We start from the raw sequence: 53,761 nt of genomic DNA, 5'->3' as shown, positions 1-53,761 counted from the left end.
TGGTGGAACCGCTTCGGTCCGCTGTTCGCAGCCGATATCAGAAGGCAGCGGGTTTCTCGAATGAAAGGCTTCCGCCAGTGGCGCTGGCATCTCGACGAGATGTACGTGAAGCTCAATGGCGAGATGGTCTATCTGTGGCGCGCGGTCGACCAGGAGGGCGAGGTCCTCGAGAGCCTCGTCTCGAAAACGAGGGACAAGAAGGCGGCGCTGACCTTCATGAAGAAGGCGCTCAAACGCCACGGACAGCCCGAGGCTATCACGACCGACGGGCTTCGCTCCTACAAGGCCGCAATGACCGACCTCGGCAACAGCGACAAACAGGAGATCGGCCGCTGGGCGAACAACAGGGTTGAGAACTCGCACCTTCCCTTCCGAAGACGCGAACGAGCGATGCTGAGGTTCAGGCAGATGAAGTCGCTACAGAAGTTCGCCTCGGTCCACGCCAACGTCCACAACCACTTTAACGCCCAGCGCCATCTCCTCGACCGACAAACTTACAAGACCTACCGCTCGGCCGCCCTGGCCGAGTGGCAATCACTCATCGCTTGAAGCACCCACCATCCAGGCACAGGTGCGCCAATCGGAGACGAGTTGCGGTTAGACTGACAGCACCAGTACGAGCGTGCCCGCAATGGTCACCAGCCAGCCCAGCACGGCATTCCAGCCAAAGGGCGCGAGACTGGCGGGCAGCAGGAAGACGCCCGAGCCGATCATGTTTCCCATGACGAGCGCGGTCGCGGCCGCAAGACCGAGCCGGCGCCCGGCCGGTCCGCCCGCCGGACGAAGCTTGCCGTCCCCCGATATCAAGCTGCGTTGTCCGCAGCCGAAGCCGTGTCATCAAGGCTGGCCGGAAAGCTATGCGTGTTGCGGATTTCGACTGTGTCGGGCCCGATCGACATCGGGCAACGTACGCCCGGCATGGCCGCGACATCGAACAGCTCTACGATATGGCCGTCCAGCCTGATCCATTCGACGATGTCGCCCTTTTCGAGATCGACCATCAACACGCCGCACCAATGGTCGCTGTCGCGCCTTTCCAGTTCGCCATCGAGCGCCAGTCCGCTAAAACTGCCGTCGCGCGGCTTCGATATTGTCACCATCGCGTGGCCGTTATGGATCGAAAGGCCGCGCAGGAAGCCGGGACAAAAGGCGATATCGGTGCGCGCACCGCCTTCCGGGTCGATCCGGATCAACTGCCCGCGCCCTGAATCGAGGGCATAGACCTGCCCGCCATGAACCCGCGGGCTGTGCGGCATCGAAAGCCGATCGGTCACGATCCGCCCGGTCTCGACCTCGATCAGCACCCCGCCTTCGTCGCGCCGTTCGCGCCAGCCATTGGCCGTGTCGGAGCAGCTGACGGCGGTGACGAAACGAGGCTTGCCGGCATCCATCGCGAGACCGTTCAGATGGCACCGGTCCTCGCCGACGATCTTCGAAATGAAAGGCGGTTTCCAGATCGGCTTGAAACTGTGGACCAGATCGAGCTGCGCCAGACAGTTATATTTCGTGTTCACGAACACCACATGCCCGCCCTCGAGAATCCCGACCTCGTGCACGTCGACATCGCCGACCGTCTGAGCGTTGCGCGGCACCAGCACCATATCGAACCGGTTGTTGCCGAGCTGGCCGGGCTGCAGCATGTTTTCCAGCCGCCAGATCTGGAACCGGCTGCCGAGATACAGGCGGCCCGGTTGATAGCTAACCCCCATGGCGCGCTGGAAATTCTGCTGGTTGAACGAAAGCCTCCCCTCCGGCGTGACGCCGACGAGGAAGAGCTGCCCCGTCTGGTAGGAGGTAAAGGCCAGGCCCGCCTTGTTCGAGAGCAGCCAGTCGGCCATCCCGCCCGAGACCGACAATTTCGTGTCCGCCGCGTCTTGGGCCGGCTTGGGCGGTGGCGTCTTTTCGCTCATGACATGGTCCTGCCGCGCCTACGGATATCACGTCAACCTGCACGGGACGGCACGTTCACGGGCGCGCCGGCCCTTTTTCATCCCGACAATCGGCGCGATTGCTGCAAAGGCCTTCTCTGCTATTCTGTCCCCTGAGGGACGGACGAGGAGGGCGGAATGATCGGACGGGTTATGGCGGCACTGGCGATTACGGCCTTGGCATCGCCGCTGGCCGCGCAAGAGGTGGCGGCAGAACGGCAGGCGGTCGCCGGTATCGGCGGCTTCTTCTTCCGCGCCGAAGACCCGGCGATGCTGGCCGCCTGGTATGAGGCGCATCTCGGCATCACACGGACGCCCGAAACCTATGAGGAAGAGCCGTGGATGCAGGAGGCCGGGCCGACCGTCTTCGGCGTGTTCTCGGCGAACACCGGCTATTTCGGCGACCCGGGCCAGCAATGGATGCTCAACCTGCGCGTCGACGATCTCGACGCGATGGTCGCCCAGCTCCGCGCCGCCGATATCGAAGTCGAGGTCGATCCCGAAACCTACCCCAACGGCCGCTTCGCGCGTTTGAGCGATCCCGAAGGCAATCCGATCCAGCTATGGGAGCCAGCTGTGCTGGGGGAATAGGGCTACCGGCGCTACTCCGCCAAAATCAACACCGGCGTCTCCAGCACCTTTTTGAGCGCCTGGACGTAGCTTGCGGCATCATAGCCGTCGACGACGCGGTGGTCGCAGCTGATCGACAGGTTCATCTGCTTGGCGATGACGAGTTCGCCGTCGGCGATCGCCGGGCGTTCGACGATCTTGTTCGGGCCGATGATGGCGACCTCGGGCCGGTTGATGACGGGCGTCGTGGCAATGCCGCCGAGCGGGCCCAGTGACGTGATCGTCAGCGTGCCGCCGGACAGCTCTTCCGACTTCGCCTTGCCGGTGCGCGCCGCCTCGGCGAGCCGGTTGATCTCGTTGGCGAGCTGCCAGACATTCTTGTCCTGCGCGTCGCGGATCACGGGGACGATCAGGCCGGTATCGGTCTGCGTCGCCATGCCGAGATGCACCGCGCCGTGCCGCGTCACCACGCCGCCCTCATCGTCATAGGTGGCATTGATCATGGGAAAGTCGGGCAGCGTCTTGCAGATCGCCGCGATGATGAAGGGAAGCACCGTCAGCTTGGGCCGGTCGCCTCGATCCGCGTTGAGATCGCCGCGCATGTCTTCGAGCTCGGTAACGTCGATTTCTTCGACATAGGTGAAGTGCGGGATGTGGCGCTTGGACGCGGCCATATTCTCCGCGATCCGGCGGCGGAGGCCGATGACCTTGACCGTCTCGTCCTCGCGTTTCGCCGAACGACCGGGCGCATGATAGCCGGCATTGTAAGTCAGATACTGGTCGAGATCCGAATGACGGACGCGGTCGCCATGCGGCGTCACATCGGCAAGGTCGATGCCGAGGTCGGCGGCGCGCTTGCGCACGGCCGGCGAGGCGAGGACCTTGTGGTCCGCCTTGGCTTCCTGCGCCGGCTGCGGCGTGGGTTCGGCGGCCGGCTCAGGCGCGGGTTCGGGCTCGTCCGACTGCTCTTCGGACTGCGCCTTCACCGATTCCACCACCTTTTCCTCGGCCTTCTCGCGCGCCCGTTCCTCGGACAGGCGAGCGGCGGCGGCGGACGGTTCTTCCTCCTCCTCGTCGGGAATTTCGTCGGTCTCGATCACCGCCAGCACCGATCCGATGGCGAGCATGTCGCCCTCTTCGCCGTTCAGCTCGACGATCTTGCCGGCAACCGGGCTTTCCATCTCGACCGTGGCCTTGTCGGTCATCATGTCGGCGATGCCCTGATCCTCTTCGACCTCGTCGCCGACCTTAACGTGCCAGGCGACGATTTCGGCCTCGGCGATGCCTTCGCCGATATCGGGGAGCTTGAACTTAAACTTGGCCACTGACGTCCTCCATGACGCGTTCGAGGGCGAGGCGGGTGCGCACGGGGCCGGGGAAATAGGCCCATTCGAGGCTGTGCGGATAGGGCGTGTCGTAACCCGTCACGCGCTGCACCGGCGCTTCGAGATGATAGAAACAGCGTTCCTGCACCAGCGCCGCGAGTTCGGCGCCGAAGCCCGATGTCCGCGTCGCCTCGTGCATGATGACGCAGCGCCCGGTCTTCTTCACCGAATTCTCGATCGCCTCGATATCGAGCGGCAGCAATGTCCGCAGATCGATGACATCGGCATCGACGCCCAGTTCCTCGACGGCGCGCAGGGCGACATGCACCATGGTGCCGTAGACGAGCAGCGTCACGTCATTGCCTTCGCGCAGCGTGTTCGCCTTGCCGAGCGGGATAACATAATGCTCGTCGGGCACTGCGCTGGCGGGGTGCTTCGACCAGGGCTGGACGGGCTCGTCATAATGGCCGTCGAACGGGCCGTTATAGATGCGCTTGGGCTCGAAGAAGACGACCGGATCGGGGTCCTCGATCGCGGCGATCAGCAGGCCCTTGGCGTCGTATGGCGTCGAGGGGATCACCGTCTTGATGCCGCAGATATGGGTGAAGATACTTTCGGGCGACTGGCTGTGCGTCTGCCCGCCGAAAATCCCGCCGCCAAAGGGCGAGCGGATCACCATCGGCACGGTGAACTCGCCGGCCGAGCGATAGCGCAGCCGTGCCGCTTCGGACACGATCTGGTCGAGGCCGGGATAGATATAATCGGCAAACTGGATTTCGGCGACGGGCCGCAGGCCATAGGTCGCCATGCCGACCGCCACGCCGATAATGCCGCATTCGTTGATCGGCGTGTCGAAGGCGCGGGTCTTGCCGTATTTTTCCTGCAGCCCGGCGGTGGCGCGGAAAACCCCGCCATAATATCCGACATCCTCGCCGAACACGCAGACATTCGGATCGCGATCCATCGCCACATCCATGGCGCTGTTGATCGCCTGGATCATGTTTTTGGGTTTGGTTTCCTGGGGCTTGTTTTCCTCGCTCATCGCGTCTTCGCCACATTGTTGGCCGCGCGGTTTTCGGCGAGCATCTCTTCTTCCTGTTCGCGCAGGTGCCAAGGCATTTCCTCGAATACTTCTTCGAACATGGTTTCGAGCGGGTGGTGCAGGCCGTGGCCGAGAATGCCATTCTTCTCCGCCTGTTTCGCCGCCGTTTTGACCTGTTCGGCAACCTCCTGGTCCATCGCTTCCTGCTTTTCCTCGGTCCATTCGCCAAGGCCGATCAGGTGGTTCTTGAGCCGCGCGATCGGATCGCCGAGCGGCCATTCGGCGGCCTCGTCGGCGGAGCGGTATTGCGAGGGATCGTCCGAGGTCGAATGACCTTCGGCGCGATAGGTGAAATGCTCGATCAGCGTCGGGCCGTTATTCGTGCGCGCGCGCTCGGCCGCCCATTGCGTCGCCGCATAGACGGCGAGCGCGTCGTTGCCATCGACGCGCAGACCGGCGATGCCATAGCCGACGGCGCGCGCGGCAAAGGTCGTCTGCTCGGCGCCGGCAAAGCCGCTGAACGAGCTGATCGCCCATTGGTTGTTGACGACGTTCATGATGACGGGCGCCTTGTAGACGGCGGCGAAGGTGCAGGCCGAATGGAAGTCGCCCTCGGCGCTCGACCCTTCACCGGTCCAGGTCGCCGCGATCCGCGTGTCGCCCTTGGCCGCTGACGCCATCGCCCAACCCACGGCCTGCGGGAATTGCGTCGCGAGATTGCCCGAGATCGAGAAGAAGGCGCCCTGCTTGGTCGAATACATGATCGGAAGCTGGCGGCCCTTCAGCCGGTCCTTCTTGTTCGAATAGACCTGGTTCATCATGTCGACGAGCGACCAGTCGCGCGCGATCAGGATTCCCTGCTGGCGGTAGCTGGGGAAAGTCATGTCGTCGCGGTCGAGCGCGAAGGTTGCGGCGATCGCGACCGCCTCCTCGCCCGTGCACTTCATGTAGAAGCTCGTCTTGCCCTGCCGCTGGGCACGGAACATGCGCTGGTCGTACGCCCGGGTCAGCGCCATCGCGCGCAGCATCTTCCGGAGCGTATCGGCGTCGAGCTTGGGATCCCAGGGCCCGACCGCCTTGTGGTCGTCGTCGAGCACACGGACGAGACCATAGGCATGGCCGCGCATGGCGTCATGCGGTGCGGCGGTGTCGGGGCGCGGCGTCTCTCCCGCGGGCGGGACTTCGATGTCCGAAAAATCCGCTTCGTCCCCGGGCCGGAATTTGGGCTCGGGAATGTGCAATTGGAGCGGCGGAAGATTCCGGCGCGGTTCGTCGGCTGCCATGCAGTCCCTCTTCTCTGCCCCGTCAGGCGCCGGGGCGAATCGTTGGTCGCGACGCTTATAATATAATTACACGAGACCGCGATAGGTTCCTGCGGCAGCAAGGATGACGCGGTCGCCCTTTTGCGGTATCGGAAGCCCATGAAACACGCATTTGCCGCCATCATCGCCGCCTCGCTCCTCACCCTGCCCGCAACCGCTTCGGCCGATCATCATGACGAGGCGACCGAAGCAGCGCCCGACCGCTGGGACGGATTCAGCGCAAGAGGCAACGAACCCTTCTGGTCCGCTACCATTAGCGCCGACACCATCGAATTCGAACATCTGGGCGTCTTCACCGCGACGGCGGCACGCGAAAGCGAACGGCCGGTGCGTGACGGCACGTTGCTGACGGGTCCGATATCGGCGGTCGGAGGCGACGTGCCGCCGCAAAACGCGCAAGGCCGCGCGCTGATGATGCTGGTCGAGGACCGGCATTGCAGCGACTCGATGGCGGGCCTGCCTTTTCCGAAGACGGTGCGGATCATTCTCGCCGACAGCTATTTCGAAGGCTGCGGCGGCACTACCGAGGAAGTGATGCGCGACGGCGAATTCACGGTCGCGAACATCGGCGGCGAAGCCGTTCCCGAAGGTGTCGAGCAGTCGATCCGCTTCGACGGCGAAGGCGGGATTTTCGGCGTCGGCGGCTGCAACCGCTATCGCGGCAGCTACGAGCTGTCCGATGGCCTGACCATCGGTGCCGTTTCGAGCACCCGCATGGCGTGCCCCGGCCCGAGAATGCAATGGGAATCGCGTCTGTTCGACGCGTTCCGGCAAACCATCAGCTTCGAAATCGCCGAAGATGGCACGCTGACGCTGTTCTCCGAAAGCGGCCCGCTGCTCACCGCGACACGCTAGCGCCTAACAAAAAGGGCGAGCCGAGGCCCGCCCTTCTTCCTGTCGATCCGACGCGATCAGTCGGTCGTGTCGCCTTCCGCCGGCACCGGGAAGCCGCGCTTCCTCAGCAGCGCATCGACGTCCGGGTCGCGACCGCGGAACTGGCGATAGGCCTCGGCTCGGTCGGTCTCGTTGCCGGTCGACAGCAGATATTCGCGGAAGCGGTCGGCCACTTCGCGGTTCCACACATCGCCGGTTTCCTCGAACGCTTCCCAAGTGTCGGCGTCCATCGTTTCCGACCAGAGATAGCTATAATAGCCGGCCGAATAGGCGTCCGACGAGAAGAGGTGATTGAACTGCGGCAGCCGGTGCCGCATCACGATCTCCTCGGGCATTCCGATTTCGGCCAGCGTCTCGCGCTCGAACGCATCGACATCGGTTACCGGCTCGGTGCGATTGTGCAGCCGCATGTCGACGATCGCGCTCGACAGATATTCGACCGTGGCGAAGCCTTCGTTGAAGGTGCTCGATTCCTCGATCCGGTCGACGAGTGCCTGCGGCATCGGTTCACCGGTCTCATAGTGCGTGGCAAAACGATCGAGGATCGCCCGCGTCAGCAACCAGTTCTCGTTCACCTGACTCGGATATTCGACGAAGTCGCGCGGCGTACCCGACAGGCCCGGATAATAGACGTCCTGCAACAGGTAATGGATGCCATGGCCGAATTCGTGGAACAGCGTGCTCGCATCGTCGAGGCTGATCAGTGCTACTTCGCCCGCGGCCGGCTCGGTGAAATTGTTGTTGTTCGAGGCAAGGACGTTCTGCTCGCCGCCCAGCGTCTGCTGGCTGCGATAGGTCGTCATCCAGGCGCCCGAGCGCTTGCCCGTACGTGCGTAGTTGTCGAGATAGAATAGCCCGACATTGGATCCGTCGCGGCTGTCCGTCACGACGAAGGTACGCACATCCTCCTGGAAGACGGGGACGTCACCCGTGTTTTCCGTAAACTCGAGATCGTAGAGCTGGCCCGCAGCCCAGAACATCGCCTCGATCATGTTTTCCAGCTGGAAATAAGGCGTGATCTCGCTCTCGTCGATCGAATAGCGATCCTGACGCACCTTTTCGGCATAGAAGCGATAGTCCCAGGGCTCGATCGTGATGCCCGCGCCCTCGCGATCGGCGATCGCCTGCATGTCGGCGACCTCCTGCTCGACGCGGGCGACCGCTGCCGGCCAGACCCGCATCATCAGGTCTTCGGCATTTTCCGGCGTCTGGGCCATGGTGTCGGCCATCCGCCAATGGGCGTGCGTTTCGAAGCCGAGCAGCGCGGCGCGTTCGGCGCGAAGCTGCAGGATCTGCGCGATCGTGGCGTTGGTGTCGTTTTCATCGCCATTATCGCCACGATTGATGTACGCGTTATAGACCTGTTCGCGCAGGTCGCGCCGCGTCGAATTCTGCAGGAAAGGCTGCATATAGGAGCGCGTGTTGACGACGGCCCAGCCCTCGACCTCGCGTTCCTCCGCCGCGCCGCGCAGCGTGCTGACGAAGCTGTCAGGAAGTCCCGCCAGATCGTCTTCGCTGTCGAGCAGGATATAGGTCTCTTCATCGGCGAGCACCTTGTTGCTGAACTCGCTGTAAAGACTCGCCAATTCCTGGGTGATCTCGCTCAGTCGTTCGCGATCCTCGCCTTCGAGCAGCGCACCGTTGCGCTGTAGCTGCTCATAGTCGCGCGTGGCCAGACGGCGCTGCTCGTCGGTCAGGTCGCTCTCATCGAGATTCTCGTAAACGGTGCGATAACGCTCGATCAATTCGGGCTGAAGATAGAGTTGCTGGTAGAAGGCGGCGAGCCGGGGTGCCCATTCTGCCTGAACAGCGCGATATTCGTCGTTGCTGATATTGCTGACGGCGACGCCGAACATCGCCTGGACGCGGCCCATCGTTTCACCGATCAATTCCATCGGCCGGTTAGTGTTGTCGAACGTCGCCGGCTCGGGATTGTCGATCACCGCCTGCACCTCGGCACGCATCTCTTCCATCGCCGCCTCGAACGCGCCGGGGAAATATTCGGGCGCCATCTGGTCCCAGGGCGGAACGCCCTCAAAGGGTCCGGTCCACTCGGCAAGCAGCGGATTTGTCTCGGCGCTCGTCATTTCGCCATTCGTCGTCATCTCGGCCTCCTGCGCATTCACGGCCGCAGGCATCGACAGCGACATGGCAAGTCCGCTCGCCGCGGTGAAAAGGACACGTTTCATGAAAGGGCTCTCCCAAAAATATGATTGTATCGCGGCTATTTGCGCGATCGCCATGAGGTCAATCTAGTGACTGCACGCATTTTCGCAATCGGCGCTGAACGGCGCTTGAATCGTTCTTAACAAGTGGTTCAGCGCAAAGGCGATTTTAACCAAGCGTCAAAGCATTGTGCCTATCAGGCTCTTTGAACGGACGCGTCTGAAGCAAAGGGTCATATGCCGACACTGCCCAAATCGGCCGGAAATCTGCGAGGGCGTCGTGACAACGACGTGCGCGCGCCTGCGCATCGCATCGAGGAACGGCATGCACCCGTCGGCGAGGTCCGCACGGCGCAGCTCAACATTCTGGCCGGTTTTTCACTCTATTCGGGCGCCACTCAGGTCGTCTGCGCCGCCGTCTTCGTCCTCCTCGCCTGGCCGATCATGCCGATGCCGGCGCTGCTGAGCTGGCTCGCGCTCGTCATCGGGGCGACCTACATGTCCGTCCGCTGGCTCGCCAACACGACGCAGATCCGCCGCGATGACGAACAACCCGCCTCCAAGATTCAGCTGGCGGTTCTGGACAATTTCCTGCGCGCGGCGATCTGGATCTCGATGCCCGTTTACGCGACGCTAAACGGGGTACCGGTCAGCCTGACCCTGGCCGGTGGACTGATCGTCGTGGTGATGATCGTCAGCGGCATTTCCGTCGCCGTCATCCCCGCAGCGGTGATCGCATGGATCACCGTGCTCACCGGCGGCTTCGGCTTCGCGATCTGGATGACGGCCGAAAGCGCCGTCTATGTCGAAACCGCAGTTCTTGGCGCTGTCGCCGCGACCAGTCTTGCCGGCTTTCTCCTGCTCGCGCGATTCTGGCATCGGCAAATCCACCGCACCGCCGTGTTGGCCGCAAAGCGCGCCGATATCGGATCGCTGCTGCAGGAATATGAAGACCGGGGCGCCGGCTGGCTGTGGCAGGTCGATGCCCAGTTCCAACTGACCTACGTCTCGCCGCGCATGGGCGAATTGATGGGTCAGGGCACCTATCAGCTGCTTGGCCATTCGCTGCCACAGATCCTGGACGATCCCGAGAAGCTGGGCCAGATTCTGTCGCGCAAGAAGCGGTTCGACAAATATGAAATGAAGATCGAAGGCCAGAAGGTCGTCCGCTGGGTCACGCTCTCGGGCAGCCCGATCACCGACAAGGACGGCGAGTTCGCCGGTTTCCGCGGCGTCGGGCTCGATATCACCGAATCCAAGAGCTCGCACCAGCGCTTGCAGCGGCTGGCCAATATGGACGTTCTGACCGGCCTGCCGAACCGCGCTCATGTCCGGACGATCCTCGGCGAAGCGCTGGAGCGCGGCAAGGCGAACAGCGTTCCCTGCGCAATCCTGTTTCTCGACCTCGACGGTTTCAAGCCGGTCAACGATACATTCGGTCATCCCAAGGGCGATGCGGTCCTCAAGACCGTTTCGCGCCGCCTGAAGGACGCGATCGGATCGAAGGCGACCGTCGGCCGCATCGGCGGCGACGAGTTCGCCGTGGTGGTCGAGGATGCTTCGAGCCGGCTGGGCATCGAAGACCTCGCCAACAGGCTCATACAGATCATCGGCCAGCCCTATGTCATCGACAATATCCAGATCCGGATCGGCCTGAGCATCGGTTGCGCCTTCGGCCCGATCGACGGCGTCAATGTCGACGATCTGGTCCGCAAGGCCGATCTCGCCCTCTATCATGCCAAGGCGCGCGGCCGGGGAACTTTTTGCAGCTTCGAACCCCAGATGCAGGTCGAGGCAGAGGATCGCGTCCGGCTCGAGCACGATATGCGCCAGGCCATCGGCAGCGACCAGTTCTCGCTGATGTATCAGCCGCTGGTGTCGTCACGCACGCAGAGGGTGGAAGGCTTCGAAGCCCTGCTGCGCTGGAACCACCCGACACGCGGCTTCGTCTCTCCGGCCAGCTTCATTCCGATCGCCGAGGAAAGCGGATTGATCGAGGAAATGGGCGAATGGGTGCTGAAACGCGCCTGCCTCGATGCCGCGAACTGGCCCGAGGATATCACCGTCGCCGTCAACGTATCGCCGCTGCAGCTCGTCGTCCCGGCCCTGCCCAATGCCGTTTCGAACGCGCTGAAACTGGCCCGGATCGCGCCGACCAAGCTCGAGGTCGAAGTAACCGAGTCGGTGTTCATGAGCAGCGCCGGCAATTCGCTCGACGTCCTCAAACGCCTGCGCGGCATCGGCGTCGGTATCGCGCTCGACGATTTCGGCACCGGCTATTCCTCGCTCGGCTATCTCAACAAGGCGGTCTTTCACAAATTGAAGATCGACCACAGCTTCGTGCGCGATGCTGCGACGCGCGACGAGACGGTGTCGATCATCAAGGCCATCGTGATGCTCGCCAACAGCTTCCGCCTCTCGATCACGGCGGAAGGCATCGAAACCGCCGAGGATTTCAACCGGATGCGCGACCTTGGCTGCGATCTCCTGCAAGGCTATCTGTTCGGCAAGCCCATGCCCTTCGAAAAGACGCTCGAGATCGTCGGCACGAAGTGGGAACACAGGCTGGTCGGCTGATGGCCCTGCTCGGCACCAAGATCCGGCATCTGGCGGCTTCGGAAGGGTCGCTGGCACGCGAGGTGCGCACGGCGCTCGTCGACACGCTCTTCGCCTCGCCCGCTTCGCTGATCATCGGCGCGCTGACCTGCAGCGCGGTCGCGGCTTCGGTCGCGCATATCACCGGCTCGCTCGCGATGTTCGCCTGTTCGATCGTGATTCATGTGGTCGGTGTGATGCGGATCGGCGTTGCGCTTGCCTATGCCAAGCTCGACGGCGGGCATAGCGATACCACCCGACGCCATTGGGAAACGCTGTACGAACTGGGTGCCTGGCTCTACGCCTCCTTGCTCGGCGCGTTGACCTTCATCACATTGCGGACGACGCAGGATCCGCTGGCCATCCTGATGGTGACGACCACGACGATCGGCTATGCGGCTGGCGTTGCGGCCCGCAATGCCGGGCGGCCGATGATCGCACTGGGCCAGCTTTGCCTTTCCATGCTGCCCATGTCGGCCGCACTGTTCGTAGAAGGCGGCACATTCGCGAACCTCTTTGCCGTGCTGCTGCTGCTCTTCGTGATCGGAATCATCGACATCAGCCTGCAGACCTATGAGGTCGTGTCCTCCGCACTCGAAACCAAGCAGGAACAGGTCGAGGTCGCCTCGCGCTTCGAGAAAATGGCCCGCAGCGACATGCTGACGGGTCTCGACAACAGGCTCGCGATGCAAATGCGTCTCGGCGAACTTGTGGACGGGCTGGAGGACGGCGAAGACAAGCTGGCCGTGATCTGGATGGACCTCGACAATTTCAAGGCGATCAACGACACGCTCGGCCATCTGGCCGGCGACAAGGTTCTGATCGTGACCGCGCAACGCGTGAAGGCGGTGATCAGCGAACGGGGTTGGCTCGCGCGCTTCGGTGGTGACGAATTCGTGATCATGGCGCCGGTTGCATCGATCGAAGCGGCCGAAGCGCTGGCCGAGGAAATCCTGGCGTCGATCTCCCAGCCGGTCAGCGTCAACGACAACGCGATCGAGGTTGCGGCATCACTGGGCGTCGCCGTCGCCCCGGATCACGGGCGCCAGAGCGACCTTATGCTCAAGAACGCCGATATCGCGCTCTATCACGCGAAGAATGGCGGCGGCCGCCGCCTGTGCTGTTTCGAACCGTTCATGCACGAGGATTTCCTTATGCACCGGCAGATCGAATCGGGGCTTCAGGAAGCCCTGCATCGCGACGAGTTCGAACTGCTCTTCCAGCCGATCGTCGACGCACAGACGGGCGAAACGCGCAGCTGCGAATCGTTGCTGCGATGGAGTCATCCCGAACTCGGCACGATCAGCCCCGCCGTTTTCATTCCGATCGCCGAAAGCGCCGGCCTGATCGGCGACATCACCCAATGGGTGCTTCGCAAGGCTTGCGAAGCGGCCGCGCAATGGCCCGAAGACGTGAACGTCTCGGTCAACATCTCGCCGGCGCTACTGAAACAGGCCAACCTGCCGATCACGATCATCGAAACGCTGGTGAACACCGGCATGGTCGCCCGCCGGCTTGAGCTCGAGATCACCGAATCGGTGCTCCTCGACAAGAGTCCGCAGACCAATTCGCTGTTGCGCCAGCTGCAGAAAATGGGCCTGCGGCTGTGCCTCGACGATTTCGGCACCGGCTTCTCTTCGCTCACCTATCTGCGCAGCTGGGATTTCGACACGATCAAGATCGACAAGTCGTTCATCAACAACATCGCCAGCAGCCCGACCGATCAAAAGATCATTCGCGCCGTCGTCAGCCTCGCGCGCTCGCTGGAGGTGAACACCGTCGCCGAGGGCGTGGAAACGAGCGAACAGCTCGAACGCGTTCGCGATGCCGGCTGCAACCGCATCCAGGGCTATTATTTCGCCAAGCCGATGACCGCCGACAAGGTGTTGGCCAAGCTGGCGGAAGAGCGCGGACCGCCCGCACCCGACAAGATCGTCAATCTACGCTGATGCTCTGAGACAATTTGGATTGCGCCGCGACCAGCCGCTCCATCAGCCGCAGATCCTTTTCCTGCAACTTGAGCGCCGTATCCGCCCAGATCTCGACGATCCGGTTGAGTTCGTCGAGCGAGACCGGCGACACTTCGCGACTGGCCTTGTAGACGGCGCAGCTGCCCGCATGCTTGCGGCTGTTGACGCGGATAAAGTCCTCGACGGCCGAGACCCCTTCGCCATCGTCGACGACCATGTCGACCAGCCCCATATCGTGCAACTCTTCGGCGCTATAGGTATTGCCGCTCAGGATCAGCCGCTCGGCACGCGCCTGTCCCAGTTGCCGGATCAGTAGCGCATGCGCGCCCATACCGGGAAACAGCCCGAAGGCGATTTCCGGCAGGCCGAATTTCGCACTGCGTTCGGCGATGATCACGTTGAAAGACAGCAGGGCCTCGAAGCCCCCGCCCAGCGCCTGCCCCTGCACCAGGCCGATCGTGACCATGGGCAGACCCAGCGAGTTCATGTTGCGATGAAGGATATTGACGCAGACCCGTCCGTAATCGACCAGCGACTGGCGATCGCTGTTGCGGATGAACTTGGCGAAAAGCCCCAGGTCTCCGCCGAAATTCCAGACGCCGGGAAAGCGCGATCCGAGCACGAGATATCGAAGATCGTGCGAGCCATTGCCGAAGAGCCGTGAAATCTCCGACTGCCAGGTTTCGAAATCGCGGAGCATGCCACGGTTGAAGCTGGGGCGCCCCTCGGGCGTCATGAAAGTCCAGAGCGTACCGGTCTTCTCCTCCCAATCGACGCTCAACTGGCCGAGATCGAAGAGTGGCGAAGGCGGAAAGGCGGGAGCGAGGCGGTCCTGAAGGCCCTCGTCGGAAGAAACGTCAGGGAACGCCTCGGTGACGCCTCCTCTCGCGTTTCCCAATCCCGACTGGTCCATAGCCCTGCTCCGGCAATTACTTAACGGGAACTAAACAGATCGTGCCAGATCAGGCAAATGCTAAATCTCGATAGAGCCAATTGTCTCGTTGCCGCACACATTGAGCACCGGAACGGCCAAAATGGTTAATTAAATATTTGTTGTGCGGCGGGATCACCGATTATTAACATCTGCGGCCCATTTCTCCGTCATGGCATCTAAATATCCCGATACGACAGTTTTCCGAGCGGTTGCGTATTTGCAACAACTTGACGGGAAACGCTTTCGCCTGACCGTCAGCCCGGATTGCGTAAAGTTTGTCGGCCGGTTCGCACAACTTGACGAGCTGCGCTGCGGCAACGGGGTCATCCGTTTCGAAACCTTCGCCGCGCCGCCCGTGGCCGGTTAGGCCGCATAATCCCCGTCAATGGGTATAGGCGCGACGCTGGTGCGTCAGCGTCACGTCCGGCCCTTCGAAGAATATCAACGTGGTAGGCGCGCTGTAGGACATGCTGATCTCGACATAATTGCGCCCACTGGCCGTTCCGCGATCGACGCTGACGTCGTGCACCCGCTCTGCATCGATGCCCAATTGCGAAGAGCGCGCATAGGCTTCGATCTGGGAATCACTCGGCGAAGGATAGATCGTCGCGTACCGGGCCGCCTGGCCGACCGCGTTGGAAAGGCTCGCCTGCGCCCAGAGCAGGTTCGAAACCTGGATGATGCCGAAAATCAGCACGATCAGCACGGGCAGGGTGAGCGTGGTTTCCACACCCACCGAACCGCGCCGGTCCCTGCCAAGGCGAGCGAGAATGGCCGTCACTGGATCCGAACCTGTGCATCGACCGTGATCGGCACGACGCCCTCATCGTTGACGCCGGCAAGCGTTCCGATCGGACCATAGGGAAAGGTCGGCACGAAATCGTCGGTCACTTCAACCGAAACATAGCGGGCGAAGGGCTCGTCGGGATCGCAGACATCGTAGAAGGTCTGTTGACGCACGCCATCGCATTCGAGCCATTGGTCGAAGGTCACCTGGCTCACGGGGACGCCGGCCGCGCTCGCGGCTTCGTCGTCGATCCGCGAAAAATCCGACCCGGCCGTCCCATAGGATGTCGCCATTTCGACCGCCCGCTGCGCCGACTGTTCCAGCTGATGCTTGCGCGCGACGCCGTTGGAGGCATCGACCACACCCATGAAGAGATAGGCGAGCAACGGGCCGACGAGCGCCAGCTCGATCACCGAGGCGCCTCGCGCGTCGTCGCGCAGCGAACGAAGAAACTGCCCGACGTCCATGGCGCTACTCGACCAGCCTGACGACGGTGCCGCGGAACGCCGAAGAACCGTTGGTCGGGCAGATATTGCTGATCGTGCTGTTGCCCGAGAAATTGACCCGCGATCCAACCAACTGAATACAATCGGTCGTCATGCCCGACGTGCCGTTGAACTCCAGAATCTGGCGCGGGAAGTAAAAGGCGCCCTGGAGAATCGAATCGCTGTTGCCGTTGATGCGATTGACCGTGTTCAGTTGCGCGCGGCGGTCCTGAAAAATCAGCACACCCTGATAGGTGCCGCTATCGGGTGCCGAAATGTTGATTTCCGCGCCGCCGTTCATGTCGAGCGTGGCAACCGAGGACGGATTGAAGTCGGCATTTTCACTGGTCAAGACGAATGTCACGCCGTCGCCGGTGACATGCGCCTGAGAGCCGAAAGACAACGATCCGCCATCAATATAGTACACACCCGGTTCGAGCGTTACCGTGCCCTTGAGGTCCATGCCGCGATAGCAGCCGGGCGAGATTGTGCGCGTTTGGCTCGGCTGGACCGTCAATTTGGGTGAGCAGCCGGAGACGTCGGGATCTTCCAAATGTGCAAAAGGATCCTCTTGCGGAATGGAATAGGGGAGCAGTGTAGTGGGCTGCTTGTAGGAATCGCTGGCCGGAATGCCGCCGACCGCACCCACCGGGGTCGAGCGGATCGTCGCCGAACCGCCGGCCGAAACCGCGGCGCCGGCCGCCGAGTTGGCGAACATGCCGCAGTTCAGATCGATGGTGGAATTGCCGGTGATCGTTACGCCGGTTTCGGTTCCTTGTTCGAGCGCGATCACGCAATAGTTGCCATTCGAGATCACCTGGGCGGTCGCACTGACCTCGATCAGCGGCGCCTGCGAGAGGAACATGGAGGAGAAGGGCAGGTTACGGCGCGTGCGTAGCACCACGCGAACCGAATTCGAGTTGCCCGAATAGCCACCGGCCGTGGGTGGCCATTCGACCACGGGCGTTTCGGTCAATGTCAGGCTGTTGGTTCGGCCGACACTGTCATTGGCGCTCGCCTCGGCATCGTGATCCTGTGCCAAGGCCATCGCACCCGCGAGCGCCGCGGAATCGGCGCTGCGCTGCAGCTGCCGCTTGTCGAGCGTCCATTGGATCGTATCGGTCGCAAGGCCGACCACGCCGATCAGAATCGGCATGGTCAGACTCGATATGATGAGTACGCTCCCCTTTTGATCGGAACGCAGCGATTTCCATCGGCTGAGCAGTGACACCGGCTTCCCCCTTGTCTTAGGGGAATTATCGACTTGACCCGGTTTACAGGCGGTATCGATTCTCCATTAACGATTTCCCGAAGTCGGCGCTTAGCTGCACGGCGAATCATCCACGACACCCTGAAAAGAATGAATTTCTTCGCCGAGGACATTTACCCAGAAGCGTTAACGATCTTCTAATGGGGAAATTAATTCTCGCATACAGGGACGAGTCGAAGCGCCGGACGACACCCTATTCCAATGCCTCCCCCGAAAGCGTGATGCGGTGCATCAGGCGGCGATGGCCGTGATAGTCGTTCATCGCATAGTGCCAGGTCGAGCGGTTATCCCAGATCGCGACGCTACCCGGCTGCCACTGCACCCGGCAATGGAATTCCTCACGTTCGGCAACTCCATAGAGATGCTTGAGCAGCGGGAGGCTTTCCTCGCGCGTCCAGCCTTCGAAATTGAGCGTGAAGCCCGGATTGACGTACAATATTTCGCGGCCCGTCTTCGGATGGCGGATCACGACGGGGTGGTTGGCGAGCGTGCGGATGTCGTGCCCCTTCAGATCCGCGCCCTGATCGGTCTGCGCGTAGAGGCCATCGGCCTTGTAGATATGATCTGCCGAGTGCACGGCGCGCAGCCCGCGCAACGTGTTTTTTAGCCCGTCCGAGAGCGAATCGAACACCGCGCCCATCGACGCGAACAGCGTGTCGCCACCCGCCGGGGGCGTCTCGCGCGCGATCAGGATCGATCCCATCGCCGGCACCTGGTCGTAGCTGTGATCGGTGTGCCAGCCGCCGCCGATATTGGTCTTCTGATTTTCCGATTTCCGCACCTCGGCGATTTCGGGATAGCCGCCATTGGCCGGGAAATAGGCGTTGACGTCGATCCCGCCCCAGCACCGGGCGAAGGCGATATGTTCCTCTTCGGTCAGCTGCTGGCCGGGAACATAGACGACGCCGCGTTCGAATACCGCCTGCCGGATCGCGGCGAAATCGCCATCGTCCAGATGACGCAGGTCGACGCCCTCTATCCTCGTCCCGATATGCTCGCTCATCGGCGTGAGCGTCATTGCGTGTTCGATCGCGGCGGTCGCCATGGTCTGCATTCTCTTCCCTCTTATCCGCCTTGTCATAAGCGATTCGCGATCGTTAGAATGTAACGATCGTGACAAATATCGACGCCATCCTTTCCATACTGGGCCGGAACCGCTGGTTCGGCGGACTGCCCGAACGCCTGGGGCGCCGGATCGTCGGCGCAGGCACGGTCGTGACGCTCGAACCCGGTCAATGGGTGCACAGTCAGGGCGATCCCGAAGCCGGGCTGGAGGCTGTCATCGAAGGCGCGCTGCGGCTCGAGGTTGCGCTCGATGCGGATCGGGATGTGCTGATCGGCTTTGCGCGGCGCGGCTCGATCATCGGACAGACGCGGCGGACGGGCGGCGGACCGCGCATCCTGACGACGCGCGCCAACTATGCCGCGCGCGTCCTTGTCATCGGCGAGCCCGCGCTGGAACGGATCGCTGCCGATGAACCCGATCTGTGGCGGGCCGTGAGCGGCCTCGTCTACGAACAGCTGACAACGGTGACGCGGATCGCGGCGCAGACGCTCGCCCTGCCGCCGCGCCAGCGCGTCGCCGCCCGGATCGGGCAGCTCGCCGAGAACGGGCGGCTGCGGATCAGGCAGGAGGACCTTGCCGAAATGACCGGACTCTCGCGAAAATCGGTCAACGGCCATTTGGCGGCACTGGAGGCAGCCGGGCTGATCACGAGGCACTATGCGGAGATTGCGATCGCGAACCAGACGGCGCTGCACATGCTTTCCGATTTGCCACCGGCCCGGACACCGCGATAGAGCCGGGGCTGTCATGAACCCTGTCTACGCCTCGCTTCCCACCACGATTTTCGAAGAAATGTCGGGGCTCGCCCGCGCGCACGACGCGATCAACCTGGGCCAGGGATTTCCCGATGCGGCAGGGCCGGAGGATGTGCGGCGCAAGGCGGCCGAGGCTTCGGTCGACGGTTACAACCAATATCCGCCGATGCGGGGCCTGCCCGAACTGCGGGAGGCCATCGCCGCACATTATGGCGCGCATCAGGGGCTGGCGATCGATCCGGACACGCAAGTCTGCGTTACTTCTGGCGCGACCGAGGCGCTGGCGGCATCAATTTTGGCGGTGCTCTCGCCGGGTGACGAGGCGATCGTGATCCAGCCGGCCTATGACGCCTATGCCCCGCTCATCCGACGCGCCGGCGCGACGCCGCGCTTCGTGTCGCTGGCGCCGCCCGACTGGAAACTGACACGCGAAACACTCGAAAGCGCGGTGACCGCGAAAACGCGTGCGATCGTGGTCAACACGCCGCTCAACCCGCTCGGCACGATGATGGGCGAGGAGGAGCTCAAAGTGCTCGCCGAGTTCTGCATCGCGCACGACCTGATCGCGATCTCCGACGAGGTGTGGGAGCATGTCCGCTTCGGCGGCGCGGCGCATCGCTCGCCGCTCGACCTGCCCGGCATGGCCGGGCGGACGATCAAGATCGGTTCGGCGGGCAAGGTCTTCTCGCTGACCGGATGGAAGACGGGTTGGGCGATCGCCGCACCTGCGCTGATCGACATGGTCGCCAAGGCCCACCAGTTCCTGACCTTCACCACGCCGCCCAATCTGCAAACGGCCGTCGCCTACGGCCTCGGCAAGGATGACGACTATTTCGCGGAAATGCGTGCCGGATATCAGCGCGCGCGGGACCGTCTCGCATTCGGATTGGAGGCGGCGGGCTATGCCGTGCTTGCTCCTCCGGCGACCTATTTCCTGTCGATCGATCTCGCCGCTTCGGGGATCGCGCTCGACGACCGTAACTTCTGCCGCCGCATCGTCGAGGAACATGGTGTCGCGGCCATTCCCGTCTCGGCCTTTTATGAGGAGGAGCCAGTCTCGCATCTGGCGCGGTTGTGTTTCGCCAAGGCGAATGCGGTTCTGGACGTTGCCATTGAACGGCTGGCCGGCGCGCGAAAGGCGCTCGGCTGACCCGCCATTGATCAGGTGGAGCTCGCCTTTCCGGCAAGTATGGGCTGTTTGTGCCGCTGATGCCCCGCGGCCCAGGCGGAAACCTGGCCGAGCGGGATCGTCCGGCTGAAAGCGATACCGGCCATGCCGTCTTCTGACCAGCACACCGTAGAGGCGCGCAACGGCAAGCCGTCGATAGCCATCACAATGTGCTGGCCTTCCGTCAGTTCGGCATCGGTCTCGACCTTGACCCCGCCTTGCGAGATATCGATCACCCGCGCCGCACCGATCCGTTCGCCTTCGCATTCGATCGCGGCATTGCCTTCGACCGACAGCCGCGGGGCGCGGGGCGCCATGCGGCTGCCGCCGGGGGACAGAACCTGATGCACGTCGATCGGAGCGGCGAAGGCAACGCCGCAGCGCCCATCCTCGATCCAGCGCACAATCGCCTCGACGACCAGGCCCATGCGAAACTCGATCGTTACGGTCTCGCCGGTGTCGATATCCGAAAACAGTTCGAGCATGGCGCCGCCCGAGGAGATGTTGCGGATGAGACAGAGCTCGTCGCCATTTTCGCCGGTCAGCTTGCCCGTCTGCAGCACGGTCATATAGCGCTGCCCGACCCGGCGGTCCGCACTTTGCGGCATCGCGCCGTCGAGCGAGATTACGGTGAATTCGGTCTGCCAATCGCAGTTTTTACGAGCGTTTGCGAGCATGTTCCTGCCTCCCAAGGTTGTTAAAAAACCCATGGGCGCCGGGTGCGTTCCTGCTGTTACCGTAGCATGACGTTTACCGGCCGGTAACGATACGCGAGACGGTGGCGCTTGCTGGCACGTTTCGATATGCGCGTGTGCGAAAGGACAAGCCGCATATGAACAACCCCCGGATTCTCGAAGGCATCAAGGTCGTCGACATGACGAGCGTGATCTTCGGCCCCTATGCCACGCAGACGCTCGCCGATTGCGGCGCCGACGTGATCAAGGTCGAGGCGCCGCGCGGCGATTTCTTCCGCGGGGCGGGCAAGCCGGCGAAGACCAGGGGCATGGGCGCGGTTCACATGACGATGAATCGGGGCAAGCGCGCGATTACGCTCGATCTCGGCAACGAGGAAGATGCCGAGGTCATGCGCGGGCTGATCGAGGACGCCGATGTCTTCATCCATAATGTCCGCAAGAAGGGCGTGGAAAAGCTCGGTTTCGGTTATGAGGACGTCAAGGCGATCAAGCCCGATATCGTCTATGTCCATTGCACCGGCTTCGGATCGGGCGGACCGTATGAGCCGCTGCAATGCTATGACGATGTCGTGCAGGCGGCATCGGGGCTGACCTCGCTGATGCCGATCGCCGACCGCAACCCCAAACCGCGCTATATTCCGAGCGCGATCGTCGACAAGGTCGCCGGGCTGCACGCCGCCTATGCAACGATGGCGGCGCTCATCCACAAGCTGCGCACCGGCGAAGGCCAGTTCGTCGAGGTTCCGATGTTCGAGGCGTTCACGCATTTCCTGCTGGAGGAGCATCTGTTCGGCGCGACATTCGATCCGCCGACCGAAACGATGCTCTACAAACGCCAGGTCGATCCCGACCGCCAGCCTTCGCCGACCAAGGACGGGCATATGAGCATCGTCCCTTATGTCGACGAGAATTGGCAGAAGACCTTCGAGCTGATGGGCGATCCCGATTTTCTCGAACGCGAGGGACTGACGACGCCGGTCGAGCGTTTCCGCAACCAGGACAAGATGTTCCTCCACATCGACAAACTCGCTCCGGCCAAGACCAATGCCGAATGGACCGAACTGTTCAACGCGAACAACATCCCGTGCATGGCGGCCCGCGATATCCACGACATCATGGAGGACCCGCATCTGAAGGAGACCGGATTCTTCAAACGCCGCGAACATCCGAGCGAGGGCGGTTATTTCGAAATGCAGCCGCCGGTGCGTTTCGGGGCGCGTCCCGATGCCGAACTCGGCTACGCCCCGCGCGTCGACGAGCATGGCGAGGAGATTCGGCGCGAGATCGCTGAAAGAAAGGGCGGCGCATGATAAAGCTCTACGACTATTTCCGCTCCTCGGCCGCCTATCGCATTCGGATCGGGCTCAATCTGAAGGGGCTTGGCTATGAGAGCGTTCCGGTCAGCCTGATCGACGGCGAACAATCGGCGCCGGACAATCTCGCGCGCAACCCGCAGGGACTTGTTCCGACGCTGGAGATTGACGGCCATACACTGACCCAGTCGCTGGCGATCCTCGACTATCTCGATCGCAAACAGCCGGACCCGGCCTTTCTGCCCGAGGATGCAGCGCAGGCATCGCATGTGCTCGCTATGGCGCTCGCCGTTGCGTGCGACATCCACCCGGTGAACAATCTGCGTATCCTCAAATATCTGCGCCACGAACTGGGGCAGGAACAGGAGCCGATCGACGACTGGTATCGCCACTGGATCGCCGAAGGCTTTGCCGGCCTCGAGACGATGGCGAAGACATATGGCGGTGAATATCTGAGCGGCGATACGCCCGGCCTCGCCGACATCTGCCTCGTGCCGCAAATGTACAATGCGCGCCGGTTCGAAACGCCGCTCGATGGCTATCCGACGCTGGTGGCCTATGATGCGAAACTCACCGCCCTGCCTCCCTTCGCCGCCGCGCATCCCGACGTCGTCAAACCCTGAGCCTCCCGATGAGTATCGCGCGTATCCCGATCCTGTTCTTGCTGGCCTCCACGGCGATGCCCGCGAGCGCGCAGGACGCCGATCTCCTGCCGCCCGAAGATCAGGACCCCTGGCTTGAAGGCATTGACGACCCGCCCGGCAACGACCCCATCATCGTTACCGCAGCGGGCCTCGAAACGCCGCAAAGCGATATCGCCTTCAGCACCGTCACGATGGAAGCCGACCAGATCGCGCGCGAGCCGAGCGGGCGGCTCGAAAACATTCTGAGCGGCGTCGCCGGCTTCCAGCTGTTCCGCGCGTCCGATGCACGTTCGGCCAATCCGACGAGCCAGGGCGCGACGTTGCGCGGCCTCGGCGGCAACGCCTCGTCGCGCGCGCTGCTGATCCTCGACGGCGTGCCGCAAAGCGACCCGTTCGGCGGCTGGGTCAGCTGGCCTGCCTTCGACGCCACCCGCCTCGGCGCGATCCGTGTGACGCGCGGCGGCGGCAGCGGGGTTTACGGCCCCGGCGCGCTCGCCGGGACGATCGAGCTGGAAAGCCTCTCGGCGGAGAACTTCCAGCCCGCCGCCGCCCAGATCGCTTTCGGCAGCCGCGACGCGCAGGAAAGCCGCTTCGGCGTGATGCTCCCCCCGGCGGAAAATTCCCTGCTCGACATCTCCGGCCATTATGCGCGCGGCGACGGCTTCATCCCCGTCATCGAAGGCCAGCGCGGCCCGATCGACGAGGGCGCAGATTACAAGCAATATGGCGGCACGTTCCGCGTCGCCGCCCCCATCGGCCGCACCGAGTTCCAGTTTTCCGGACGCTATTTCCATGACGAACGCAGCCGCGGCTTTCCCGGCAGCGAAAACCGCACCGAAGGCTTCGATGGCAGCATCCGCCTCGTCGGTCGGGACGACACGCAGTGGGAAGCGCTCGCCTATGTCCAGACGCGCGATTTCCGGTCGAGCTTCGCCGCCATCGATGCCGCGCGGACCACGGCAACGCAGGTACTCGACCAGTTCAGCGTGCCCGCCACCGGGTTCGGCGGCCGGTTCGAAATCCGCCCGGCGCTCGGCGGCGATGCGGCGGAACTGCGACTGGGCGGCGATTTCCGCCAGACCGAGGGGCGGACGCGCGAGCGATTCTTCTTCGTCGCCGGTGAACCGACGCGGCAGCGCGAAGCGGGCGGCACGACGCGCACCGCCGGTATCTTTGCCGATACGACGCTGCGCGCAGCCCCCGCACTCACGCTGACCGGGAGCGCCCGGCTCGACCATTGGTGGATCGAGGATGGCCGCTTCCGCCAGTCGGATATCGGCGTGCCGCTGGCGACCACCGAGACCTACCCGGATCGCGAGGGCTGGCGCTTCACCGGGCGCGCCGGGCTCGCCTGGCGGCCGACCAATCCGCTCACCATCCGCGCCGCCGCCTATACCGGCTGGCGGCTTCCGACGCTCAACGAACTCTACCGTCCCTTTCGTGTCGGCGACGACGTCACCGCCGCAAATGCCGCGCTTGCGCCGGAAAGCCTGAGCGGGATCGAGGCGGGAATCGACTATGCGCCCATCACCGTACTGCGCGTGTCCGGCACCCTCTTCTACAACCGGCTCGACGACGCCATCGCCAATGTCACGCTCGGCCAGGGTCCGGGCGTCTTCCCGGGCGCCGGTTTCGTGCCGCCGGGCGGTCTTTACCGCCAGCGCCGCAATCTCAACGGCATCGAATCGGCGGGGATCGAGCTCGATGCGAGCCTGCGCTTCACGGCATGGAATGTGCGGTTCTCTTATGCGTTTACCGATGCCGAGGTCGATGCGAGCGGCCCGGCCGCGCCGCTCGACGGATTGCGGCCCGCCCAGGTCGCGCGCCACAACGCCTCGGTCACGCTCGCCTATGGCCGCGAATTCGGCCCCGACGCGTCGGTGACGCTGCGCTATCTCGGCGGCCGGTTCGAGGACGATCTCAACCAGTTCCGGCTCGACGACGCGATGGTGGTCGGTGCTCGCGTCGCCTATCCGATCTACGGTCCGCTGGAGATCGAGCTGCGCGCCGAGAATATCTTTAACGCCCGCGTCGAGGCCGGGACGGGTAGCGACGGCATCATCGAGCGTGCCATGCCGCAAAGTTTCTGGGCGGGGTTGCGCTTCGCCTTCTTTTAGGTTCACTCTTACGTAAACTGCGCCAGCGGAAAAAGACGCAGCAAAGCGCTGGCCGACGACAGGAGAGGACACCGCCGATGCACCCGAAAGTCCATGCGCAAAGCACGCCGGACAAGCCCGCCATCATCATGGAACCGAGCGGCGAGGTCGTCACCTATGGCCAGCTCGACAAGCGATCGAACCAGGTCGCACACCTCTTCCGCTCGCACGGCCTTACCCATGGCGATCCCATCGCCATCTGCCTCGACAACCGGACGCGTTATTACGACCTGACCTGGGGTGCGCAGCGCGCGGGCCAAATCTATGTCGCCATTTCGAGCCGGCTGACGGCGGAAGAGATCGCCTATATCCTCGAGGATTCGGGCGCGAAGCTGCTCGTCGTCTCTCCTTATGTCGGTGAAAAGACACTTGATGAGCTGCGCGATTTCGGCCCGGACATTCCGCGCTTCATCGTCGGCGGGTCGCATCGCGGCTATGAGGATTTCGACGAAGCGACGGCGAAGATGCTCGAAACGCCGATCGACGACGAACGCGCCGGCGTCGACATGCTCTACAGCTCGGGCACGACCGGCCGGCCCAAGGGCATCAAATTCCCGCTCCCCGAAGACCCGGCGATCGACCAGACAAACTCGCTCGTCCAGCTGGCGCAGATGGCCTTCGGCTTCACGCCCGACAGCATCTATCTCTCGCCCGCGCCGCTCTATCACGCCGCGCCGCTGCGCTGGACGATGTGTGTCCACAAGCTCGGCGCCACCGTCGTCGTGATGGAAAAATTCGATCCCGAATTCGCGCTGCAGCTGATCGAAAAGCACAAGGCCGATGTCGGCCAATGGGTGCCGACGCATTTCGTGCGCATGCTGAAACTGCCCGAAGAGACACGCGCGAAATACGATGTCTCCTCGGTCAAATGCGCCGTCCATGCAGCGGCGCCCTGCCCCATTCCGATCAAGGAGAAGATGATCGAATGGTGGGGCCCGGTGCTATCCGAATATTATGCCGGCAGCGAGGGCAACGGTTTCACCTTCATCAACTCCGAACAATGGTTGGCGCACAAGGGATCGGTCGGCACGGCGCTGATCGGGATCATCCGGATTTGCGACGAAGACGGCAACGAGGTTCCGCCGCGGACTGAGGGCACCGTCTATTTCGAGGGCGGAACGGCATTTTCCTACCACAATGACGAGGAAAAAACCGCCGACGCGACCAACAAACATGGCTGGACCACGCTCGGCGATGTCGGCTGGGTCGACGAGGACGGCTTCCTCTACCTCACCGACCGCAAGAGCTTCATGATCATCTCGGGCGGCGTGAACATCTATCCGCAGGAGATCGAAAACCTGCTCGTGACGCACGACAAGGTTGCCGACGCCGCCGTCATCGGCGCGCCGGATGAGGATATGGGCGAACGCGTCGTCGCCGTGATCCAGCCGCTCGACATGAACGCGGCGGGCGATGCGTTGCGCGAGGAGCTGACGGCATTCCTGCGTCAGCACCTGTCCGGCGTGAAGGTGCCGCGCCAGATCGATTTCCGCGCCGAGCTTCCCCGCCATCCGACCGGCAAGCTCTACAAGCGCCTGCTGCGCGACGAATATTGGGAGGACGCCAAGAAAGCCGGGGCGGCGGCTTGATCCATCCGCCACCCTGAACATGTTTCAGGCCAATATGCCAAGGCCTGTCCGACAATTTGAAACGGCCGGGCATATGGATGCCGAAACAAGTTCAGCATGACCCATTGAGGGGAAAGGAGTGCGATCATGGCGACAACAATCACCGAACCCGAAGGGCCGACGCTCGATCCTGAAACGGGGACCAGGATCCTCCTGCCCGAAACCTATGCCGACTGGGCGGGCGCGCTCGACCTGTTCGACCGGCTGCGCGAAGAAACGCCGATCGTCCGCATCGTCCCCGCCGACGACGGCTTCAAGCCCTTCTGGCTGCTGACGCGCTACGACGACGTGATGCAGATCAGCAAGGACAATGCGACCTTCCTCAACAACCCCAATCCGGTGGTCTTCAGCACCAAGCAAGGGATCGAGTTCTCCCGCGCCGCGACGGGCAGCGACATGCTCGTTGACTCGCTCGTCACTTTCGACGCGCCGATCCACCCGAAATACCGGCGCCTGACGCAAGACTGGTTCATGCCGAAGAACCTGCGGACGATCGAGGACGAGATTCGCGCGCTCGCCAGGAACACCGTCGACAAGCTGCTGGACGCCGGGCCCGAGGGGGATTTCGTCCCGCTTGTCGCGGCCCCCTATCCGCTCCACGTCGTCATGCAGATTCTCGGCGTGCCCGAGGAAGACGAACCGAAGATGCTGTTCCTGACGCAGCAGATGTTCGGCGGGCAGGACGAGGACCTGTCGGGCAGCGGCCTCGCGAACATGACGCCCGAACAGATCATGGCGATCGTGTCGGGCGCGGTGCAGGAGTTCGAGGGCTATTTCAGCCGGCTTGCCGCCGAGCGGCGCGCGAACCCCACCGATGACGTCGCCAGCGTCATCGCCAACGCCACGGTCGACGGCGAACCGCTGCCCGATCGCGACATGGCCGGTTATTACATCATCATGGCGGCCGCCGGCCACGACACGACCTCGGCCTCGACGGCAGGGGCGATGCAGGCGCTGGCGCAGGACCCGGAACAATGGGCAATGGTGAAGGCCGACCGCAGCCTGCTTCCCGGCATCGTCGAGGAAGCGATCCGCTGGACGACGCCGGTGCAGCATTTCATGCGAACCGCCGCTAAGGATACCGAGATCGGCGGCCATCCCATCGCCAGGGGCGACTGGCTGATGCTCAGCTATATCGCGGCGAACCACGATCCCGACAAGTTCGACGATCCGCGCAAATTCGATGCCGCGCGGTCACCGAACCGCCACCTCGCCTTCGGGGCCGGCGCGCACCAGTGCCTCGGTCTGCACCTGGCGCGGCTGGAAATGCGAATCCTGTTCGAGGAGCTGCTCGACCGGATCGAAACGATCGAACTGGCCGGCGAACCGAAACGATCGAAATCGATTTTCGTCGGCGGCCTGAAGACGCTACCGCTCCGATACCGGGCGGCGTAATCTGCGCCGGGCGCGCTAGCTGTAGCGCGCCTCGATCTTCTGAACGGCCTTACCATCCTCGCCTGCCGCCACCGCGCGGACACTGTCGGCGAGGTCGTCGAGATAGGCGTCGATGAATTCGGAATGTTTCGGCGAAAGCATCAGGTGAAGGCTCGGCGGCTCGATCGTCACCGACGTGAACCAACCCCTGCGGTAGATCTCCCCATACAGTGCCAGCGCATGATGATCGGGATGGTGAAAGGCCATAAGGCCGAGAATCGGATTGCCGACAATCTGAAATCCCATCATCTTTACCGCTTCTTCCACCCTTTCCCGCGTCGCGCATACCTCGCCCTGAAGGCGCCGATAGCCGTCGACGCCGAGATAGTTCATCACCGCCCAGGCCGCCGAAATGGCGCCGCCGGGGCGCGTGCCGGCGAGTGTCGGTGTGGTCATCGGCGCGCCCGACCAGCAGGAATATTCGAAGGGCATGTACGCGTAGAGTTCTTCGGTGCGGAAGAGCACCGTCGACGCGCCCTTGGCCGCATAGCCGTATTTGTGGAGGTCGGCACTCATCGATTTCACCGCCTCCACCTCGAAATCGAACGGCGGAACCGGAACGCCGTTCATCCGCGCAAAGGGTGCAAAATAGCCGCCGACACAGGCGTCGACATGCAGCCATATGCCCAGCCGCTCGGCCGCTGCGCCCAGTTCGGCGATCGGATCGATAATGCCGTGCGGGAAATTGGGTGCCGAGCCTATCAACATGATGGTTCCGGCGTCGCACGCCGCTTCCATTGCCTCGACATCGACTTCGAAACTGCCGTCGGTTTTCAGCGCAATACGGCGCACCTCGATATCCATCAGGTGGCAGGCCTTGTCGAACGCCAGATGCGCCGATTGCGGAACCACGATATTGGCCTTTTCCGGCGTCCGGCCAGTCGCCCGGGCATGATCGCGCGCGGTCTTGATTGCCATCGTAATCGAGTCGGTTCCCCCGGACGTCATCGCGCCGCTGGCGCCCTCCGGCCCGTGCAGCAGGCCAAGCGCCATCGAAATGACATCCTTCTCCATCTGCGCGAGCGAGGGGAAGGCCGCCGGACCGAGCCCGTTCTCGGACATATAGGCGGCGTAGGCCTCTTTCTGCACGGTCGCGACGTCGTCCCCGGCATTGAAGACATAGACGGCCGTCTTGCCCTCGCGCCATTTGGCGTCATTGCCGCCGCGCCCGAGTAGTTCGCTCCTTACCTCGTCCCAAGATCGGCCCTTTGTCGGCATCCGCATGGAGTGTCTCCGTTGCCCGCTTCAATGGCGGGCACCTTGGCATGGCGGCACCGAAAAGAAAAAGGCGGACCGAAGCCCGCCTTCTCCGTTTCTGCCTGACCGGCAGTCTTATCTCGGCGCCATGCGGATCGCACCGTCGAGGCGGACGTCCTCGCCGTTGAAATAACCGTTCTCGATCATCGTCAGCGCGAGACCGGCATATTCTTCGGGTTCGCCCAAACGCTGCGGATAGGGAACCGACGCCGCAAGTGCGTCCTTCACGTTCTGCGGCGCGGCGGCGAGCAGCGGCGTGTTGAAGATGCCCGGCAGGATCGTGTTGACGCGAATTGCCTCGCGCGAAAGATCGCGCGCGATCGGAAGCGTCATGCCGACGACGCCGCCCTTCGACGCCGAATAGGCGGCCTGACCGATCTGGCCGTCCTCGGCCGCAACCGATGCGGTGTTGACGATGGCGCCGCGATCACCGTCGGGCAGCGGATCGAGCGTCATCATGCCGGCCGCCGACTTGGCGATGCAGCGGAAGGTGCCGACCAGATTGATCTGGATGATCCAGTTGAACGCATCGAGCGGGAAGTGCTTGATCGAGCCGTCTTCCTTCGAACGGCTGGCGGTCTTGATCGCGTTGCCGGTGCCCGCGCAGTTGACGAGAATGCGTTCCTGTCCGATCGCCTCGCGCGCCTTGGTGAAGGCCGCATCGACGGATTCTTCGTCGGTGACGTTGCATTCGCAGAAGACGCCGCCGAGTTCGTCGGCCATCGCCTGGCCCTTTTCGGCCTGCAGGTCGAAAATCGCAACCTTCACGCCCTTGGCGGCCAGCGCCCGCGCGGTCGCCGCGCCGAGGCCCGATGCGCCGCCGGTGACGACGGCGGAGATGTTTTCGTTGAGTTCCATGTGATTTCTTCTCCCAAATTCCGTTAGGGCTGAGCTTGTCGAAGCCCGCCTCCCAATTCCGATAAACGCCCTTCGACAAGCTCAGGGCTAACGGTACCTAATCAAACCCGTTCGATGATCGTGACATTGGCCTGTCCGCCGCCTTCGCACATCGTCTGCAGGCCGTATTTGCCGCCGCGCTGTTCGAGCGCGTTGAGCAAAGTCGCCATCAGCTTGGTGCCCGAAGCGCCGAGCGGATGGCCGAGCGCGATCGCGCCGCCATGGACGTTGATCCGCTCGCGCTCTGCGCCGGTATGCTTGAGCCAAGCGAGCGGGACGGGGGCGAAGGCTTCGTTGACCTCGTAGCAGTCGATATCGCCCATTTTGATGCCCGACCGTTCGAGCGCCTTGTCGGTCGCGAAGAGAGGTTCTTCCAGCATGATCACCGGATCGCCGGCGGTCACCGTCAGGTTCACGATGCGGGCACGCGGCGTCAGGCCGTGTTCCTTCAGCGCCTTTTCGGACACGACGAGCACGGCCGATGCGCCATCGCAAATCTGCGACGAGGATGCGGCCGTGATGACGCCGTCTTCCTGGATCAGCTTGACGCCCTGAATGCCCTCCAGCGTCGCATCGAAGCGGATGCCTTCGTCGACCTTGTGCATCTCCTCGCCCTCGGGCGTTTCGATCTGGACGGGGACGATTTCGTTCTCGAACGCGCCGGCTTCGGTCGCCTTGGCCGCCTTCTGATGCGATTCGAGCGCATATCGGTCGAGATCGTCCTTGGTCAATCCGTGCTTCTTGGCGACCATTTCGGCGCCCATGAACTGGCTGAACATGATGTTCGGATAGGCTTCCTCCAGCCGGGGACTCTTGTACATGCCGAGTCCCTCTTTCATGAACAGGCGCGCAACCGATCCCATCGGCACGCGTGTCATGCTCTCGATGCCGCTAGCGAGCACAACGTCCTGCGTACCGCTCATCACCGCCTGCGCCGCGAACTGGATCGATTGCTGCGAAGATCCGCACTGCCGGTCGATCGAGACGGCGGGAATGCTGTCGGGCAATTTCGACGCTAGCACCGCGTTGCGGCCGACATCCATCGTCTGCTCGCCGCCCTGCGACACACAACCGCAGATCACATCCTCGATCGCCGCAGGATCGAAATCGTTGCGATCGGCGATCGCGTCGAACACCGCCGCGCCGAGATCGACCGGGTGCACCCCGGCCAGCTTGCCACCGCGCCGGCCGCCGGCCGTCCGCACTGCATCGACAATATAGGCATCCGCCATCGTATCATTCTCCTGGGGTCTTTGAGTCGCGAAAAGCCGCGTTCCCCGCTCTTGTGCATGATAGTTGACGTTCGCGTCAACCGCGCGCACAACCGGCCGTGTCCGACGAGAGGCGGATGGAGAGGATCGACAGCATGACCGAGGCCGAAGGCGCGGAATTCGACTATATCATCGTCGGTGCGGGGAGCGCGGGCTGCGTGCTCGCCAACCGCCTCTCGGCCGATCCCGATACGACGGTGTGCCTGATCGAGGCGGGTCAGGAGGACAAGAGCCTGCTGATCAAGATGCCGGCCGGCGTCGGCAATCTCCTCAAACAGCCCAATCCCTATAACTGGTTCCTGCACACGGTGCCGCAAAAGCACCTCAATGGCCGCGAACTCTACTGGCCGCGCGGCAAGGGCTGGGGCGGCTCTTCGAGCATCAACGGCATGATCTACATTCGCGGCCATGCGCGCGATTACGACCAGTGGCGGCAGACGGGACTGGCCGGCTGGGGCTATGACGATGTGCTGCCCTATTTCAAAAAGGCCGAGAATTACGAGGAAGGCGCGGACGATTATCATGGCGGCGACGGGCCGCTGAAGGTCACGAACAGTGCGATGACCGACGCGGTCTATCAGGCGTTCGTCGCAGCCGGCCAAGCCGCGGGCTATCCGCTGACCGACGATTTCAACGGCGCGCAGCAGGAAGGCTTCGGCCCCTATCAGCGCACGATTTCGGCCGGCGAACGGTTCAGCGCGGCGGCCGCCTATCTGCGCCCGATCGCCGGCACGCGCGACAATCTCGCCGTCCATTCGACCGGGCTGGTGACGAAGGTGCTGGTCGAGGAAGGCCGCGCCGCCGGCGTCGAAACCGCGTCGGGCAAAGGGAACCGCACGAAGCGAACGCTGCGCGCGCGGCGCGAGGTGATCCTGTGCGCGGGTGCCGTGCATTCGCCGCACCTGCTGATGCTGTCCGGCATCGGCGATCCGGCCGAAATGGCGCGGCACGGCATCGAGACGATCCATTCCTCGCCGGAAATCGGCAAGAATCTGCAGGACCATCTCGATATCGTCATTGTTCACGAGATGACGCAGAAGCTGTCCGCCTATTCGCGGCAGGCGGGGTTGAAGAAGCCCTTCGTCGGCTTGAACTACCTGCTCCGCCGCAAGGGTGCAGGGACCGACAATTTCCTGCAAGCCGGCGCGTTCCTGAAATCGCGCGACGGGCTCGATGCGCCCGACATCCAGCTCCACCTCGTCAACGCGATCATGGTCGATCACGGCATGACGGAGATCAAGAAGGACGGGTTCACCATCCACGCCTGCCAGCTGCGTCCCGAAAGCCGCGGCACGATCGGCCTCGCATCGGCCGACCCGTTCGCCGCGCCTGCGATCGATCCGAACTATCTGGCAAGCGAGGAAGATCGCCGCGTGATGCGCGAGTCGGTGCGCATGGTGCGGGACATCTGCGCCCAGGCCCCGCTCGACGACCTGCGCGGGCCCGAAATCCGTCCGGAACGGCCGGTTGAGAATGACGCGGATATCGATGCCTTTATCCGTGAGACGGCGGAAACGATCTACCATCCCGTCGGCACGGTGCGGATGGGCGTCGACGACGCGGCGCCGCTCGACGGCGAATTGCGACTTCGCGGCATAGGAGGCCTTCGCGTTGTCGATGCGTCGGTGATGCCGACGCTGATCGGCGGCAATACCAATGCGCCGACGATCATGATCGCGGAGAAAGCGGCCGATTTGATCGCCAGCGCGCGATAGGCTGCCCCATGCCCATGAACAGGCCCTTCCAGCGGAATTGTAGCGCAATTGACACGCCCGCCGACAAAGCTTTGCTGCGCAACATTTGCCTATTGACGTTAATGTCAATGAATCGCTAGCCAACGATCAAAGCTCCGCACGATTTCAACGATGACGGGGCAAAAGAACCACCCCGTTCACGGGGATCGAGAGGGGAGACTGTTTCGTGAAAAGATTCGAACTGTACCTTGCATCCGCCACTGTCGCGATGCTGGCCACGCCTGCCGTTTCGCAGACCACTGGCAACGCACCGATTGTCGTTACCGCGCAACGCCAGTCGCAGAGCCTGCAGGATGTTCCGATTGCCGTGACGGCCTTCGACGCCGAAGCGCTCGAAGCGCAGCAGATCGAAAATGCGAGCGATCTTCAGCTCACGCTTCCGAACGTCACCTTCACGAAGAGCAACTTCACATCGTCGAGCTTCACCATTCGCGGTATCGGCGATCTGTGCGTCGGTGTATCTTGCGATTCTGCAACCGGCATTCACGTCAATTCGGCGCCGGTTTTCGGCACGCGTTTGTTTGAGACCGAATATTTCGATCTGGAACGCGTCGAGGTGCTACGCGGCCCGCAGGGCACGCTGTTCGGCCGCAATGCGACCTCGGGCGTCGTCAACATCGTCACCGCCCGGCCAATCCTCGGTGAGTTCGCCGGCGATTTCTCGGCCTCCTATGGCAATTACAACGCCGTCGAAGCCCGCGGCATGCTGAATATTCCGATCGGGGATAGCTGGGCCTTCCGCGGTGCCGGCATCTACGTCAATCGCGACGGCTATACCGACAACCTGTTCAACGGCGACGACATCGATGGCCGCGACCTCTACGCCCTTCGTGGCTCGCTTCGCTTCGAGCCGGGCCCGGACTCGATCATCGATTTCATGGGCTATTATTTCCGCGAGAACGATGATCGTCTGCGTATCCAGAAACAGACCTGCCAGAACGACCCCACCGGTTTCCTCGGCTGCCTCAATGCTCGCCGCGATTTTGATATTATCAACGGTAACGCCACCTTCACCGGCACGCTGGGCTCAACCGAATTCCTCGCACTCAACGGTATCTCTCCGGCGCTTGGACTTGGCCTCGGAAGCCTCTACGGCCCCGATCCCTATTCCAACTTCGTCGAGCCGAACGATCCGCGCCAGGTGAGCACGCAGTTCACGCCGGAATATTTCACCGACGAACTGCAGCTCCAGGCCCATGCCGAGCATGATTTCGGCGGCGTCACCGGCGCCTTCACCGCGACCTATCAGGAAACCAGCGTCGATTCGCGGCAGGATTACAACCTCGCCGTGCTCGATCGGAGCTTCTTCGCGCCGGCGCTCAACGCGCTCGCCTTTTACGGTGCCAACGGTCTACCGACCGGCCTTGCACCGCCCGCGCCCGCCTTCGTCCCGGGCTCGGCCGCCTATTTCGCACCGGTTTCCAACGCACTAATTCCGCAGGGTCCGAACGGTCCGCTTTGTACTTCGGATACCGAATTGACGGGAACCGGTTCGTTCGGCGGCAACAGCTATTGCAGCCAGGTGCCGAACACGTTCGACCGTTCGACATCGTCCACGCAAAGCTGGTCGTTCGAAGCGATCGTGAACACCGATCTCGACGGGCCGGTCAACTTCCTGCTCGGCGCGATTTACGCCCATGTCGACGCGCGCAACACCGACTATTACGTCAATGCCTTCGCGATCGACTATATCTCGGGCCTTCTCGGCGCGTTCAACAGCTTCGCGGGCGGCCTGCCGCCGTCCTATCTGGGCACGCCTTTCTTCCGCAACGCCTCGCAGGAATTCGGCCTCGAAAGCTACGGCGTATTCGGCGAAGTCTATTGGGACATCACCGACGAACTGCAGTTCACCGGCGGCCTGCGCTACAATATCGATGAAAAGGACCTGACCGCGCGTTCGACGCTGGCGAGCTTCCTCGTTCCGCATGGTCTGCCCAGTGCCTTCGATACGCCGTTCGGCGCGCAATTCGACGCAAATCCGACGACGCCCTGCCTGGCGCCCTCGCCGCTGGGTCAACTCGGGTCGTTCCCCGGCTGCGAAGCGTTCCAGCAGACCAGCGCCAACTTCGCCGAAGTAACGGGCCGTGCAGTGCTCGACTGGCAGTATACGCCGGATAATTCGATCTACCTGTCCTATTCGCGGGGCTACAAGTCGGGCGGCATCAACCCGCCGATCCAGCCGGTCTTCTCGGTTCCGACGACCTTCTCGCCGGAAACGATCAACGCTTTCGAATTCGGTTCGCGCAACGTGTTGATGAACGGCGCGCTGACGCTGAATGCGACGGCGTTCTACTACATGTACAACAACCTGCAGCTGAGCCGGATCGTGGCGCGGACATCGGTCAACGACAATGTCGACGCCGATATCTGGGGTCTCGAGCTGGAAGCCCTATGGGCACCGGACGATCACTGGACGTTCAACTTCAGCGCCAGCTATCTGAACACCGAGGTTTCCGAAGACCGCTTCCTGGTGAACCAGCGCGATCCTTCGGGCGGCGATCCGAATGCCGTGATCGTCAAGGACATCACGGCCGCGTTCAACTGCGCCGTGACCTCGGGCAGCCTCGCCAATTCGGCAGCTTACGTGACCTTCGTGAATACCAGCCCGACCAGCCCGATCGCGGCGGCCGGCCTGCAGGGACCGACGACGTTCCCGGCCGATAGCGGGCTCGGCACGACGCTTGGCGCCTTCAGCGTCTGCAGCGCCCTTGCCGGCGTTTATGCCGCTTCCCCGGCCGCCCAGGCTGCCTTCCCCGGCATCCAGGTCTTTGCCGGCCAGGCGCCGGGGATCGACCAGGGCATCCCGGTCAACATCCGCGGCAACGAGCTGCCCCAGGCGCCGGACTTCAAGGTGTCGGCGGGTGTCCAGTATCGCGCCGAATTCGGCAATGGCATGGCGATCACGCCGCGCGTCGACGCCGCCTATACGGGCGAAAGCTTCGGCAACATCTTCAACGGCGATGTGAACCGGGTCGACGGCTATTGGCAGGTCAACGCCCGGATCCAGCTCGACGGGCCCGACGAACGCTGGTTCGTCCGCGCCTTCGTGCAGAACATCTTCAACGACGATTCGGAAACCGGCCTCTATCTGACCGACCAGAGCTCGGGCCTGTTCACCAACATCTTCACGCTGGAGCCGCGCCGCTACGGCCTCGCCGCCGGCTTCCGCTTCTAGACCAGTCGGAGGGGATGAAAGGGCGTCGCGGTCAACCGCGGCGTCCTTTCGTTTGCTTGTCAGCAAATTCCTTACGGAACTTCGCCGCACCAGCCCGCACCCCCTCCCGACCTCCCAATAAGGTTACTCTCATGGGAGGTCGGGAGGGGGTGCGGGCTGGTGCGGCGACCTCGCGATAGCGAGGTCTGACAAACAAGATTCCATCCCAGCTTTACGTTTCAGGAAGCCACCGATTGCGCTAGTCTGCCGAACAAAATCACAGGAGAGCACCGATGACCGACACCCGCGACTTCGACATCATCGTTTACGGGGCCAGCGGCTACACCGGCCGGCTCGTCGCCGAATATCTGGCGAAGACCGCGCCCGACGGAATCAAATGGGCAATGGCGGGCCGCAACGAGGCCAAGCTTGCGGAAGTACGCGACGAGATCGGCGCGCCTGCCGATACCCCGATCGTCGTCGCCGATGCCGACAAGCCCGAAACGATCGGTGCAATGGCCGAAAGCACCAAGGCCGTGATCACGACGGTGGGGCCGTACCAGCTCTATGGCGAGCCGCTTGTCGCGGCGTGCGCCAAGGCCGGCACCGACTATGTCGACCTGTGCGGCGAGCCGGCATGGATGCGCCAGATGATCGACAAATATCACGACCAGGCCAGGGACAGCGGCGCGCGGATCGTTTTCTCCTGCGGCTTCGACTCCATCCCCTTCGATTGCGGCGTCTGGTTCGTCGAGGAAGCGGCCAAGGACGCGTTCGGCGCGCCCGCCCCACGCGTTCGGGGCCGGGTCCGGGCGATGGAAGGCAAGTTCTCCGGCGGCACGGCAGCCAGCCTCAAAGCCACGATGGCTGCGGCAGCGCAGGATCCGGAGGTGGTCAAGCTGCTCGTCGATCCGTTCGCGCTGACGCCCGGCCATTCGGGTGCGGAACAGCCGCGCGGCGACGATATCAGCCATGAGGACGATATCGGCAGCTGGACGGCGCCGTTCATCATGGCGGCGATCAACACGCGCAACGTACTGCGCAGCAACTTCCTGCTCGGCCAGCCCTGGGGCGGCGATTTCACCTATGACGAGAAGATGATGACCGGCCCCGGCGATGCGGGCGAGGCGGCAGCCAGGGGCGTCGCCTCGGCCAATCCGCTCGGCGGCGACGACGCGCCCAAACCCGGCGAAGGGCCGACGAAGGAGGAGCGTGAAAACGGCTTCTACGATGTGCTTTTCATCGCGGAGAAGGACGGCGAAAGCGTCCGTGCCAGCGTCAAGGGCGATATGGATCCCGGCTATGGCTCGACATCGAAGATGATCGCCGAAAGCGCGCTCTGCCTCGTCGAAGACCTACCGAAGAGCGAGGGCGGGATCTGGACACCGGCAGCGCTGATGGCCGCGCCACTGATCAAGCGACTGGAGGAGCGGGCCGGCCTGACGTTCAGCCGCGAAGGCTAGCCCCAGGCTGCCAGCGCCTCGTCGATCGTCAGCGTCCCACGCTCGCCGATCTTCGCCGGCGTTTCCGAAAAGCGAGGCGCGGGCATCGGGTGCAGCACGCCGTCATGCTCGTCGAACGTCTTGCGGGCGACATTGTGCGGATGCTTCGGCGCTTCGGAAATATCGAGCACAGCGGCGACGCAGGCGTCCGATCCCTCGAAATGGGCTGCCCATTCGTCGCGCGACCGGCTCTTGAATTTCGCGCCGAACGCCTCGGCCTGTTTCGGCCAGTTGGCGGGATCGTGCTGCGGAAAATCGTCCGCGTTCAATTCCAGCTTGTCGAGAAACTCGGCGTAGAATTGCGGTTCGAGACAGCCGACGGCCATATATTTGCCGTCCGCCGTCTCGTAGCAGCGATAGAAGGGCATGCCGCCGTCGAGCAGGTTCGATTCGCGCTCGGCCTTCCATGTTCCGACATCGTGAAACGCATAGAACATGCTCATCAGGATCGCCGCACCGTCGGTCATTGCGGCGTCGACGACCTGCCCCTTGCCGGTATTCTTCGCCGACAGGATCGCAGCGAGCATGCCCATGATCAGGAACATCGTCCCCCCACCATAATCGCCGACAAGGTTGAGCGGCGGAAAGGGCGGCTGGCCCTTGCGACCCATCGATCCGAGCGCGCCGGTGATCGCGATATAGTCGATATCGTGGCCCGCGCTCTGCGACAACGGCCCCTCCTGTCCCCAGCCCGTCATCCGGCCGTAAACGAGCTTCGGATTGCGGGCGAGGCAGTCTTCGGGTCCGAGGCCGAGCCGCTCCATCACGCCGGGGCGCTGCCCCTCCATCACCGCATCGGCCTGTGCGATAAGGTCGAGCGCCTTGTCGCGCTGCGCCGGGTCTTTCAGATCGAGTTCGGTCGTCTTCCTTCCCCGCATCAGGATCGCGTTCCCCGCCGCGTTGACCCGCGCCGTCATTCCGGGGCGCCCGATGCGGACAATCTCCGCGCCAAGGTCGGAGAGGATCATGCCGGCAAGCGGCACCGGGCCGATCGCGTCGAACTCGACAATACGGATGCCGGCCAGCGGGCCGCTATGGGGGTCGGTCATGATGGTTTCTCCTTCGTGTCGGGACTTGTGATGACAGCCTTGACGCTTGCGTCAACCGTCATGCGCGCGGCGTGTTTCGGCTGGACAAGCGGGGGCCATGCTGCGAGGCGCTGAAACCCGAAAGACCGCTGTGCAATCATGACCGACAACGCCCTCCCCGCCATCGACGAGAACACCCGCATTGCCGTGATCGGACTCGGCTATGTCGGCCTGCCGCTCGCCGTCGCGCTGGCGCGGCATTTCGATTGCGTCGGGCTCGATATCGACGAGAGCCGGATCGCCGAGTTGCGCGAGGGGCATGACCGCACGAACGAGGTCGACGGCGAAGCGTTGCGCGAAAGCGCGCTCGAACTGACCGCCGATCCTGCCGATTGCGCGGGTGCGGACGTCTATATCGTGACGGTCCCGACTCCGGTCGATGCGGACAACAGGCCGGACCTCGATCCCGTCCTCGCGGCGACGCGCACGGTCGCCAAGCTGCTGTCGCCCGGCCGCTGCGCCATCGTCTGCTATGAAAGTACCGTCTATCCGGGCGTGACCGAGGATGTCTGCGGGCCCGAACTGGCTGCCGCTTCGGGCCTCGAACATGGACCACATTTCCGCCTCGGCTATTCACCCGAACGCATCAATCCCGGCGATCGCGAACACAGCATCGACCGGATCGTAAAGGTTGTCGCCGGAGAAAGTGCGGACGTGCGCGAGGCCCTGATGGCCGTCTACGGCAAGGTCACCGCCGCAGGCTGCTTTCCCGCCGCCTCGATCCGCGCCGCCGAGGCCGCGAAGGTGATCGAGAACGCCCAGCGCGACATCAACGTCGCCTTCATGAACGAAATCACGCAGATCTTCGCGCGGATGGATATCTCGATCTGGGACGTTCTCGAAGCGGCGAACACCAAATGGAATTTCCTCGATTTCAAACCCGGTCTTGTCGGCGGCCATTGTATCGGCGTCGATCCCTTCTACCTGGCGCACGCGGCGCAGGCGGCGGGTCATGACCCCAAGATCGTGCTGTCCGGCCGCGCTGTGAACGACGCAATGGGCGCATGGACGACGGATGCGATGCTCGACGCGCTGGCGATGGAGAGCGGCCGCGTCCTCGTCATGGGCCTCACCTTCAAGCGCGACGTGCCCGACCTGCGCAATTCGCGGGTGCTCGATGTGGTGACTAGACTCCGGTCTCGCGGTTTCGACGTAACGCTGCACGATCCGCTGGCGGACACCGGCGAAGCGGAGCGCATCTACAGCACCGCTCCCGATGCCGACGCGCTCTCCGGTCGCTACGATCTCGTCCTTTGCGCCGTCGATCATGCGGATTATCGGGCGATGGACGCCGACGCGATTGCGGCAATGGTGGACGAAGGGGGCGCCGTCGCCGATCTCAAGGGCATCTGGCGCGACCGTGATTTCGGCGATGTCCGTTACTGGACTCTCTAACCGTCATTGCGACGAGCCGAAGGCGACGCGGCAATCCAGAGTGTGGCGCGATACGCCCTGGATTGCTTCGCGATCCTCGCAATGACGAAAAGCTGGGGGTCGCCGCTAGTTTGCGCCCGGCGCGAGCAGCGCCAGCACCGCAAAGCTCGCCAGCCAATGTTCGCCCATATAGTCGCCCTCGACATGCGGCAGGCTCGCCGCGAGGTGGCGCTCGGCGGTCTCGCGCGCCTGCGCCGCCATATTCTCGTCGAGCGTCGCCGCAATCTCGCGCCAGCACCAGGCACGACACAGGTTGAACCCGTCGAGATGCGCGATCTTCCCGTCGCTGCGGTCGCTCGGCACGGCAGGTGTGAACAGACTCGTGGGCTGACCGATATCGAGCCGGGGGAGAAAATCGGCGAACCAGCCGCGAAAGGCGGGCGCGTCCATCACCGCCTTCATCGCCAGCGCCTCGATCATCGCCGAGGACAGGAATTCATCGCCCCCCGGTTCCCATGCCTGGCAGTCCCGGTCCATGCCGTAATAGAAACCCGCCCGCTCGACGATCAGCTCGGCCAAGGCGGAGTCGTGGTCGCTGGCCCAGCCATGGGCGAGGTCGAGCGCGAAGGCGGTGTTGTAATGCGTTCCGGTGCGGATCGGATAGCCCTGTTTCGGGAGGAACAGCTTGAACCGCTCGGCAAATTCGCGCGCCAGCGGCTCGAGGTTGGCGGCCCAGTCGCGGTCCGGATGCCGCGCCGCCTCGCCATGCAGGGCCAGCAGCCACGCCCAACCATAGGGCCGCTCGAAACCGCCGGAATAGGCGCGGTCGAGATAGGCCAGTTCGCCGGCCGCCTTGTCCTCGGTCAGCATAAAGTCGGCGAGCGCGGTGACGTCGGCGGCAAAGGGCCGGTCGGGGAACAGCCGCCGCAGCGTCAGCATCATCCACCAGCTATGGACGCAGCTGTGCCAGTCGAAGCTGCCATGGAAGATCGGATGCAATTCCTTCGGCCCGCGCACATCCTCCGGCCCGTTCATCACATGGTCGAGCTTGTGCGGAAATTCGCGCATGACATGGCCCAGCGCGATGCGGGCGAACCGGTCGGCATGGGCGGGGGTAAGATCGGTCATCGGAACGCCAACCAATAAATCAGAGCGATATTGCAAGCGAGCAGGGGAATCGCCGTCCAGATCTGCATCCGGATGACGCCATACTGGCTCTTCATCTCGAGCAGCGCAGCGGGGACGATGTTGAAGTTGGCGGCCATCGGCGTCATCAGCGTGCCGCAGAATCCCGCGAGCATCCCTATTGCGCCGATGATCGCCGGATCGCCACCGAAGCCCTGTACCAGCACCGGAATGCCGATTGCCGCCGCCATAACGGGGAAGGCGGCGAAGGCGTTGCCCATGATCATCGTGAACAGCGCCATGCCGAGCGCGTAGATGAGGACGGCGACAAAGACATTGCCCTCCGGAATCACATTGCCCGCGATCTGGCCGATCACATCGCCGACCCCGGCCAGCGCGAACACGGCGCCCAGCGCCGCGAGCATCTGCGGCAGCACCGCGGCCCAGCCGATCGAATCCATCAGCCGCCGCCCCTCCTCGACCGGTGCCAGCGCCGGGGGGCGGAACCAGATACAGGCGAGCGCCAGTGCGGCGAGCACGCCAATGCCGAGCAGGATCAGCGTGACCCAACGTTCCTCGAACAAGCCGGACCCGCCGAACGCGGTATAGTTGTAGAGGATCGTCCCGGCGAAGGCGGTGATCGGGATCAGCAGCGCGGGCAGGAACAGCTTGTTGCCGAACTTCGCCGCCAGTTCCGCGCGCAGGCCATCGCTCGTCGTCACCGGTTGGCCCCGGCCCAGCATCCCGAAGCCCGCAATCGCGACCAGCGCCAGCACGAGAATTCCGTTACCGAGATCGCTGAGCGCGTCGCCGTAGAAGAAGCTGAACGCCAGCAGGCCCCAAAAGGCCGCGTTGCCGAACCGCTTCGAATTGGTCCGGTCGATCGCGCTCATCAACGCAAAGGCGGTGAAGACGATGCCTGCAAGGACGTAGAGCCAGCCGAGCGTAATCATGCTCTCGGCTCCGGCGACGATTTGGCAGGCAGCCTTGGCCGGCGCCGCAATCTGCGATCGAACAGCAGCAGTCGCGAACCGTGGATGAAGAAGGCGCAGATCGCGGTCGGGATCGCCCAGACCGACAGCTGCAGCGGCGTCAGTTCATAGCCATAGCTCTGGAACACGCCCTGGATCAGCAGGATCGAGGCGATGGCAACGAAGATGTCCTCGCCGAAGAACAGCCCGACATTGTCGGTCGCCGCCGACATGCCGAGCACCTGCTGGCGCTCGTCCTCTTCAAGTTCGCCATGGGTCTTTTCCGCCGCCGCCTCGGCCATCGGCGCGACAAGCGGGCGCACCGTCTGCGCGGGGCCGGCGACTGATGTCAGGCCGAGCGCGGCGGTGATCTGGCGGAAGGCAAGGTAGAGCAGCAGTAACCGCCCCATCGTCGCACCGCGAATGCGCTCGATCATGGTCCGGGCGCGCTGCTGCAGCCCATAGCGTTCGAGCAGGCCGATCACCGGCAGCACGATCCAGACGACGCTGATATAGCGGTTGTCGTTGAACGCCTTGCCGAACGCCTCGATCACCTCGATCAGCGGCAATTGACCGAGCAGGCCCGTCACGATCGCCGAGACGGTGACGACGAGCAACGGGTTCATCTTCAGCGCGAAGCCGATGATGACGACGAGGATGCCGGAAAGGACGAGATAGTCGTTCATGGGGCGGAGCGCCGGGCAGAACAACTTCCGATATCCCCGCGAAGGCGGGGATCCTGCTCCTGGCTGTGCCACTTGATGCAACGGCAGGCGATGGATTCCCGCCTCCGCAGGAATGACGAGGGTATCTTCACTTGTCTGCCTCCCCATAGCCGCCGCCGCCCGGCGTTTCGACAACATAAACATCGCCCGGAGCGAGTTCGGCAGCCGCAGTGGCGGGCAGGTCTTCGCGCGTTCCATCGGTCCGCAGGACGTAGTTCGCACCCGGCTTCGCATCGCCGCCGCCCGCTATGCCACGCGGCGCGATCTTGCGGCGGTTGGCGAGCATGTTGGCGCGCATCGCCTCCAGGAACCGCACGCGCCGCACCGTTCCGTCTCCACCATGATGCGTTCCCGTTCCGCCGGAGCCTTTCCGGATCGAAAAGCTTTCGAGCAGCACCGGTAACCGCGTCTCGAAGATTTCCGGATCGGTCAGGCGGCTGTTGGTCATATGGGTCTGCACGGCGCTCGTGCCGTCATGGTCGGGGCCCGCGCCGGAGCCGCCGGCGATGGTCTCGTAATATTGGTGGCGATCGTTGCCGAAGGTGAAGTTGTTCATCGTTCCGGCGCTCGGCGCGAGCCGGCCGGTCGCAGCGAACAGGGCATCGGTCACCACCTGGCTCGTCTCGACATTGCCGGCGACGACGGCGGCGGGCCAGGCCGGGCGGAGCATCGAACCCTCCGGGACGATCAGCTCGATCGGGCGCAGACACCCGTCGTTCATCGGGATGACATCGTCGATCAGCGTGCGCACGACATAGAGCGTCGCGGCCCGCGTGATCGAATAGGGCGCGTTGAAATTGTCGGGCTGCTGGTCGCTGGTGCCGGTGAAATCTATCGTCGCGGAGCGGTTCTCACGGTCGACGGCGATGCGCACCGCAACCTGCGCACCGTTGTCCATCGCGTAGGTGAAGTTGCCGTCGTCGAGCTTCGCGATGAGCCGCCGCACCGCCTCCTCCGCATTGGCGAGGACATGCTCCATATAGGCGGCGACCACATCGCGGCCATACTCTCCAGCGATGCGATTGAGCTCCTCCGCGCCGCGCGTGCAGGCGGCGAGCTGCGCCTTGAGATCGGAAATGTTGCGATCGATATTGCGTGCCGGATGATCGCCCGCGCCGAGCAGTTCGCGCATCTCGGATTCGAGAAAGTACCCCTCATCGACCATCAGCACATTGTCGAGCATCACGCCTTCCTGCTCGATGGAAGTGCTGTCGGGTGGCATCGATCCGGGCGCGATGCCGCCGATATCGGCATGATGCCCGCGCGCCGCGACATAGGCGGCGGGCGCATCCTCGCCCTCATGGAAGACGGGAACGATCACGGTGATGTCGGGAAGGTGCGTGCCGCCGCGATAGGGCGCGTTGAGGACATAGGCGTCACCGCGCCGGATGCCGCGCCCATCCGCCGCGTTTCCCCGCGCCTCGATCACCGTGCGAATGCTGTCGCCCATCGATCCGAGATGAACGGGGATATGCGGCGCATTGGCGATCAGCGCCCCTTCCGGATCGAACAGCGCGCAGGAGAAATCGAGCCGCTCCTTGATGTTGACCGAACTCGCCGTGCTTTGCAGCGCGACGCCCATCTCCTCGGCAATCGCCATGAACAGGTTGTTGAAGATTTCGAGCGCGACGGGATCGACTTCGGTGCCGATGGCATGGTCCGCCTGTCGTGCCTCGGCGCGGGTCAGGATCAGGTTGGCATGATCGTCGAGCGCCGCCTGCCAGCCGGGTTCGACAAAGGTGGTGGCAGTCTGTTCGGTGATGAGAGCGGGGCCGGTGACGGTGTCGCGGCGAGTAAGCGAGGCGCGGTCGACAATCCGATCCACCCCCGGCCGAAGGCCGTCGGGGGAGGTGCCATTTCCATCGGAAATGGCGGAGGGGCTTTCCGCGCTGAGGGGGAGCGGTTGTGTATGCGTTCCGCCCGTCCCCTCGGCCGACGCGCTTCGCGCCGGGGAAGACTTACCAATGCCCTCGACGATCAGCGTTTCGACGATCACTTCGGCGCCGTCATCCGCATAGCCGAAGCGGCGCTTGTGCTCCGTTTCGAACGCGCCGCGCATCGCCTCGGCTTCTTCGATTGCGATTTCGAGCGTACTGTCGCTCCCCGCATAGCGTAACGCCGCGCGGCGATGCGTTTCGATCCGATCGAGGGGAACGCCCTGCTCTTCGAGCGCAGACTGCGCGTCCTGCGCCAAAGCATCCAGCCGCTCTTGGGCGTCCTCGCCCAAGGGTCTCCCGAACGTCTCCTGCCGCAGCACGGTCATGTCGGCGAGCCCCATGCCATGCGCCGAGAGCACGCCGGCGAGCGGATGGATCATCACCCGTTCCATGCCGAGCGCGTCGGCGACGAGGCACGCATGCTGCCCGCCCGCCCCGCCGAAACATTGCAACGTGTAGCGCGAGACATCGTGACCCCGCGCGATCGAGATTTTCTTGATCGCGTTCGCCATATTGTCGACGGCGATGCGCAAAAAGCCCTTGGCGATGTCCTCCGGTGTCATCCGGTTGCCCGTCTCGGCCTCAATCTCTTCGGCGAGTTTGGCAAATTTTTCTCGCACGATTTCGGTGTCGATCGGCTGGTCGCCTGCTTCGCCGAAGACATGCGGGAAATGCGCGGCGTCGATCTTGCCGAGCATGACGTTGCAATCGGTGACCGTCAGCGGGCCGCCGCGCCGGTAGCAGGCGGGGCCGGGCACCGCACCCGCGCTGTCCGGCCCGACGCGAAACCGGCTGCCGTCGAAATCGCAGATCGACCCGCCCCCCGCCGCCACGGTATGGATCTGCAGCATCGGCGCGCGGACACGAACGCCTGCGACCACGCTTTCATTGGTACGCTCAAAGCTCCCGGCAAAATGCGACACATCGGTGGAGGTACCGCCCATGTCGAAGCCGATGATCTTGTCGAACCCGGCTTCCTCCGCCGTCTTGACCATGCCGACAATACCGCCTGCCGGGCCAGAGAGGATCGCATCCTTGCCGCGAAATTTCTGCGCGTCGACCAGCCCCCCGCTCGACTGCATGAAAAGAAGCCGCGCGCGATCATCGAGCGCGCCCGTCATCTTGTCGATATAGCGGTCGAGCACGGGCGAGAGATAGGCGTCGATCACGGTCGTATCGCCCCGGCCGACAAGCTTGATCAGCGGTCCGACTTCGTGACTCACCGAAATCTGCGCGAAGCCGATTTCGCGCGCGATCGCGGCCAGCCGCGCTTCGTGATCGGTGAATTGCCAGCCATGCATCAGCACGATCGCGATCGAACGGAAGCCGTCGTCATAGGCCGATTGGAAAGCTTCCCGTGCCGCGGCCATGTCGAGCGCGGTCTCGACTGTTCCATCGACCCAGACCCGCTCATCGATCTCGACGACCCGCTCGTAGAGCTGGCTCGGCAGTTCGATATGCCGCGCAAAAATCTCCGGCCGCGCCTGATAGCCGATCCGCAAGGCATCGCCATACCCGCGCGTGATCGCCAGCATCGTCCGCTCGCCCTTGCGTTCGAGCAGTGCATTGGTCGCGACCGTCGTGCCCATCTTCACACTTTCGACCGCACCGCCGCCTTCGCGTTCGATCAACCGGCGAATGCCCTCGGTCGCGGCATCGTCATAGCGTTCCGGATCGTCAGACAGCAGCTTTTCGACATGAACCGTGCCATCGGGCGCGGTGGCCACGATATCGGTGAATGTCCCGCCGCGATCGATCGCAAAGCGCCATCCGGCTGGGTCTGCGGCGGTTTCGGCCATTGTCCCGTTCAATCAGCCGCACGGCGGGATTGCAAGCACCGCCAGCGCAGAGCCTCAATTCTTGCGGAAGATCACGGTCATCTTGGTGGTCTTCAGATCCTCTTCGCTCATCGATGCCCATGGCTCAAGGAAGGCCTTGCGCGTCTCGGACGGGATGTCTTCCTGCGTGTCACGCAGCGAGACGATCTCGAACCCGGCCTCCTCGATCGCGGCGATATGCTGCGACTTGCGCAACCGGTTCATCCAGTCCGGCGGATTGTCCTCGGTCAGGAACGACCAGGCGTCAAAGTCCGAATCGCCGCCATAGCTGCGATGGTCGGCGATATCGATGAAGTGGAACTGCACCGCACCGCGCTTCGATTTCCTGTAGAGCCACTGCATTACGCCGTGAAGATCGGTCAGGTGCTCTAGCACAGCGAGGGACACGACGAAGCCGAGCTCGCCATCGTCCACAGGCAGTTCGACCACGTCGGAGACATGGTGCTCAACCTTACCGTCCAGCTTGCCGACCGCTTCGTTCCATCGCCCGTCGGCAAAGGCTTCCGAATCGAATTGCGTGAACCGCTCCTCGAACGTTGTTGGGTCGGTCTGCGGCAACTGGAATAGCTGCGGGAACAGTTTGGCGTGAGCTAGTATCTGGTACATCGACAGCGCGGAATAGGTCGGGTTGCGCGGTTCCAGGATGTCGCAGGCGATCGCACGACTAAAGCCGTTCATGTAGAAATTGCCGGCGAGCGCAATCGGATCGTGGGCGCCGCAGCCAAAATCGAGAAATGTCGAGTTGCGATCGACATCGAATTCCTCGAACGCCCGCTTCGCCTGGTCCTTTTTGCGAACCAGCTTTTCCCAACCATGTTTCGCGATATTCGCATGCTGGAGTTGCAGGCTCGAATAGAGGAGATGATTGAGCTTCTCCATCCGGTTCATGTTGCTGCGCGAGATTTGCGGCAGGTTTGCGACGAGATAATCCAAGGCATCGTTCGGTTCGCCCGCATCGATGCGCGAGGCGAAACCGGCGGCGAAATCCTGTTCAGAAAACCCGCCGCCTAGCGGTCCGATAGCGGGGATCGTAATGTCGGGGACTTCGCCCGTCTGTTTGTGCAAACGGATATCGTCGTAGAGCCGCAAAAGTTCGGCGCGCTTTTCTTCCAGTTCGGCGGCCTTGGCGTCGATTGCGATGTTGGCTTCGCCCTCACGCTCTCGAATCTTCCGGAGTTTGTCCTCGGCGGTCGCGATCTTCTCATCGAGGTTGTCGCGCTTCGTCTCGAGCGTCGCCGTGAGTTCCCTCCGCCGCTGCTCCGCCTTGGCTTCAGCCTTGGCGAGCGCTTCGTCGGCCTTGGCGAGTTTTTCCTCGGCCTTCTCGATCTTGGCCTCGGCCTTCTCGATCTTGGCCTCGGCCTTCTCGATCTTGGCTTCGAGATTCTGCCGCTTTTCTTCCAGCTTGTCGGACTTGGCCTCGAGTTGTGCGGCACGCTCATTTTGCCGCTCAGTCTGCTCCGCTAGCTCGGCCGAACGAAGATTCTGCTTTTCGGCCTGTGCCTGTAATTTCGCCGTCCGCTCGTCGAGCGCGGTTTCGCGTTCTTCGAGTTTTGCCTGCAGCTCTTCCAGCCGGCGGCGTATCCGCTCTTCGACCACCTCGGATCCTTCGAGCAGGTAGCGTTTGCGCGCACGGCGCTTGAAAAAATCCATCGACCTCAATCCCTTTCGGGGCACATGCAAATTCTCCCGAGGGACGTCAAACGCTTTCGCGGTTTCGGAGGAAATGATCTGCGCCTCCGCTCCGGCTGCAGGCGAAGATCAGGCAATCCAAAGCCGGATCACCCAAGCGACCGCGCCGATCGTTGCCGCACTGGCTGCCCAGAGCAGCAAGAACCAGCCGAGGCGCTTTCGCAACGGGCCGGGCGAGGGCGTTTGCTCAGTGATAGCCTTCGGTCCCGACCTTGCCGCGGAAGACCCAATAGGCCCAGGCGGTATAGGCGATGATCACCGGCATGATGATCGCAACGCCGATCAGCATGAAGACCTGGCTGCGTTCGGGCGCTGCCGCGTCCCAGATCGTGACCTGATCGGGCACGATGAAAGGGTACATGCTGACGCCCAGTCCGATCATGCCGAGCAGGAACAGCGCGAGGGAGGCCAGGAACGGCGTCCAGCTATGCCGCTTCATGAGACCTCGAAACAGGAAGAAGCTGATGATCACGACAAGCAGCGGCACCTGGCTGGCGAACAGCATATAGGGCATCTCGAACCAGCGGCTGTAATATTGCGCCTCGAGGAACGGCGTATAAAGGCTTACCGCCGCCATCAGCGCCAGCGTGATCACCGCCCAGCGCTTGGCCGCGCGATAGGCGCGGTCCTGCGTGCCATGCTCGGTCTTGCCGATCAGCCAGGTAGCGCCGAGCAGCACATAGCCGGCGACGACGCCGAGGCCGCAGAGCAAAGTGTAAGGCGTCAACCAGTCGAACCAGCTTCCCGCATATCCCCGGTCCACCACCTCGATCCCCTGCAGCAGCGCGCCGAGGATCATGCCCTGGGTGAAGGCGGCGACGAGGCTGCCGGCGCTGAACGCGAAATCCCAGAAGGCGCGGTGCCCGGGATCGCGCCAGCGAAACTCGAAGGCCACGCCGCGAAAGACTAGCCCCAGCAGCATTGCGATGATCAGCGGATAGGTCGCCGGCATGACGATCGCATAGGCGAGCGGGAAGGCCGCGAAGAGCCCGCCGCCGCCGAGAACGAGCCACGTCTCATTGCCGTCCCAGACAGGCGCGATCGCGTTCATCGCCTGGTCGCGATCGTCGCCGACCTCGAAGCTCATGAACAGGATCCCGATGCCGAGATCGAACCCGTCCATCACCACATAGGCGAAGACGGCGAAGGCGATGATCAGCGCCCAGATCAGCGACAGGTCCATCACTCGCCCTCCTTATGCAGACCGTCATCAGGCTCGAAGGCCGGGGCGTCCTTCTGGTGCGGGCCGGGCGTGATGCCCGCGGTGCGGACCGGGCCGCGCTCGGTGCTCGCGACGCCTTTTTCCCCGGTCTGTGGCGGCTGGCGCATCAGCCGCAGGATATACCAGGTCCCGATGCCGAAAACGGCGAAATAGACGATGATGAAGGCGAGCAGCGATGCGCCCACGGCAGGGGCGTCGAGCGGCGAGGCGCTGTCGGCAGTGCGTAAAAGGCCGTAGACGGTATAGGGTTGCCGCCCGACCTCGGTTACGATCCAGCCGGCGATCACGGCGACGAAACCCGACGGCCCCATCGCGATCGCCGCCTTGTGCAGCAAGCGCGAATCGTAGAGCCGCTTGCGCCATCGCGCGACGAGGCTCCACAGGCCGATGCCGATCATCGCCAGCCCGATCCCGACCATGACGCGGAACGCCCAGAAGGGAAGGAACACCGGCGGCTGGTCGGCATCGGGCACGGTGTCGAGCCCGGCCATCGGCGCATTCGGATCGTGTTCGAGGATCAGCGAGCCGAGATGCGGGATGCCCACCGCATAATCGAGCCGCTGCTCCGCGTCGTTCGGGATCCCGAAAAGATAGAGCGGCGCACCATCGGGATAGCTGTGATAATGCCCTTCCATCGCCATGACCTTGGCGGGCTGATGCTCGAGCGTATTGAGCCCGTGCTGGTCGCCCACAAAGAGCTGCACCGGCGCTACGAGCGCGGCCATCCACATCGCCATCGAGAACATCGTCCGCGCATGGGCGTTCGTCTTGTCCTTGAGCAAATGCCAGGCGCCGACCGCACCGACGACGAAGGCCGTGGTCAGATAGGCGGCGATGACCGTATGCACGAGGCGATACGGAAAACTGGGCGAGAAGATGATCGTCACCCAGCTGTCTCCCGGCAGAAATTGCCCGTTCTCGCCCATTTCATAGCCAACCGGCGTCTGCATCCAGCTGTTGACCGAAAGGATCCAGAAAGCCGAAACAAAGGTCCCTGCGGCGACCATCAACGTCGCCGCGAAGTGAAGCTTCTTCCCGACCTTGTTCATGCCGAACAGCATCACGCCGAGGAATCCGGCTTCGAGGAAGAAAGCGGTGAGCACCTCATAGGCCATCAGCGGCCCGATGACCGGACCGGCCAGATCGGAAAAGACCGACCAGTTGGTGCCGAACTGATAGGACATGACGATGCCGGAAACGACGCCCATGGCGAAGGCGACGGCGAAGATCTTCAACCAGTATTTGAACAGGTCGAGATAACGCTGATTGCCGGTCTTCAGCCACAGCCCTTCGAGCACGGCGAGATAGCTCGCCAGCCCGATCGAGAAGGCCGGGAAGATAAAGTGAAAACTGACGGTGAACGCGAACTGAATCCGCGCCAGAAGAAGCGCGTCGAAACCGTCGAACATAAGGATCGCCCCTCCCGCAGGTCAGGCCGCTCGTTCACAGGCGACCGACATGTCTTAGCACGACATTGCAGTTTTTGCATTGCGAAGCCGATGGCGAAGATTGCAGGCGATGCAATCGCGCATGGTATTTCGCTTGGCCTACAGCAAAGGGAGCTTCTTGTTATCAGGAGAGCAGCCCGGCCAGCGGCGTAGCAACGCAAAACTCCGCGCCCGGATCGGCCTTGCGGAGTTTTGAGTTGGTTGCGGGGGCAGGATTTGAACCTGCGACCTTCAGGTTATGAGACCGAATAACCTAACCTTAAGCCTTTGAATTTAATAAATAAATCAGCTTTTTTAAGTGCTATGTGTAAGAGAATGTGTAACTATTCCAGTGATTCGCGAAAGACCAAATCTGCTATACTCATCCACAAGCAATAGAATTTTAACACAGATTTTTTCAATCACACAATAGCTTTATCTACAGTTGTTGTGTGGCCATTGATCTACCGCTCATTCATGGCCTTGGCCAGTCGAGGCTCTCTCAGGAAATGTATGCCGAGTTTATCCAGACTGAAGGCTATCTCAGTTCTTCTTTTTCAACCCAGCCTCCGCCTCGCCAAGGCGCTTCTGTAAATCAGAGATGGTCTTCTTAAGCTGTTTCTTGTCTTCCAATAGCTCTTTGTTGTTTTCCCGAATTTGATTGCTGGCCTCCGCATGGCTGTCGATGATCGTGTAAAGCTTCACAATGTCAGCTTGCAGCTTCTTGATCTCTCGCCTCTGCTCTCTGGATATGTGTTTTTGCGCTTTTCTCCAGAGTCCTTTCGTGACCCCTTTGCCCGGAATTTCATCGGACGCCGCCTCCAAAATTTCCCTGACAGCTTCTCGAAACTCTTCGGGAACCTTGAGAGGTGGAATCTTGGCCATACGGATTCAGTGCTACCTTATCGCTTGAGAGCTTTTTGGCTTTTCGCAAGTTGCGCGCGTGTCTTCGCGAGCGACTCCTCACCCTTCTTGATAGCCTCGTTGGCTTTTTCCGATAGAGCTTTCAAAAACGTCAGAGGCTCTTCGTCGAGAAGTTCTTGTGGAATATCCTCGAAGTAATCAAGCTGTGGCTTCTGTTTATTTTCTTTCTTTTTCATAGGCTTATTATCAGTCGATTCGGTCTCTTTGTAAAGCAAAATAGCGCCAAGTCCCAGCAAGACGAATACCAGATTTATGATCTTTGACCTGTCGTCCGGCGAATTCCGCATAGACAAGTCAATTTGAACCTTCAAATCAGAAGAATCTGGAATCTCTTCAAGGGAAACTCCCTCGATAGACGCACCTTCATTCGCGATGGTGCGACGGACGGTGGCACTGTCTGCTATTCCAAGCTCCAAAGCACTCACAGCACCATCGCCTACAAAGAATTTTTCTGCCGCATAATAGACACGCTACTCATCTGCGTCTGCATCGTCCAGCCACCGGCCATCATCTTCAATGTATGTGCTGAGCCGCTGCCATACGATCATTGCTTCGGTAAGCCGCAAGCTATCGTTTGCACGATAATGTGCGTTCGGATTACGCGCGACGCCGATCACTTCAATATCACGCTTGAACCATTCTCGATTGCGGAAGACAGGATCGAACAGATCATCCCAATTATCGGTTCTCAGCACAATCTCCATCAATTCCCCAAGTGTGAGAAATTGAATCAAGGGGGCTGGCGGCTCACCGGCTTTGAGAGCTTTCTGGCGTGTGTCCTTTGCCTTTTCGACGAGCGCGCCAGGCACGCGTTGTTTGAACCATTTAGGCCCGGCAAGAGCGTTCAACTTCTTTGTAATCAGGTCGCGGAGCGATGTTTCGATAGTTCCAACCAGCTCGAAAATATCCGACGCAAGATTTGAGGTGGAGAGTGTCAAGAGACCGGACGCGGTTTCGCCAACAACGTAGCGGCCTTCTTCGATGATCTCACCGACGATTGCTCCGCTGGCGATGCCCATCTCAACCGCTGTTTCCGGTTCGGCCTCGATCAATCCCTCATCGACGTCGGCCTCACGGTATAGCTTGCGCCGATACTCGAAATCGCGCCAATAGTCCTTTGGCAAGGTAAAGGCTGTGTGCCATCCGCCCAGCAGGGTTTCCACTGTCTGGCGATGCAATTCGCCGACGCCGTAAATATCGGTGATACCGGCAAGCGCCGCAAAACGCTTGTTCGTAAGGTCGAGGGAGGGAAACCCACCGATTGCCGCCTGTATGTGTTCGCTAAAACTGGGCTGGCTGAGTTCGAGTGCTCTTGTTGTTGCCGACAGACTGCCTGATATACCGGCGAGAGCCTTTTGCAGCTCGCTTTGCTGGCGGGCGATCACGCCAATTGTTGGAGAATTCAAATCGGCAAGCTGATGCCGCCAGCCAAATCCACCAATTTCCTTTGACCAGTCGTA

The 53,761-nt window shown here is 62.7% G+C and carries 43 protein-coding genes; 16 read left to right on the top strand and 27 right to left on the bottom strand.

Going from position 1 to position 53,761, the window contains the following annotated elements; genetic code table 11:
- A partial coding sequence (locus Q0139_RS13430; protein WP_298022959.1) for an IS6 family transposase occupies positions 1 to 549 on the top strand: 549 nt, incomplete at its 5' end.
- Positions 550 to 597: 48 nt separating this feature from the next.
- Here Q0139_RS13430 and Q0139_RS13425 read toward each other — a convergent pair.
- Together Q0139_RS13425 and Q0139_RS13420 are read right to left on the bottom strand one after the other, a co-directional pair.
- Positions 598 to 807: a hypothetical protein gene (locus Q0139_RS13425; RefSeq protein ID WP_298022971.1), complete on the bottom strand. Its 210-nt coding sequence runs from the start codon at positions 805 to 807 to the stop codon at positions 598 to 600.
- Positions 804 to 1,910, bottom strand: a complete 1,107-nt coding sequence (locus tag Q0139_RS13420) for a TIGR03032 family protein (protein WP_298022956.1) — start codon at positions 1,908 to 1,910, stop codon at positions 804 to 806. Before Q0139_RS13420 ends, Q0139_RS13425 begins: the two co-directional genes overlap by 4 nt.
- 156 nt (positions 1,911 to 2,066) lie before the next feature.
- Between Q0139_RS13420 and Q0139_RS13415 the strand changes: the two genes are divergently transcribed.
- A complete protein-coding gene (locus Q0139_RS13415) occupies positions 2,067 to 2,519 on the top strand; it encodes a VOC family protein (RefSeq protein WP_298022953.1) in 453 nt (150 codons plus the stop codon).
- An 11-nt stretch (positions 2,520 to 2,530) separates the two neighbouring features.
- Here the strand turns inward: Q0139_RS13415 and Q0139_RS13410 are convergent, their stop codons facing one another.
- From Q0139_RS13410 to Q0139_RS13400, 3 genes are read right to left on the bottom strand one after another with little or no spacing between them, the layout of a single operon-like run.
- A complete protein-coding gene (locus Q0139_RS13410; protein WP_298022950.1) occupies positions 2,531 to 3,823 on the bottom strand; it encodes a dihydrolipoamide acetyltransferase family protein in 1,293 nt (430 codons plus the stop codon).
- Positions 3,810 to 4,865, bottom strand: a complete 1,056-nt coding sequence (locus tag Q0139_RS13405; RefSeq protein ID WP_298022947.1) for an alpha-ketoacid dehydrogenase subunit beta — start codon at positions 4,863 to 4,865, stop codon at positions 3,810 to 3,812. The genes Q0139_RS13410 and Q0139_RS13405 overlap by 14 nt, the downstream gene beginning before the upstream one ends.
- A complete protein-coding gene (locus Q0139_RS13400; RefSeq protein WP_298022944.1) occupies positions 4,862 to 6,148 on the bottom strand; it encodes a 3-methyl-2-oxobutanoate dehydrogenase (2-methylpropanoyl-transferring) subunit alpha in 1,287 nt (428 codons plus the stop codon). Before Q0139_RS13400 ends, Q0139_RS13405 begins: the two co-directional genes overlap by 4 nt.
- A gap of 138 nt (positions 6,149 to 6,286) precedes the next feature.
- On the opposite strand from Q0139_RS13400, the gene Q0139_RS13395 reads away from it, so the two are divergent.
- Positions 6,287 to 7,042, top strand: coding sequence for an META domain-containing protein (locus Q0139_RS13395; protein WP_298022941.1), 756 nt, complete (start codon positions 6,287 to 6,289; stop codon positions 7,040 to 7,042).
- Positions 7,043 to 7,098: 56 nt separating this feature from the next.
- Here Q0139_RS13395 and Q0139_RS13390 read toward each other — a convergent pair whose 3' ends face one another.
- Positions 7,099 to 9,270: a M3 family metallopeptidase gene (locus Q0139_RS13390; RefSeq protein ID WP_298022936.1), complete on the bottom strand. Its 2,172-nt coding sequence runs from the start codon at positions 9,268 to 9,270 to the stop codon at positions 7,099 to 7,101.
- Between the two features lie 213 nt (positions 9,271 to 9,483).
- Here Q0139_RS13390 and Q0139_RS13385 point away from each other — a divergent pair, with 213 nt between their 5' ends.
- Together Q0139_RS13385 and Q0139_RS13380 are read left to right on the top strand one after the other, a co-directional pair.
- On the top strand, positions 9,484 to 11,823 hold the full coding sequence (locus Q0139_RS13385; protein ID WP_298022933.1) for a bifunctional diguanylate cyclase/phosphodiesterase: 2,340 nt from the start codon (positions 9,484 to 9,486) through the stop codon (positions 11,821 to 11,823).
- Positions 11,823 to 13,790, top strand: a complete 1,968-nt coding sequence (locus Q0139_RS13380; protein ID WP_298022930.1) for an EAL domain-containing protein — start codon at positions 11,823 to 11,825, stop codon at positions 13,788 to 13,790. The genes Q0139_RS13385 and Q0139_RS13380 overlap by 1 nt, the downstream gene beginning before the upstream one ends.
- Here the strand turns inward: Q0139_RS13380 and Q0139_RS13375 are convergent.
- The 5 genes from Q0139_RS13375 to Q0139_RS13355 form a co-directional block, all read right to left on the bottom strand.
- Entirely contained in the window at positions 13,777 to 14,724 is a 948-nt protein-coding gene (locus tag Q0139_RS13375; protein ID WP_298022927.1) for a crotonase/enoyl-CoA hydratase family protein, read from the bottom strand. The genes Q0139_RS13380 and Q0139_RS13375 overlap by 14 nt on opposite strands.
- Before the next feature lie 403 nt (positions 14,725 to 15,127).
- Positions 15,128 to 15,526, bottom strand: a complete 399-nt coding sequence (locus Q0139_RS13370; RefSeq protein ID WP_298022925.1) for a TadE/TadG family type IV pilus assembly protein — start codon at positions 15,524 to 15,526, stop codon at positions 15,128 to 15,130.
- Positions 15,523 to 15,999, bottom strand: coding sequence for a TadE/TadG family type IV pilus assembly protein (locus Q0139_RS13365; RefSeq protein ID WP_298022922.1), 477 nt, complete (start codon positions 15,997 to 15,999; stop codon positions 15,523 to 15,525). Before Q0139_RS13365 ends, Q0139_RS13370 begins: the two co-directional genes overlap by 4 nt.
- 4 nt (positions 16,000 to 16,003) lie before the next feature.
- On the bottom strand, positions 16,004 to 17,248 hold the full coding sequence (locus Q0139_RS13360; protein ID WP_298022919.1) for a pilus assembly protein TadG-related protein: 1,245 nt from the start codon (positions 17,246 to 17,248) through the stop codon (positions 16,004 to 16,006).
- A 232-nt stretch (positions 17,249 to 17,480) separates the two neighbouring features.
- The gene (locus tag Q0139_RS13355) at positions 17,481 to 18,341 is read right to left on the bottom strand and encodes a TauD/TfdA family dioxygenase (RefSeq protein ID WP_298022916.1); all 861 of its coding nucleotides are present in this window, start codon (positions 18,339 to 18,341) and stop codon (positions 17,481 to 17,483) included.
- Between the two features lie 59 nt (positions 18,342 to 18,400).
- Here Q0139_RS13355 and Q0139_RS13350 point away from each other — a divergent pair, with 59 nt between their 5' ends.
- Positions 18,401 to 19,087 carry a Crp/Fnr family transcriptional regulator gene (locus tag Q0139_RS13350; protein WP_298022913.1) on the top strand — a complete coding sequence of 229 codons (687 nt, stop codon included), beginning with the start codon at positions 18,401 to 18,403 and terminating at the stop codon, positions 19,085 to 19,087.
- A 13-nt stretch (positions 19,088 to 19,100) separates the two neighbouring features.
- Complete coding sequence (locus Q0139_RS13345) at positions 19,101 to 20,258, top strand: aminotransferase (RefSeq protein WP_298022909.1); 1,158 nt, start codon at positions 19,101 to 19,103, stop codon at positions 20,256 to 20,258.
- Between the two features lie 11 nt (positions 20,259 to 20,269).
- Here Q0139_RS13345 and Q0139_RS13340 read toward each other — a convergent pair whose 3' ends face one another.
- Positions 20,270 to 20,953, bottom strand: a complete 684-nt coding sequence (locus Q0139_RS13340) for a PilZ domain-containing protein (protein WP_298022906.1) — start codon at positions 20,951 to 20,953, stop codon at positions 20,270 to 20,272.
- A 155-nt stretch (positions 20,954 to 21,108) separates the two neighbouring features.
- Here Q0139_RS13340 and Q0139_RS13335 point away from each other — a divergent pair, with 155 nt between their 5' ends.
- The 5 genes from Q0139_RS13335 to Q0139_RS13315 all read left to right on the top strand — a co-directional run bounded on the left by Q0139_RS13335 (position 21,109) and on the right by Q0139_RS13315 (position 28,107).
- Complete coding sequence (locus tag Q0139_RS13335) at positions 21,109 to 22,281, top strand: CoA transferase (protein ID WP_298022903.1); 1,173 nt, start codon at positions 21,109 to 21,111, stop codon at positions 22,279 to 22,281.
- Complete coding sequence (gene maiA / locus Q0139_RS13330; protein WP_298022900.1) at positions 22,278 to 22,907, top strand: maleylacetoacetate isomerase; 630 nt, start codon at positions 22,278 to 22,280, stop codon at positions 22,905 to 22,907. The genes Q0139_RS13335 and maiA overlap by 4 nt, the downstream gene beginning before the upstream one ends.
- Before the next feature lie 8 nt (positions 22,908 to 22,915).
- Positions 22,916 to 25,045: a TonB-dependent receptor gene (locus Q0139_RS13325; protein WP_298022897.1), complete on the top strand. Its 2,130-nt coding sequence runs from the start codon at positions 22,916 to 22,918 to the stop codon at positions 25,043 to 25,045.
- A gap of 77 nt (positions 25,046 to 25,122) precedes the next feature.
- Complete coding sequence (locus Q0139_RS13320) at positions 25,123 to 26,673, top strand: acyl-CoA synthetase (RefSeq protein ID WP_298022894.1); 1,551 nt, start codon at positions 25,123 to 25,125, stop codon at positions 26,671 to 26,673.
- A 126-nt stretch (positions 26,674 to 26,799) separates the two neighbouring features.
- Positions 26,800 to 28,107, top strand: coding sequence for a cytochrome P450 (locus Q0139_RS13315; RefSeq protein ID WP_298022891.1), 1,308 nt, complete (start codon positions 26,800 to 26,802; stop codon positions 28,105 to 28,107).
- A 15-nt stretch (positions 28,108 to 28,122) separates the two neighbouring features.
- Here Q0139_RS13315 and Q0139_RS13310 read toward each other — a convergent pair whose 3' ends face one another.
- The 3 genes from Q0139_RS13310 to Q0139_RS13300 form a co-directional block, all read right to left on the bottom strand.
- A complete protein-coding gene (locus Q0139_RS13310; RefSeq protein WP_298022888.1) occupies positions 28,123 to 29,370 on the bottom strand; it encodes an aspartate aminotransferase family protein in 1,248 nt (415 codons plus the stop codon).
- Positions 29,371 to 29,478: 108 nt separating this feature from the next.
- Entirely contained in the window at positions 29,479 to 30,261 is a 783-nt protein-coding gene (locus tag Q0139_RS13305; protein WP_298022885.1) for an SDR family NAD(P)-dependent oxidoreductase, read from the bottom strand.
- 101 nt (positions 30,262 to 30,362) lie between these two features.
- Positions 30,363 to 31,532 (bottom strand): acetyl-CoA C-acetyltransferase, encoded by a 1,170-nt coding sequence (locus tag Q0139_RS13300; RefSeq protein ID WP_298022881.1) that lies wholly within the window; start codon positions 31,530 to 31,532, stop codon positions 30,363 to 30,365.
- 134 nt (positions 31,533 to 31,666) lie between these two features.
- Between Q0139_RS13300 and Q0139_RS13295 the strand changes: the two genes are divergently transcribed.
- The 3 genes from Q0139_RS13295 to Q0139_RS13285 all read left to right on the top strand — a co-directional run bounded on the left by Q0139_RS13295 (position 31,667) and on the right by Q0139_RS13285 (position 37,942).
- Positions 31,667 to 33,286, top strand: coding sequence for a choline dehydrogenase (locus Q0139_RS13295; RefSeq protein WP_298022878.1), 1,620 nt, complete (start codon positions 31,667 to 31,669; stop codon positions 33,284 to 33,286).
- Positions 33,287 to 33,533: 247 nt separating this feature from the next.
- The gene (locus tag Q0139_RS13290) at positions 33,534 to 36,500 is read left to right on the top strand and encodes a TonB-dependent receptor (protein ID WP_298022968.1); all 2,967 of its coding nucleotides are present in this window, start codon (positions 33,534 to 33,536) and stop codon (positions 36,498 to 36,500) included.
- A 272-nt stretch (positions 36,501 to 36,772) separates the two neighbouring features.
- Positions 36,773 to 37,942: a saccharopine dehydrogenase NADP-binding domain-containing protein gene (locus Q0139_RS13285; RefSeq protein WP_298022876.1), complete on the top strand. Its 1,170-nt coding sequence runs from the start codon at positions 36,773 to 36,775 to the stop codon at positions 37,940 to 37,942.
- Here the strand turns inward: Q0139_RS13285 and Q0139_RS13280 are convergent.
- Positions 37,939 to 39,030, bottom strand: a complete 1,092-nt coding sequence (locus tag Q0139_RS13280) for a CaiB/BaiF CoA-transferase family protein (RefSeq protein ID WP_298022873.1) — start codon at positions 39,028 to 39,030, stop codon at positions 37,939 to 37,941. The genes Q0139_RS13285 and Q0139_RS13280 overlap by 4 nt on opposite strands.
- Positions 39,031 to 39,168: 138 nt before the next feature.
- Between Q0139_RS13280 and Q0139_RS13275 the strand changes: the two genes are divergently transcribed.
- A complete protein-coding gene (locus Q0139_RS13275; protein ID WP_298022870.1) occupies positions 39,169 to 40,464 on the top strand; it encodes a nucleotide sugar dehydrogenase in 1,296 nt (431 codons plus the stop codon).
- 105 nt (positions 40,465 to 40,569) lie between these two features.
- Here Q0139_RS13275 and Q0139_RS13270 read toward each other — a convergent pair whose 3' ends face one another.
- From Q0139_RS13270 to Q0139_RS13220, 11 genes are all read right to left on the bottom strand, one after another.
- The gene (locus tag Q0139_RS13270; protein WP_298022867.1) at positions 40,570 to 41,571 is read right to left on the bottom strand and encodes a DUF2891 domain-containing protein; all 1,002 of its coding nucleotides are present in this window, start codon (positions 41,569 to 41,571) and stop codon (positions 40,570 to 40,572) included.
- A complete protein-coding gene (locus Q0139_RS13265; RefSeq protein WP_298022865.1) occupies positions 41,568 to 42,521 on the bottom strand; it encodes a DUF979 domain-containing protein in 954 nt (317 codons plus the stop codon). Before Q0139_RS13265 ends, Q0139_RS13270 begins: the two co-directional genes overlap by 4 nt.
- Positions 42,518 to 43,225, bottom strand: coding sequence for a DUF969 domain-containing protein (locus Q0139_RS13260; RefSeq protein ID WP_298022863.1), 708 nt, complete (start codon positions 43,223 to 43,225; stop codon positions 42,518 to 42,520). Before Q0139_RS13260 ends, Q0139_RS13265 begins: the two co-directional genes overlap by 4 nt.
- Before the next feature lie 127 nt (positions 43,226 to 43,352).
- Positions 43,353 to 47,000 (bottom strand): hydantoinase B/oxoprolinase family protein, encoded by a 3,648-nt coding sequence (locus tag Q0139_RS13255; protein ID WP_298022860.1) that lies wholly within the window; start codon positions 46,998 to 47,000, stop codon positions 43,353 to 43,355.
- Positions 47,001 to 47,054: 54 nt separating this feature from the next.
- Positions 47,055 to 48,689 (bottom strand): methyltransferase domain-containing protein, encoded by a 1,635-nt coding sequence (locus Q0139_RS13250; RefSeq protein ID WP_298022857.1) that lies wholly within the window; start codon positions 48,687 to 48,689, stop codon positions 47,055 to 47,057.
- A gap of 108 nt (positions 48,690 to 48,797) precedes the next feature.
- The gene (locus tag Q0139_RS13245; RefSeq protein WP_350136719.1) at positions 48,798 to 48,893 is read right to left on the bottom strand and encodes a DUF2474 family protein; all 96 of its coding nucleotides are present in this window, start codon (positions 48,891 to 48,893) and stop codon (positions 48,798 to 48,800) included.
- A 22-nt stretch (positions 48,894 to 48,915) separates the two neighbouring features.
- Positions 48,916 to 49,911, bottom strand: coding sequence for a cytochrome d ubiquinol oxidase subunit II (gene cydB, locus Q0139_RS13240; protein WP_298022962.1), 996 nt, complete (start codon positions 49,909 to 49,911; stop codon positions 48,916 to 48,918).
- Positions 49,911 to 51,359: a cytochrome ubiquinol oxidase subunit I gene (locus tag Q0139_RS13235; protein WP_298022854.1), complete on the bottom strand. Its 1,449-nt coding sequence runs from the start codon at positions 51,357 to 51,359 to the stop codon at positions 49,911 to 49,913. The genes cydB and Q0139_RS13235 overlap by 1 nt, the downstream gene beginning before the upstream one ends.
- Positions 51,360 to 51,920: 561 nt before the next feature.
- Complete coding sequence (locus Q0139_RS13230) at positions 51,921 to 52,262, bottom strand: hypothetical protein (RefSeq protein ID WP_298022851.1); 342 nt, start codon at positions 52,260 to 52,262, stop codon at positions 51,921 to 51,923.
- A 17-nt stretch (positions 52,263 to 52,279) separates the two neighbouring features.
- Complete coding sequence (locus tag Q0139_RS13225; protein WP_298022848.1) at positions 52,280 to 52,726, bottom strand: hypothetical protein; 447 nt, start codon at positions 52,724 to 52,726, stop codon at positions 52,280 to 52,282.
- 45 nt (positions 52,727 to 52,771) lie between these two features.
- The coding region (locus Q0139_RS13220) for a hypothetical protein (protein ID WP_298022845.1) at positions 52,772 to 53,761 on the bottom strand (990 nt) is incomplete at its 5' end.

It is taken from the genome of uncultured Parasphingopyxis sp. (assembly GCF_937129435.1).
Classification (GTDB): domain Bacteria; phylum Pseudomonadota; class Alphaproteobacteria; order Sphingomonadales; family Sphingomonadaceae; genus Parasphingopyxis.
The sequence above is the reverse complement of the archived record's forward strand: the minus strand, read 5'-3'. Positions and strand labels throughout refer to the sequence as shown.

Excerpts from the sequence above, each read along its gene's own strand:
- Q0139_RS13420 (WP_298022956.1), bottom strand. The coding sequence starts at position 1,910 with ATGAGCGAAAAGACGCCACCGCCCAAGCCGGCCCAAGACGCGGCGGAC.
- Q0139_RS13415 (WP_298022953.1), top strand. The coding sequence starts at position 2,067 with ATGATCGGACGGGTTATGGCGGCACTGGCGATTACGGCCTTGGCATCG.
- Q0139_RS13405 (WP_298022947.1), bottom strand. The coding sequence starts at position 4,865 with ATGAGCGAGGAAAACAAGCCCCAGGAAACCAAACCCAAAAACATGATC.
- Q0139_RS13400 (WP_298022944.1), bottom strand. The coding sequence starts at position 6,148 with ATGGCAGCCGACGAACCGCGCCGGAATCTTCCGCCGCTCCAATTGCAC.
- Q0139_RS13395 (WP_298022941.1), top strand. The coding sequence starts at position 6,287 with ATGAAACACGCATTTGCCGCCATCATCGCCGCCTCGCTCCTCACCCTG.
- Q0139_RS13390 (WP_298022936.1), bottom strand. The coding sequence starts at position 9,270 with ATGAAACGTGTCCTTTTCACCGCGGCGAGCGGACTTGCCATGTCGCTG.
- Q0139_RS13385 (WP_298022933.1), top strand. The coding sequence starts at position 9,484 with ATGCCGACACTGCCCAAATCGGCCGGAAATCTGCGAGGGCGTCGTGAC.
- Q0139_RS13380 (WP_298022930.1), top strand. The coding sequence starts at position 11,823 with ATGGCCCTGCTCGGCACCAAGATCCGGCATCTGGCGGCTTCGGAAGGG.
- Q0139_RS13375 (WP_298022927.1), bottom strand. The coding sequence starts at position 14,724 with ATGGACCAGTCGGGATTGGGAAACGCGAGAGGAGGCGTCACCGAGGCG.
- Q0139_RS13365 (WP_298022922.1), bottom strand. The coding sequence starts at position 15,999 with ATGGACGTCGGGCAGTTTCTTCGTTCGCTGCGCGACGACGCGCGAGGC.
- Q0139_RS13355 (WP_298022916.1), bottom strand. The coding sequence starts at position 18,341 with ATGCAGACCATGGCGACCGCCGCGATCGAACACGCAATGACGCTCACG.
- Q0139_RS13345 (WP_298022909.1), top strand. The coding sequence starts at position 19,101 with ATGAACCCTGTCTACGCCTCGCTTCCCACCACGATTTTCGAAGAAATG.
- Q0139_RS13340 (WP_298022906.1), bottom strand. The coding sequence starts at position 20,953 with ATGCTCGCAAACGCTCGTAAAAACTGCGATTGGCAGACCGAATTCACC.
- Q0139_RS13335 (WP_298022903.1), top strand. The coding sequence starts at position 21,109 with ATGAACAACCCCCGGATTCTCGAAGGCATCAAGGTCGTCGACATGACG.
- maiA (WP_298022900.1), top strand. The coding sequence starts at position 22,278 with ATGATAAAGCTCTACGACTATTTCCGCTCCTCGGCCGCCTATCGCATT.
- Q0139_RS13325 (WP_298022897.1), top strand. The coding sequence starts at position 22,916 with ATGAGTATCGCGCGTATCCCGATCCTGTTCTTGCTGGCCTCCACGGCG.
- Q0139_RS13320 (WP_298022894.1), top strand. The coding sequence starts at position 25,123 with ATGCACCCGAAAGTCCATGCGCAAAGCACGCCGGACAAGCCCGCCATC.
- Q0139_RS13315 (WP_298022891.1), top strand. The coding sequence starts at position 26,800 with ATGGCGACAACAATCACCGAACCCGAAGGGCCGACGCTCGATCCTGAA.
- Q0139_RS13310 (WP_298022888.1), bottom strand. The coding sequence starts at position 29,370 with ATGCGGATGCCGACAAAGGGCCGATCTTGGGACGAGGTAAGGAGCGAA.
- Q0139_RS13305 (WP_298022885.1), bottom strand. The coding sequence starts at position 30,261 with ATGGAACTCAACGAAAACATCTCCGCCGTCGTCACCGGCGGCGCATCG.
- Q0139_RS13300 (WP_298022881.1), bottom strand. The coding sequence starts at position 31,532 with ATGGCGGATGCCTATATTGTCGATGCAGTGCGGACGGCCGGCGGCCGG.
- Q0139_RS13295 (WP_298022878.1), top strand. The coding sequence starts at position 31,667 with ATGACCGAGGCCGAAGGCGCGGAATTCGACTATATCATCGTCGGTGCG.
- Q0139_RS13290 (WP_298022968.1), top strand. The coding sequence starts at position 33,534 with ATGCTGGCCACGCCTGCCGTTTCGCAGACCACTGGCAACGCACCGATT.
- Q0139_RS13285 (WP_298022876.1), top strand. The coding sequence starts at position 36,773 with ATGACCGACACCCGCGACTTCGACATCATCGTTTACGGGGCCAGCGGC.
- Q0139_RS13280 (WP_298022873.1), bottom strand. The coding sequence starts at position 39,030 with ATGACCGACCCCCATAGCGGCCCGCTGGCCGGCATCCGTATTGTCGAG.
- Q0139_RS13275 (WP_298022870.1), top strand. The coding sequence starts at position 39,169 with ATGACCGACAACGCCCTCCCCGCCATCGACGAGAACACCCGCATTGCC.
- Q0139_RS13270 (WP_298022867.1), bottom strand. The coding sequence starts at position 41,571 with ATGACCGATCTTACCCCCGCCCATGCCGACCGGTTCGCCCGCATCGCG.
- Q0139_RS13265 (WP_298022865.1), bottom strand. The coding sequence starts at position 42,521 with ATGATTACGCTCGGCTGGCTCTACGTCCTTGCAGGCATCGTCTTCACC.
- Q0139_RS13260 (WP_298022863.1), bottom strand. The coding sequence starts at position 43,225 with ATGAACGACTATCTCGTCCTTTCCGGCATCCTCGTCGTCATCATCGGC.
- Q0139_RS13255 (WP_298022860.1), bottom strand. The coding sequence starts at position 47,000 with ATGGCCGAAACCGCCGCAGACCCAGCCGGATGGCGCTTTGCGATCGAT.
- Q0139_RS13250 (WP_298022857.1), bottom strand. The coding sequence starts at position 48,689 with ATGGATTTTTTCAAGCGCCGTGCGCGCAAACGCTACCTGCTCGAAGGA.
- cydB (WP_298022962.1), bottom strand. The coding sequence starts at position 49,911 with ATGGACCTGTCGCTGATCTGGGCGCTGATCATCGCCTTCGCCGTCTTC.
- Q0139_RS13235 (WP_298022854.1), bottom strand. The coding sequence starts at position 51,359 with ATGTTCGACGGTTTCGACGCGCTTCTTCTGGCGCGGATTCAGTTCGCG.
- Q0139_RS13230 (WP_298022851.1), bottom strand. The coding sequence starts at position 52,262 with ATGGCCAAGATTCCACCTCTCAAGGTTCCCGAAGAGTTTCGAGAAGCT.